This window comes from Ruegeria sp. HKCCD7303, from assembly GCF_013111185.1.
Lineage (GTDB): Bacteria > Pseudomonadota > Alphaproteobacteria > Rhodobacterales > Rhodobacteraceae > Ruegeria.
In genome coordinates, this window is sequence record NZ_WVRE01000002.1 from 567,791 (window position 1) to 623,393 (window position 55,603).

The 55,603-nt window shown below is 56.4% G+C and carries 58 protein-coding genes and 3 tRNA genes (2 of these 61 cut by a window edge); 29 read left to right on the top strand and 32 right to left on the bottom strand.

Features of this window, described 5'->3' with window-relative positions:
• Nucleotides 1-415 carry the end of a type I glyceraldehyde-3-phosphate dehydrogenase gene (gene gap, locus GS630_RS07415; RefSeq protein ID WP_171234188.1) on the top strand. 590 nt of this gene lie to the left of the window's left edge, so 415 of the gene's 1,005 nt are visible here — the last part of the coding sequence; the start codon falls outside the window, past its left edge; its stop codon occupies nt 413-415.
• On the opposite strand, the gene coaD is transcribed toward gap, so the two are convergent.
• The 3 genes from coaD to GS630_RS07430 all read right to left on the bottom strand — a co-directional run bounded on the left by coaD (nt 407) and on the right by GS630_RS07430 (nt 2,385).
• The gene (gene coaD / locus GS630_RS07420; RefSeq protein ID WP_171174264.1) at nt 407-898 is read right to left on the bottom strand and encodes a pantetheine-phosphate adenylyltransferase; all 492 of its coding nucleotides are present in this window, start codon (nt 896-898) and stop codon (nt 407-409) included. The two genes, gap and coaD, sit on opposite strands and share 9 nt — an antisense overlap.
• Before the next feature lie 85 nt (nt 899-983).
• Entirely contained in the window at nt 984-1,421 is a 438-nt protein-coding gene (locus GS630_RS07425; protein WP_171174266.1) for a CBS domain-containing protein, read from the bottom strand.
• Nucleotides 1,422-1,482: 61 nt separating this feature from the next.
• Entirely contained in the window at nt 1,483-2,385 is a 903-nt protein-coding gene (locus tag GS630_RS07430; RefSeq protein ID WP_171174268.1) for a LysR family transcriptional regulator, read from the bottom strand.
• 104 nt (nt 2,386-2,489) lie between these two features.
• On the opposite strand from GS630_RS07430, the gene GS630_RS07435 reads away from it, so the two are divergent.
• Nucleotides 2,490-3,989 (top strand): CoA-acylating methylmalonate-semialdehyde dehydrogenase, encoded by a 1,500-nt coding sequence (locus GS630_RS07435; RefSeq protein WP_171174270.1) that lies wholly within the window; start codon nt 2,490-2,492, stop codon nt 3,987-3,989.
• A 201-nt stretch (nt 3,990-4,190) separates the two neighbouring features.
• Nucleotides 4,191-4,775 (top strand): L,D-transpeptidase, encoded by a 585-nt coding sequence (locus GS630_RS07440; protein ID WP_171089788.1) that lies wholly within the window; start codon nt 4,191-4,193, stop codon nt 4,773-4,775.
• Between the two features lie 66 nt (nt 4,776-4,841).
• On the opposite strand, the gene GS630_RS07445 is transcribed toward GS630_RS07440, so the two are convergent.
• Together GS630_RS07445 and GS630_RS07450 are read right to left on the bottom strand one after the other, a co-directional pair.
• The gene (locus tag GS630_RS07445; RefSeq protein ID WP_050603486.1) at nt 4,842-5,318 is read right to left on the bottom strand and encodes a fasciclin domain-containing protein; all 477 of its coding nucleotides are present in this window, start codon (nt 5,316-5,318) and stop codon (nt 4,842-4,844) included.
• A gap of 71 nt (nt 5,319-5,389) precedes the next feature.
• Nucleotides 5,390-6,241 carry a class I SAM-dependent methyltransferase gene (locus GS630_RS07450; protein WP_171174272.1) on the bottom strand — a complete coding sequence of 284 codons (852 nt, stop codon included), beginning with the start codon at nt 6,239-6,241 and terminating at the stop codon, nt 5,390-5,392.
• A gap of 137 nt (nt 6,242-6,378) precedes the next feature.
• Between GS630_RS07450 and GS630_RS07455 the strand changes: the two genes are divergently transcribed.
• From GS630_RS07455 to GS630_RS07475, 5 genes are all read left to right on the top strand, one after another.
• The gene (locus tag GS630_RS07455) at nt 6,379-7,494 is read left to right on the top strand and encodes a carboxylate-amine ligase (RefSeq protein WP_171174274.1); all 1,116 of its coding nucleotides are present in this window, start codon (nt 6,379-6,381) and stop codon (nt 7,492-7,494) included.
• Between the two features lie 101 nt (nt 7,495-7,595).
• Nucleotides 7,596-8,738: an acyl-CoA dehydrogenase family protein gene (locus GS630_RS07460; RefSeq protein ID WP_171619108.1), complete on the top strand. Its 1,143-nt coding sequence runs from the start codon at nt 7,596-7,598 to the stop codon at nt 8,736-8,738.
• A 7-nt stretch (nt 8,739-8,745) separates the two neighbouring features.
• Nucleotides 8,746-9,786 carry an enoyl-CoA hydratase/isomerase family protein gene (locus GS630_RS07465; RefSeq protein WP_171711936.1) on the top strand — a complete coding sequence of 347 codons (1,041 nt, stop codon included), beginning with the start codon at nt 8,746-8,748 and terminating at the stop codon, nt 9,784-9,786.
• Nucleotides 9,787-9,789: 3 nt separating this feature from the next.
• Nucleotides 9,790-10,662, top strand: a complete 873-nt coding sequence (mmsB, locus tag GS630_RS07470; RefSeq protein WP_171619112.1) for a 3-hydroxyisobutyrate dehydrogenase — start codon at nt 9,790-9,792, stop codon at nt 10,660-10,662.
• Nucleotides 10,663-10,768: 106 nt separating this feature from the next.
• Nucleotides 10,769-11,092: a hypothetical protein gene (locus tag GS630_RS07475; protein WP_245223152.1), complete on the top strand. Its 324-nt coding sequence runs from the start codon at nt 10,769-10,771 to the stop codon at nt 11,090-11,092.
• Nucleotides 11,093-11,108: 16 nt separating this feature from the next.
• Here the strand turns inward: GS630_RS07475 and uvrA are convergent, their stop codons facing one another.
• The 3 genes from uvrA to GS630_RS07490 all read right to left on the bottom strand — a co-directional run bounded on the left by uvrA (nt 11,109) and on the right by GS630_RS07490 (nt 14,344).
• Nucleotides 11,109-13,967 carry an excinuclease ABC subunit UvrA gene (gene uvrA, locus GS630_RS07480; RefSeq protein WP_171711938.1) on the bottom strand — a complete coding sequence of 953 codons (2,859 nt, stop codon included), beginning with the start codon at nt 13,965-13,967 and terminating at the stop codon, nt 11,109-11,111.
• 178 nt (nt 13,968-14,145) lie between these two features.
• Nucleotides 14,146-14,222, bottom strand: a tRNA-Asp gene (locus tag GS630_RS07485).
• A 45-nt stretch (nt 14,223-14,267) separates the two neighbouring features.
• Nucleotides 14,268-14,344: transfer RNA gene (locus tag GS630_RS07490), tRNA-Asp, on the bottom strand.
• Nucleotides 14,345-14,524: 180 nt separating this feature from the next.
• Between GS630_RS07490 and GS630_RS07495 the strand changes: the two genes are divergently transcribed.
• Both GS630_RS07495 and GS630_RS07500 read left to right on the top strand, forming a co-directional pair.
• Nucleotides 14,525-14,599: transfer RNA gene (locus GS630_RS07495), tRNA-Val, on the top strand.
• Nucleotides 14,600-14,710: 111 nt separating this feature from the next.
• Complete coding sequence (locus GS630_RS07500; protein ID WP_171619116.1) at nt 14,711-16,297, top strand: APC family permease; 1,587 nt, start codon at nt 14,711-14,713, stop codon at nt 16,295-16,297.
• Between the two features lie 48 nt (nt 16,298-16,345).
• Here GS630_RS07500 and lon read toward each other — a convergent pair whose 3' ends face one another.
• From lon to GS630_RS07520, 4 genes are all read right to left on the bottom strand, one after another.
• On the bottom strand, nt 16,346-18,754 hold the full coding sequence (gene lon, locus GS630_RS07505; RefSeq protein WP_171174286.1) for an endopeptidase La: 2,409 nt from the start codon (nt 18,752-18,754) through the stop codon (nt 16,346-16,348).
• A gap of 223 nt (nt 18,755-18,977) precedes the next feature.
• On the bottom strand, nt 18,978-19,388 hold the full coding sequence (locus GS630_RS07510) for a DUF6636 domain-containing protein (RefSeq protein WP_253286245.1): 411 nt from the start codon (nt 19,386-19,388) through the stop codon (nt 18,978-18,980).
• A gap of 89 nt (nt 19,389-19,477) precedes the next feature.
• Entirely contained in the window at nt 19,478-20,608 is a 1,131-nt protein-coding gene (tgt, locus tag GS630_RS07515) for a tRNA guanosine(34) transglycosylase Tgt (RefSeq protein ID WP_171174293.1), read from the bottom strand.
• Nucleotides 20,609-20,671: 63 nt separating this feature from the next.
• On the bottom strand, nt 20,672-21,583 hold the full coding sequence (locus tag GS630_RS07520; protein ID WP_171174295.1) for a nucleoside hydrolase: 912 nt from the start codon (nt 21,581-21,583) through the stop codon (nt 20,672-20,674).
• Nucleotides 21,584-21,758: 175 nt separating this feature from the next.
• Between GS630_RS07520 and GS630_RS07525 the strand changes: the two genes are divergently transcribed.
• From GS630_RS07525 to GS630_RS07535, 3 genes are all read left to right on the top strand, one after another.
• Complete coding sequence (locus tag GS630_RS07525; RefSeq protein WP_171174297.1) at nt 21,759-22,649, top strand: SPFH domain-containing protein; 891 nt, start codon at nt 21,759-21,761, stop codon at nt 22,647-22,649.
• Nucleotides 22,649-22,927 (top strand): NfeD family protein, encoded by a 279-nt coding sequence (locus tag GS630_RS07530; RefSeq protein WP_171174300.1) that lies wholly within the window; start codon nt 22,649-22,651, stop codon nt 22,925-22,927. The genes GS630_RS07525 and GS630_RS07530 overlap by 1 nt, the downstream gene beginning before the upstream one ends.
• Nucleotides 22,928-23,021: 94 nt before the next feature.
• Nucleotides 23,022-23,384 carry an SUF system Fe-S cluster assembly protein gene (locus GS630_RS07535; RefSeq protein WP_171174302.1) on the top strand — a complete coding sequence of 121 codons (363 nt, stop codon included), beginning with the start codon at nt 23,022-23,024 and terminating at the stop codon, nt 23,382-23,384.
• Nucleotides 23,385-23,420: 36 nt separating this feature from the next.
• Here the strand turns inward: GS630_RS07535 and GS630_RS07540 are convergent, their stop codons facing one another.
• Nucleotides 23,421-23,762, bottom strand: a complete 342-nt coding sequence (locus GS630_RS07540; RefSeq protein ID WP_245223150.1) for a hypothetical protein — start codon at nt 23,760-23,762, stop codon at nt 23,421-23,423.
• A 215-nt stretch (nt 23,763-23,977) separates the two neighbouring features.
• Here GS630_RS07540 and GS630_RS07545 point away from each other — a divergent pair, with 215 nt between their 5' ends.
• The gene (locus GS630_RS07545) at nt 23,978-24,343 is read left to right on the top strand and encodes an iron-sulfur cluster assembly accessory protein (RefSeq protein WP_171176184.1); all 366 of its coding nucleotides are present in this window, start codon (nt 23,978-23,980) and stop codon (nt 24,341-24,343) included.
• Here the strand turns inward: GS630_RS07545 and GS630_RS07550 are convergent.
• The gene (locus tag GS630_RS07550) at nt 24,340-25,251 is read right to left on the bottom strand and encodes an isopenicillin N synthase family oxygenase (protein WP_171619118.1); all 912 of its coding nucleotides are present in this window, start codon (nt 25,249-25,251) and stop codon (nt 24,340-24,342) included. The genes GS630_RS07545 and GS630_RS07550 overlap by 4 nt on opposite strands.
• Nucleotides 25,252-25,376: 125 nt before the next feature.
• On the opposite strand from GS630_RS07550, the gene tpiA reads away from it, so the two are divergent.
• A complete protein-coding gene (gene tpiA / locus GS630_RS07555) occupies nt 25,377-26,126 on the top strand; it encodes a triose-phosphate isomerase (protein ID WP_171174306.1) in 750 nt (249 codons plus the stop codon).
• Nucleotides 26,127-26,135: 9 nt separating this feature from the next.
• Here tpiA and GS630_RS07560 read toward each other — a convergent pair whose 3' ends face one another.
• The 7 genes from GS630_RS07560 to GS630_RS07590 form a co-directional block, all read right to left on the bottom strand.
• Entirely contained in the window at nt 26,136-26,582 is a 447-nt protein-coding gene (locus GS630_RS07560) for a nucleoside deaminase (protein ID WP_171174308.1), read from the bottom strand.
• Nucleotides 26,583-26,647: 65 nt separating this feature from the next.
• Nucleotides 26,648-26,959, bottom strand: a complete 312-nt coding sequence (locus GS630_RS07565) for a multidrug efflux SMR transporter (protein ID WP_171174310.1) — start codon at nt 26,957-26,959, stop codon at nt 26,648-26,650.
• Between the two features lie 151 nt (nt 26,960-27,110).
• Nucleotides 27,111-28,487: a TRAP transporter large permease gene (locus GS630_RS07570; RefSeq protein WP_171619120.1), complete on the bottom strand. Its 1,377-nt coding sequence runs from the start codon at nt 28,485-28,487 to the stop codon at nt 27,111-27,113.
• Nucleotides 28,487-29,164 (bottom strand): TRAP transporter small permease, encoded by a 678-nt coding sequence (locus tag GS630_RS07575; RefSeq protein ID WP_171174314.1) that lies wholly within the window; start codon nt 29,162-29,164, stop codon nt 28,487-28,489. Before GS630_RS07575 ends, GS630_RS07570 begins: the two co-directional genes overlap by 1 nt.
• A 116-nt stretch (nt 29,165-29,280) precedes the next feature.
• A complete protein-coding gene (locus GS630_RS07580; protein WP_171174316.1) occupies nt 29,281-30,282 on the bottom strand; it encodes a DctP family TRAP transporter solute-binding subunit in 1,002 nt (333 codons plus the stop codon).
• A gap of 292 nt (nt 30,283-30,574) precedes the next feature.
• Nucleotides 30,575-31,804, bottom strand: coding sequence for a sigma-54 dependent transcriptional regulator (locus GS630_RS07585; protein WP_171619122.1), 1,230 nt, complete (start codon nt 31,802-31,804; stop codon nt 30,575-30,577).
• Complete coding sequence (locus tag GS630_RS07590) at nt 31,801-33,582, bottom strand: ATP-binding protein (RefSeq protein ID WP_253284421.1); 1,782 nt, start codon at nt 33,580-33,582, stop codon at nt 31,801-31,803. The genes GS630_RS07585 and GS630_RS07590 overlap by 4 nt, the downstream gene beginning before the upstream one ends.
• On the opposite strand from GS630_RS07590, the gene GS630_RS07595 reads away from it, so the two are divergent.
• Nucleotides 33,581-34,762 (top strand): cytochrome P450, encoded by a 1,182-nt coding sequence (locus tag GS630_RS07595; RefSeq protein WP_171619124.1) that lies wholly within the window; start codon nt 33,581-33,583, stop codon nt 34,760-34,762. The genes GS630_RS07590 and GS630_RS07595 overlap by 2 nt on opposite strands.
• A gap of 24 nt (nt 34,763-34,786) precedes the next feature.
• Here the strand turns inward: GS630_RS07595 and GS630_RS07600 are convergent, their stop codons facing one another.
• Nucleotides 34,787-35,269, bottom strand: a complete 483-nt coding sequence (locus tag GS630_RS07600) for an Lrp/AsnC family transcriptional regulator (protein WP_171174323.1) — start codon at nt 35,267-35,269, stop codon at nt 34,787-34,789.
• 57 nt (nt 35,270-35,326) lie between these two features.
• Here GS630_RS07600 and cobA point away from each other — a divergent pair, with 57 nt between their 5' ends.
• The 7 genes from cobA to infC all read left to right on the top strand — a co-directional run bounded on the left by cobA (nt 35,327) and on the right by infC (nt 41,037).
• Nucleotides 35,327-36,190, top strand: coding sequence for a uroporphyrinogen-III C-methyltransferase (gene cobA, locus GS630_RS07605; protein WP_253285851.1), 864 nt, complete (start codon nt 35,327-35,329; stop codon nt 36,188-36,190).
• Nucleotides 36,190-36,504 (top strand): DUF2849 domain-containing protein, encoded by a 315-nt coding sequence (locus GS630_RS07610; RefSeq protein WP_171174325.1) that lies wholly within the window; start codon nt 36,190-36,192, stop codon nt 36,502-36,504. Before cobA ends, GS630_RS07610 begins: the two co-directional genes overlap by 1 nt.
• 66 nt (nt 36,505-36,570) lie before the next feature.
• Complete coding sequence (locus GS630_RS07615; protein WP_171174326.1) at nt 36,571-38,235, top strand: nitrite/sulfite reductase; 1,665 nt, start codon at nt 36,571-36,573, stop codon at nt 38,233-38,235.
• Nucleotides 38,225-38,986, top strand: coding sequence for a phosphoadenylyl-sulfate reductase (locus GS630_RS07620; RefSeq protein WP_171237494.1), 762 nt, complete (start codon nt 38,225-38,227; stop codon nt 38,984-38,986). Before GS630_RS07615 ends, GS630_RS07620 begins: the two co-directional genes overlap by 11 nt.
• The gene (locus tag GS630_RS07625; protein WP_171619126.1) at nt 38,983-39,390 is read left to right on the top strand and encodes a DUF934 domain-containing protein; all 408 of its coding nucleotides are present in this window, start codon (nt 38,983-38,985) and stop codon (nt 39,388-39,390) included. Before GS630_RS07620 ends, GS630_RS07625 begins: the two co-directional genes overlap by 4 nt.
• A gap of 107 nt (nt 39,391-39,497) precedes the next feature.
• Nucleotides 39,498-40,331, top strand: coding sequence for a ferredoxin--NADP reductase (locus tag GS630_RS07630; RefSeq protein ID WP_171174332.1), 834 nt, complete (start codon nt 39,498-39,500; stop codon nt 40,329-40,331).
• A gap of 157 nt (nt 40,332-40,488) precedes the next feature.
• On the top strand, nt 40,489-41,037 hold the full coding sequence (infC, locus tag GS630_RS07635) for a translation initiation factor IF-3 (RefSeq protein WP_171176191.1): 549 nt from the start codon (nt 40,489-40,491) through the stop codon (nt 41,035-41,037).
• Nucleotides 41,038-41,105: 68 nt separating this feature from the next.
• Here infC and GS630_RS07640 read toward each other — a convergent pair whose 3' ends face one another.
• Both GS630_RS07640 and GS630_RS07645 read right to left on the bottom strand, forming a co-directional pair.
• On the bottom strand, nt 41,106-42,422 hold the full coding sequence (locus GS630_RS07640; RefSeq protein WP_171619128.1) for an aspartate aminotransferase family protein: 1,317 nt from the start codon (nt 42,420-42,422) through the stop codon (nt 41,106-41,108).
• The gene (locus GS630_RS07645) at nt 42,419-43,192 is read right to left on the bottom strand and encodes a 3-keto-5-aminohexanoate cleavage protein (RefSeq protein ID WP_171619130.1); all 774 of its coding nucleotides are present in this window, start codon (nt 43,190-43,192) and stop codon (nt 42,419-42,421) included. Before GS630_RS07645 ends, GS630_RS07640 begins: the two co-directional genes overlap by 4 nt.
• Nucleotides 43,193-43,295: 103 nt before the next feature.
• Between GS630_RS07645 and GS630_RS07650 the strand changes: the two genes are divergently transcribed.
• Nucleotides 43,296-44,180, top strand: coding sequence for a MurR/RpiR family transcriptional regulator (locus GS630_RS07650; protein ID WP_245223148.1), 885 nt, complete (start codon nt 43,296-43,298; stop codon nt 44,178-44,180).
• Between the two features lie 38 nt (nt 44,181-44,218).
• Here GS630_RS07650 and GS630_RS07655 read toward each other — a convergent pair whose 3' ends face one another.
• Entirely contained in the window at nt 44,219-45,220 is a 1,002-nt protein-coding gene (locus tag GS630_RS07655) for a molybdopterin-binding protein (RefSeq protein WP_171619132.1), read from the bottom strand.
• On the bottom strand, nt 45,217-46,185 hold the full coding sequence (locus GS630_RS07660; protein WP_171174343.1) for an XdhC family protein: 969 nt from the start codon (nt 46,183-46,185) through the stop codon (nt 45,217-45,219). Before GS630_RS07660 ends, GS630_RS07655 begins: the two co-directional genes overlap by 4 nt.
• Nucleotides 46,186-46,413: 228 nt before the next feature.
• Here GS630_RS07660 and GS630_RS07665 point away from each other — a divergent pair, with 228 nt between their 5' ends.
• Nucleotides 46,414-46,914: a hypothetical protein gene (locus GS630_RS07665; protein ID WP_171174345.1), complete on the top strand. Its 501-nt coding sequence runs from the start codon at nt 46,414-46,416 to the stop codon at nt 46,912-46,914.
• 4 nt (nt 46,915-46,918) lie between these two features.
• On the opposite strand, the gene GS630_RS07670 is transcribed toward GS630_RS07665, so the two are convergent.
• Both GS630_RS07670 and GS630_RS07675 read right to left on the bottom strand, forming a co-directional pair.
• Nucleotides 46,919-48,178 carry a VWA domain-containing protein gene (locus tag GS630_RS07670; RefSeq protein ID WP_171174347.1) on the bottom strand — a complete coding sequence of 420 codons (1,260 nt, stop codon included), beginning with the start codon at nt 48,176-48,178 and terminating at the stop codon, nt 46,919-46,921.
• Nucleotides 48,179-48,236: 58 nt separating this feature from the next.
• Nucleotides 48,237-49,145, bottom strand: a complete 909-nt coding sequence (locus tag GS630_RS07675; RefSeq protein WP_171174349.1) for a MoxR family ATPase — start codon at nt 49,143-49,145, stop codon at nt 48,237-48,239.
• 161 nt (nt 49,146-49,306) lie between these two features.
• Here GS630_RS07675 and pyrC point away from each other — a divergent pair, with 161 nt between their 5' ends.
• Nucleotides 49,307-50,344: a dihydroorotase gene (gene pyrC / locus GS630_RS07680; protein ID WP_171174351.1), complete on the top strand. Its 1,038-nt coding sequence runs from the start codon at nt 49,307-49,309 to the stop codon at nt 50,342-50,344.
• Here pyrC and GS630_RS07685 read toward each other — a convergent pair.
• Both GS630_RS07685 and GS630_RS07690 read right to left on the bottom strand, forming a co-directional pair.
• Nucleotides 50,341-51,633, bottom strand: coding sequence for an MmgE/PrpD family protein (locus GS630_RS07685; RefSeq protein ID WP_171619134.1), 1,293 nt, complete (start codon nt 51,631-51,633; stop codon nt 50,341-50,343). The genes pyrC and GS630_RS07685 overlap by 4 nt on opposite strands.
• A gap of 37 nt (nt 51,634-51,670) precedes the next feature.
• A complete protein-coding gene (locus tag GS630_RS07690; protein ID WP_171619473.1) occupies nt 51,671-52,117 on the bottom strand; it encodes a type II toxin-antitoxin system RatA family toxin in 447 nt (148 codons plus the stop codon).
• A gap of 72 nt (nt 52,118-52,189) precedes the next feature.
• On the opposite strand from GS630_RS07690, the gene hpt reads away from it, so the two are divergent.
• Nucleotides 52,190-52,729: a hypoxanthine phosphoribosyltransferase gene (gene hpt, locus GS630_RS07695; protein WP_171619136.1), complete on the top strand. Its 540-nt coding sequence runs from the start codon at nt 52,190-52,192 to the stop codon at nt 52,727-52,729.
• A gap of 123 nt (nt 52,730-52,852) precedes the next feature.
• On the top strand, nt 52,853-53,209 hold the full coding sequence (locus GS630_RS07700; protein WP_171174359.1) for a hypothetical protein: 357 nt from the start codon (nt 52,853-52,855) through the stop codon (nt 53,207-53,209).
• A gap of 6 nt (nt 53,210-53,215) precedes the next feature.
• Here the strand turns inward: GS630_RS07700 and GS630_RS07705 are convergent, their stop codons facing one another.
• Together GS630_RS07705 and lipA are read right to left on the bottom strand one after the other, a co-directional pair.
• Nucleotides 53,216-54,373, bottom strand: a complete 1,158-nt coding sequence (locus GS630_RS07705) for an amidohydrolase (RefSeq protein WP_171619138.1) — start codon at nt 54,371-54,373, stop codon at nt 53,216-53,218.
• Nucleotides 54,370-55,320 carry a lipoyl synthase gene (gene lipA / locus GS630_RS07710; protein WP_171174363.1) on the bottom strand — a complete coding sequence of 317 codons (951 nt, stop codon included), beginning with the start codon at nt 55,318-55,320 and terminating at the stop codon, nt 54,370-54,372. Before lipA ends, GS630_RS07705 begins: the two co-directional genes overlap by 4 nt.
• Nucleotides 55,321-55,581: 261 nt before the next feature.
• On the opposite strand from lipA, the gene GS630_RS07715 reads away from it, so the two are divergent.
• On the top strand, nt 55,582-55,603 hold the start of the coding sequence (locus GS630_RS07715; RefSeq protein WP_171619140.1) for a peroxiredoxin. Its footprint extends 527 nt past the window's final position; only the first 22 of its 549 coding nucleotides appear in the window; its start codon is at nt 55,582-55,584; the stop codon falls past the right edge of the window.

The following is a 55,603-nucleotide window of genomic DNA, read 5'->3' on the forward strand; positions in this document are numbered from 1 at the left end:
CCTGTCACGCGCCGCGGCGTTGTCGATGATCCCCACCACAACCGGCGCGGCTGCCGCCGTTGGCTTGGTGCTGCCGCAACTGCAAGGCAAACTGACGGGTCAGGCGATCCGCGTCCCTACCCCGAACGTTTCAGTCGTTGACTTGGTGGCTGAAGTATCCCGCCCAACCACCGAAGAAGAGGTAAATCAGCTGTTCATCGATGCCGCAGCAAAAATCCCCGGCGTATTGGCTGCTGAAAACCGGCCGCTGGTTTCCGTTGACTTCAATCACGACCCGCACAGCTCGACGGTGTCGCTGGCCGAAACCAAAGTCACCGATGGCACACTTGTTCGCGTACTGGCCTGGTATGACAATGAATGGGGCTTCTCGAACCGGATGCTGGACACGGCCGCAGCAATGGGCACCCTAGCCTAAGCGTTCTTTCAGCGCGGCGTTGACGCGGGGCGTGACGAACTTCGACACGTCCCCATTCAATCGGGCGATTTCCTTGACCAGTTTCGAGGCAATTGCCTGATGGCGCGCTTCTGCCATCAAAAAGACGGTCTCGATTGAATCGTCCAATGCACGGTTCATTCCAACCATCTGAAATTCGTACTCAAAGTCGGCAACAGCGCGCAAGCCACGCACAATGATCTGCGCCCCGACATCCCGCGCGCAATCGATCAGCAGGTTTTCAAACGGATGCGCGACAATCTCGGTCCCGGTCTGTTCAGAAAGCTGGGAACATTCGGCTTCAATCATGGCCACGCGCTCTTCTAACGAGAACAAAGGTCCTTTATCCCGGTTGATGGCAACACCAATGACCAGCTTGTCGACCAAAGCTGCCGCCCGACGAATGATATCGATGTGGCCCATTGTGATGGGATCAAAGGTTCCAGGATACAATCCAACCCGCATCACGCCCTCCTGCGCAACAAAATTTCTGCGCAAGCAAACACAACTTTGCTGCAGGTGCAAGTGATTGCTTTGGCAGCTCTGGCCGCTAGTGGCCCATTATCATGCTTTCCAAAGCGTCTTTTTCCATGGCCAATTCGGAAAGCTGGGCCTTCACCACATCGCCCAACGTTACGATGCCAACAAGTTTGCCATCTTCAACAACCGGCATATGGCGGAAACGCCCTTCCGTCATTTGTGACATGATGTCCTCAACTGTGGTCTGACGCGTCGCTGTCACAAGGTCCTGCGTCATGTAAGACTTTACTGGCTGGTTCAGACAGCCACTGCCGCTGGCCGCCAATTCTCGAACGATGTCACGTTCCGACAATATACCTGCAGCGGTTTCGCCACCATCGTCGGAAACCACGACTGTACCGATACGCTTCTCCGCAAGAATCTTCGAGGCCTCTGAGACAGTCGCTGTCGACGCCACGGTCACGACACCATCGGTCGCCTTAGACTTCAGGATGGCCTGTACTAGCATGAAGAATACCTCCGGAAATAATCACACTTATTCCAAAGCGTTGCGCGATTGTCGTGACCTGTCAAGCGTCGGCCACTGCTTCCAAACGAAGCACTTCCTCGCGAATGCCGCGCGTCAGAGCTTCGGCAAAGCGGTTCAACCGTTCGTTGCGTTGGTCACCTTCATGCCGCACAAGATAGAAACTGCGCGTCAAACTCACTTGATCCGTCAGGATTTTCCGCAGATCGGGATGGAAGGGTAGCGTGAAATCATGGGCCACGCAGACCCCGGTTCCCAGCGTGACCTGCCGCAATTGGACCGAGACCGAGTTCGATGCAAGCGCGACACGGTCAATACCAATGTCGTTCAGGTAATCCAGCTCGCGGTCGAAGATCATGTCGGGGATATAGCCGATCAACCTGTGCCCTTTCAGGTCTGTGACAGAGCGGATCGGACCATGTCGGTGCAGATAGTTTTCGGTCGCAACCATATGCAGTTTATAGTCACTGATCTTTTTCACACGCAGTTGGCCGGCTGTTGGCGCACTGACTGTCACAGCCATGTCCGCCTCGCGCCGGGACAAGTTGATTACCCGCGGAAGTGCAAGAATCTGAATGTCCAGATCAGGGTTCGCATCGCTGATTTTTGCGCAGACCTGCGGCAGCAGGTAATTGGCGCTGCCATCCGGTGCGCCGATCCTGATTTGTCCGCTGAGTGATTTGGTCGGTCCGGTGACAGCTCCGGCAGCGGCACGCATCGCCTCTTCGGCGTGTAGCCCGTGCTCTAAAAGACGTTGCCCAGCCGGTGTCAGAACATAGCCTTGCTGGGACTTGGTAAACAACGAAGAATCCAAAGTGGATTCGAGCCGCGCCACACGACGCCCGACAGTGGCAGGATCAATTTTCAGGATACGACCAGCAGAAGACAAGCTTTCTTCGCGTGCCACGGCCAGAAAAATCCGCATATCGTCCCAGTTTGGGGTCATCTCACACTCTTTTGCATTTTTGCAAAACTCCTTTGAGACATTGCCTCTGTTCGCGGGATTTCTGCAAGCCTATTCTGCGCGCAAATCTATCGGAGGAGCTATTGATGCAAGATCTGACCCATTTCCTGAACGGCGAAATGGTCGCCGGTACATCCGGTCGTTTCGACGACGTTTACAACCCGGCGACGGGCGAAGTTCAATACAAATGCCCAATGGCCAGCGCGGCAGAAACCACGGCAGCAATTGAAGCGGCAGCAGCGGCCCAGCCCGCATGGGGCGCAACCAACCCGCAGAAACGTGCGCGCGTCATGATGGCCATGGTTGGCTTGATGAACCGCGACATGGACAAGCTGGCCGAAGCGCTAAGCCGCGAGCATGGTAAAACCATCCCCGATGCCAAAGGCGACTTGCAGCGCGGTCTGGAAGTGATTGAATACTGCATCGGCGCGCCACAGATGCTTAAGGGCGAGTTCACCGACAGCGCAGGCCCCGGCATAGACATGTATTCGATGCGCCAGCCTTTGGGTGTCGTGGGTTCGATCATGCCCTTCAACTTCCCCGCCATGATGCCGCTTTGGCATGTTGGACCGGCGCTGGCTTGTGGGAACGCCGTGGTCCTGAAACCGTCCGAGCGTGACCCGTCGGTTCCGCTGATGCTGGCTGAACTCTTCATCGAAGCCGGTCTGCCCAAAGGTGTGTTCCAGGTCGTGAACGGTGACAAAGAAGCCGTTGATACGATCCTCGACAGCGAAATCATCCAGGGTGTCAGCTTTGTGGGTTCTACCCCGATTGCGCAATATATCTACAGCCGCGCAACCGCCAACGGCAAACGCGCCCAGTGTTTTGGCGGTGCCAAGAACCACATGATCGTCATGCCCGACGCTGACTTAGATCAGGCGGCTGACGCTCTGGTTGGTGCCGGATTTGGAGCGGCAGGCGAACGCTGCATGGCAATCTCGGTCGCGGTTCCCGTTGGTGAAGAAACTGCGGACAAGCTGATCGAAAAGCTGATCCCGCGTGTCGAAAAGCTGAAAGTCGGCCCTTACACGGCCGGTGATGATGTCGATATGGGTCCGGTCGTCACCGGGGCCGCAAAAGAACGCATCCTAGGTCTGATCAACTCGGGTGTTGAGCAAGGCGCCAAGCTGGTTGTCGACAACCGTGACTTCAGCCTGCAGGGCTATGAAGATGGCTTTTTTGTTGGCCCCCACCTCTTCGACCATGTCACCCCGGACATGGACATCTACAAACAGGAAATCTTTGGCCCGGTCCTGTCCACCGTACGCGCCGGTTCGTATGAAGAGGCGCTGAAGCTGGCGATGGACCATGAATATGGCAACGGAACCGCGATTTTCACCCGTGACGGTGACACCGCGCGTGATTTTGCCAGCCGGATCAATATCGGCATGGTTGGCATCAACGTGCCGATCCCGGTTCCGCTGGCCTATCACACCTTTGGTGGCTGGAAGAAATCGATGTTTGGTGACTTGAACCAGCACGGCCCTGACAGCTTCAAATTCTACACCCGAACCAAAACCGTGACCTCGCGCTGGCCGTCGGGCATCAAAGAAGGTGGCGAGTTCAACTTCAAAGCCATGGACTGATTGGAACGATCATTACGCTGACAAACCCGGCCTTATCTTGGGCCGGGTTTTGCATTTTTCCGCCGATAAGCAGGCTCACGTGCCAATCTCACGAGAAATTCAGCTTTGATACTCTGGAAAAACTCATCAAAGCAAAATATTTTGTCGGGAAGTGTGTACCGAGCAGTGAAATTATCGGAGGCAGTCTTGTCCCATTCCCGTATGACCCGTCGTTCCGCCCTGTTGGGCGCAGCATCATTGGTGGCAACCCCTGCCCTTGTTCGGGCACAAAGCACAGATGCTTTCCCAGAAACAGAAGACGCCATCAGCACGCAATTGCCAGTGCGCCGCAACGTGTCCTCGTTCTCGCAACAGAACTGGCAGGATCACTTTGATGAGCTTGGTGTTGGCTGCCTGCTGGCCGATATCACAAGCCGCGCCGTGCATTATTGGAGCCCGGACGGAACGTATAAGCTTTACCCAAGTTCGGTTCCGATGAGTGAGGAACTCACCAAACGCGGTTACACAAAAGTCGTACGCAAAACCGAATTCCCAAGCTGGACGCCGACTGCTTCCATGCGCGAGCGGGATCCGTCATTGCCGGTTCGGATGGAAGGTGGCGACCCCGGAAACCCATTGGGCACCCGCGCCATGTATCTGGGCTGGCCAGCCTACCTTGTTCACGGAACCCATGACACGCGCAAAATTGGCCGTCAGAGCTCGTCCGGCTGTATCGGACTCTACAATCAACACGTGGAAGAATTGTATCCGCTTGTTCAGATTGGGACTCAGGTGCGTCTGGTCTGATTTGCTGATCGTAAAACGCAAAAGCCCCGGACAATCGCCGGGGCTTTGGTATCTTCTGGGTGCAGATTATTCCGGCAGGATCACTGCATCGACCACATGAATGACGCCATTGCTGGCTTCGATGTCAGCCTGTACCACTTTGGCATCGTTTACTTTTACGCCATTTTTCGCATTTACGCTCAAGCGTTCGCCCTGAACGGTCAAAACCTTGGCGCGTTTGCCAGCGATGTCACCAGACATGACTTTGGCCGGAACCACATGATAAGTCAGGATCGACACAAGCTGATCCTTGTTCTCGGGCAGCAGAAGTGACTCAACGGTGCCTTCGGGCAGAGCAGCAAATGCTTCATCCGTCGGGGCAAAGACGGTGAACGGGCCATCGCCTTTCAGGGTATCTACCAGACCCGCAGCCTGAACGGCAGCGACCAGGGTGTTAAACGAACCTGCAGCAACGGCAGTGTCGACGATGTCTGCGGCTTGCGCCTTCAGCGGCATGGCAAATGCAAGTGCGGCGGCTGCGCCCATGAATGTGCGACGGAACATAGCTGTCTTCTCCTCTCCAGCGTGTTATGGAAAGGGTTACGGACCTTTTGCCGCACTGGATCACTCTGAGATCAATTTTCTTTGCGCTGAACCCAAATGCTCTGCGCGCGCCCTTCTGTCAGAAAAGGCAACGCAGCGACCGCATCAGGGCGGTCTTGTTGCAGGTAATAACCCGGCCAAAGCATTGAATACGAACCAGATTGTAACAATGCGTGCAGCATGTACTGCTCGCCCCAGCCCGGACAATCATAGAAGAAACGCTTGGGATATTCGTAGGGCAGAAAAACATCGTGTACATGAATGACCACACCGGGTTTCAGCGCTGGAATGATGCGGCAGAACAGATGGGCGACGTCATTGCTCATCCGCACAACGTGGCTTGAATCGATGAACAGAACATCTCCGGCTTCAAGCTCGGCAAAAAGCGATGGGTCAACTTCTTCAAGACGTTTTTGTTCGAAGTGGTCCACGACATGGGCAATGTCGGCACGAGGGTATGGGTCAATGGCAGTGATCGTGGTGTCCAACCCGCCGTCAATAATCGCTTGCCGGGTCACGCGGGTTGAGTTCCCGCACCCCACCTCGATCACGCGTTTGGGCTGAAAGCGGCGGATCATCAGATACAGGGCATCCGCATCCGGGCTGTCGTAATAACCGTTACCCGTGCGATAGCCGGTCTGAGTACGCGCAGGGTCTTTTAACGCCTGTAAATCCGCCTTGTGACGGTTATATTCCGCCACCAATTGCGAGATGTCGAACCCTTCCATGCCTGGTGACAAGGCATAGGCCGGACGCGTCAACCCCCCGGCGGCCTCAAACGATTCAAGCCTCGCACGTTCATCTTGATCCGTGACTGTATCAACCAGTTTCACTCCCAACTCATCCAAGGCTGCGTTGATCTTTGGGAATTTTCTGGGTTTCACGGCGTTGGCTCCACGTTCTGTGCTGATCCGTTCCTTACAATTGCCGCCCGTACCAGTGCAAGGACAAGCCGGGCAAACCCTTGGCAAAAGGCAAATTTCCGTATTCACTGAAACTTACGACAGCCAAAGGGGGCTCCATGCAGCAAGAATTCACACTGGGCATTGAAGAAGAGTATCTTCTGGTGGATCGCGACAGCCTGCAATTGTCAGAGGCCCCCGGAGCGCTGATGGAGGCCTGCCAGAATGATTTCGAAGGTCAGGTCAGCCCCGAGTTCCTGCAATGTCAGATTGAAGTCGGCACGCGCCCGCACACAACCATAGCCTCGGCGCGGGAAGACCTCAAACGCCTGCGATCCTGCGTGTCGAAACGAGCTGCCGAATACAATCTGTCCCCGATCGCTGTATCCTGTCATCCCTTCGCCAATTGGAAAGATCAACATCACACCCGCAAGGAACGATATGACGCCTTGCAACACGCGTTAGGTGGCGTAGCACGTCGGATGCTGATCTGCGGGATGCATGTACACGTGGGGGTCGAAGACCCCGCCCTGCGCGCCGATCTGATGCCGCAGCTGTCTTACTTTTTGCCCCATCTTTTGGCCTTGTCCACATCCTCACCCTTTTGGAACGGCGAAGATACCGGCCTATCCTCATATCGCTTGACCGTGTTCGACAACCTTCCCCGAACCGGCCTGCCCCCAGTTTTTGGCAGTTGGGCTGAGTATGAACGCACCACAGGTATACTCGTCGAACTGGGCGTGATCGAGGACACGACCAAGATATGGTGGGACCTGCGCCCGTCGCATCGTTTCCCTACGCTTGAAACCCGGATCATGGACGTGCAACCCCGGCTGGAGCACACGTTGTCCCTGGCGGCACTCGTCCAGGCACTGACCCGAATGTTGTGTCGACTGAAAGACCGCAACCTGCGTTGGCGGCAATATGATCGCTTCCTGATCGGAGAAAACCGTTGGCGTGCGCAGCGTTATGGCGTGGGCGAAGGATTGATTGACTTCGGCGACCGCTCGGTCAAGCCGATGTCCGAACTGATCGGCGACCTTATGGGGTTGTTGGCGGAAGACACCGAAGCGCTTGGAACGATGACCGAACTTGCGCGGTTACGGCAGATCGCCGAAAACGGCACTTCGGCCACCCGTCAACGCCGTGTCCACGCCGAGGCCGTCGCGCGCGGGGACGATCCCGGGCAAGCAGTCGTGCGCCATCTGATCGAGGAATTCCACGCGGATCTCTAGACTGCTCCAGCGTTTTGCGCCCCATTGTTGAACCTGCAAAATTTCTGTAAGAATTCGGAAATAAACAACCGTTCAATTCATTGCCGACGGGAGGGAACGCCATGGATTTCGCACTCAGCGAGGAACAGACAGCCATTTTCGACATGGCATATTCGTTTGGGCAGGAAAATATCGCACCCTTTGCGCGGCAGTGGGAATCCGATGGCACCATTCCAAAAACCTTGTGGCCACAGATCGGCGAGCTTGGCTTTGGGGCTTTGTATGTATCCGAGGACAGCGGCGGTTCGAACCTGACCCGCCTGGATGCCACCTTGGTATTCGAGGCGTTGTCGATGGCCTGCCCTTCGGTCGCGGCATTCCTGTCAATCCACAACATGTGCGCCAAGATGTTGGACAATTTTGCGGATGAAGACCTCAAGGCACGCATCATGCCCGATGTTCTCAGCCTCAACACGGTGCTGAGCTATTGCCTCACCGAACCCGGTTCCGGCTCGGACGCAGCGTCCTTGAAGACACGCGCCGTACGCACGAACGAAGGCTATACGTTGAACGGCACCAAGGCATTCATCTCGGGCGGTGGGTACTCCGATGCCTATGTATGCATGGTGCGCACCGGTCAGGATGGCCCCAAGGGCATCTCAACCGTTTATGTCGAGGACGGAACTCCGGGTCTTAGCTTTGGAGCACTGGAAGAGAAAATGGGCTGGAAAAGTCAGCCCACCGCGCAGGTGCAGTTCGATGATTGCAAAATCCCGGCAGGCAATCTTGTCGGCAGCGAAGGCGACGGTTTCAAATATGCCATGATGGGCCTCGACGGCGGGCGACTGAACATCGCGGCCTGTTCCCTTGGTGCCGCGCAGACCGGTTTGGATATGACGTTGCAATACATGTCCGAACGCAAGGCGTTTGGCCAATCCATCGACCAGTTCCAGGCCCTTCAGTTCCGCCTGGCAGATATGGAGATTGAACTACAAGCCGCACGGACCTTTCTGCGTCAAGCCGCTTGGAAACTAGATAACGGCGCGCCCGACGCCACTAAGTTCTGCGCCATGGCCAAAAAATTCGTGACCGAAACCGGATCGAAGGTGGTGGATCAGTGCCTGCAGCTGCATGGTGGTTATGGCTATCTTGCCGACTACGGCATTGAAAAGCTTGTGCGCGATCTTCGGGTGCATCAGATATTGGAAGGCACAAATGAGATTATGCGTGTGATCGTATCGCGTCAGATGCTTGCCAACCGCTGAGGGCCCCATGTCAGACATTGAAATCCGCATCACAGGCCGTGCCGGACGCATCACCTTGACCCGCCAACATGCTTTGAACGCAATGAGCTACGAGATGTGCATGGCCATCGACGCGGCGATGCGCAACTGGCGCGAAGACGATGCCGTTGACCTGATCATTCTGGACGCCGAAGGTGAAAAAGCCTTTTGCGCAGGCGGAGACATCGCCGAGCTCTACGAAACCGGGACCAAGGGCGACTATGCCTATGGGCAGACATTCTGGCGTGACGAGTACCGTCTGAATGCGATGATCTTCGAATATCCCAAGCCGGTCATCAGCTTTCTTCAGGGCTTTACCATGGGCGGCGGTGTCGGCATCGGGTGCCATGGCAGCCATCGCGTTGTCGGGGAAAGCTCCAAAATCGCGATGCCAGAATGCTCGATTGGTTTGGTACCGGATGTCGGCGGTTCGCTCATGCTGGCCCTCGCCCCCGGTCGGTTGGGCGAGTTTTTGGGAACGACTGGGTTCCGAATGGGCCCTGCGGATGCAATTCTGGCAGGGTTCGCGGACCATTACATCCCTCAATCGCACTGGTCCGATCTGATTGAGATGCTTGAAGCCTCTGGCGACGCAGAACTGATTTCACAACATGCCGAAACACCACCCGCCGGAGAACTGGCCGAGTTGCAGGCCGACATTGATCAGCATTTCTCGGGCGAAACACTAGGCGACATCGTGACAAGCCTGCGCAACAGCGACCACGAGTTTTCACAGAAAACCCTAGCGACTCTGGGAAAAAGCGCCCCCCTTTCCACGGCCTGTACGGTTGAAATGCTGCACCGTCTGCGCAGCCTCACTTTGTCCATACGGCGCGCCCTGGAGTTGGAATACCGTTTCACCCACCGGTCGATGGAACACGGTGACTTTCTGGAAGGTATCCGCGCGCAAATCATCGATAAAGACCGCAGCCCGAACTGGCAGTTTGCCGATATGAACGTCCCTTTGACGGCCGTTTCGAAAATACTGCAACCGCTGGGCGCGGATACCCTGACATTTGAGGAGGACTAAAAGATGCAGATCGGTTTCATTGGGCTGGGAAATATGGGCGCGCCTATGGCGGCCAACCTGGCAAAAGCCGGGCATCAGGTTCTGGGGTTTGATACGGCTGGCGTCACCGTGGAAGGTGTCACCCACGTCGAAACGGCGTCTGACGCGGTCGCGGGTGCTGATGCGGTCATCACCATGCTGCCAAACGGCGCTATTCTAAGGGCCGTTGCGGATCAGGTCATTCCCGCCATGTCGAAAGAGGCTGTGTTAATCGACTGCTCGACGGTTGACGTGGACAGCGCGCGTGCGGTTGCGGATCAGGCTATGGGAGCCGGACTTTTGTCCGTGGATGCGCCGGTTTCCGGCGGTATCGGCGGTGCAGCGGCAGGTACGTTAACGTTCATGGCCGGCGGATCGGAAGCCGCATTCGCCAAAGCTGCACCGCTGTTCGAGATCATGGGACAAAAAGCGGTTCACTGTGGCGAAGCCGGGGCCGGACAAGCCGCCAAGATCTGCAACAATATGATCCTTGGCGTCACCATGATTGCCACCTGCGAGGCTTTTGCACTGGCAGACAAACTGGGATTGGACCGGCAAAAGATGTTCGATGTCGTCAGTACATCGTCAGGCTATAGCTGGACGATGAATGCCTATTGCCCTGCCCCCGGCGTTGGCCCGCAAAGCCCTGCTGACAATGACTACACGCCCGGATTCGCCGCCGAGCTCATGCTAAAGGACCTGCGTCTCAGCCAGCAAGCAGCAGACAGCGCTGATGCGGATACACCGATGGGTCAGGTCGCGACTTCGCTATATGAACAATTTGTTGAAAATGAAGACGGATTGGGCCGCGACTTCAGCGCGATGCTGCCACGCTTTGAAAAACGAGGGCGCGAATAGGCAATTCGGCGGCCTCTTGCCCAGCCATTTGACAGACAATCGGCAAGGGGCCATCTATCCAGTCATGTTCCGAGGCGTCTTCAGCCTGTTCGCAAGGGAAAGTGACATGACAAGATACCTGGTGACTACAGCGATGCTTGTGGCGATGACGCTTGTACCTGTTACAGCCGTGGCAAAAAACAAAAACGGGCATTGCCCACCGGGTTTAGCCAAGAAGTCCATTCCTTGCGTGCCTCCCGGGCAAGCAAAAAAGATCTATCGGAACGGCGATTTCATCCGCAACGACTATCGATGGGTAGACAATCCGTACCGTTATGGGCTGAACCGAAACTATTCCTACATTCGCGCGGGTGACTACGTGTACCGGGTCGACCCAGACACACGCAAAGTCTTGAACCTGATCGGTGCGGTTGCCGATATTCTGAACTGATCTGAAGGCGCTAAGCCTATTCAGCAGCAACGCGCGCGTTGTCTAACATCGATTTCAGATAGCGACCGGTATGACTGCGCTCGACTGTGGCGACATCTTCGGGTGTGCCCGTAGCCACTATCTCACCTCCGCCATCGCCGCCTTCGGGACCAATGTCGATGATGTGATCTGCAGTTTTCACCACGTCCAGATTGTGCTCGATCACAACAACCGTGTTCCCCTGATCGACCAACTCATGCAGCACTTCCAATAGCTTGCGTACGTCTTCAAAATGCAAACCCGTGGTCGGTTCATCTAGGATATAGAGCGTTCGCCCGGTTGACCGTTTCGACAATTCCTTGGACAGCTTCACGCGTTGCGCCTCGCCACCGGATAGCGTGGTGGCCTGCTGACCGACCTTGATATAGCCCAGCCCAACGCGGGCCAAAGCGTCCATCTTATCGCGGATCGACGGCACAGCCTTGAAGAACTCCTGCGCGTCTTCCACCGTCAAATCAAGCACATCAGCGATGGACTTGCCCTTGAACTTGATCTCAAGGGTCTCGCGGTTGTAGCGCGCGCCTTTGCACGTCTCGCAGGTAACGTAGACATCAGGCAGAAAGTGCATTTCGATCTTGATGACACCGTCACCCTGACAGGCTTCGCACCGGCCTCCCTTAACGTTGAAACTGAAACGACCAGGTTTGTACCCACGCGCTTTCGCCTCGGGCAAACCCGCAAACCAGTCTCTGATCGGCGTGAAGGCCCCGGTGTAAGTGGCTGGATTCGAACGCGGAGTTCGCCCGATCGGGCGTTGGTCGATATCGATAACCTTGTCCAGGTGCTCAAGCCCCTTGATCGTCTCACACGGCGCTGGAGTCTGTCGCGCACCATTTAGGCGCATCGATGCGGTTTTGAACAACGTCTCAATCGTCAGCGTGGACTTGCCGCCGCCAGACACCCCTGTCACACAGACAAATTTGCCCAAGGGAAATTCAGCCGTGACGTTCTTGAGGTTGTTACCAGTGGCTTTCACCACAGTCACTTTCTGCTTCTTGCCCGCGCGCCGTTCAGCCGGAACCGCGATTTCCCGGGTCCCGGCCAAATATTGCCCGGTGATAGAGGCAGCATCACCCGTAATGTCCGCCGGCGTACCGTGACTGACGACCTGCCCCCCGTGCACACCCGCTCCGGGGCCAATGTCGAACACATAATCGGCCTCTCGGATGGCCTCCTCGTCATGTTCTACAACAATTACCGTGTTGCCCTGATCCCGCAGGTTCTTGAGCGTTCCCAGCAACCGGTCATTGTCACGCTGATGCAAGCCGATAGAAGGCTCGTCCAACACGTAAAGAACTCCTGTCAGACCCGAGCCAATTTGGCTAGCCAAACGAATACGCTGGCTTTCCCCGCCCGACAGTGTCCCACTTGAACGCGAAAGCGTAAGGTATTCCAAACCAACATTATTCAGAAACCCAAGTCGTTCGCGAATCTCCTTCAAAATGGCGCGCGCGATTTCATTCTTCTGGGCGCTCAGATGGTTCGGCGCGTCCTCAATCCAGGCCAGAGCTTCCCGGATCGACATCTGCACCACTTGCCCGACATGCAGGCCCGCGATCTTGACCGCCAGCGCCTCGGGCCGCAGGCGATACCCCTCACATGTGCCGCATGGACGGTTGTTCTGGTACCGTTCAAATTCCTCGCGAATCCAAGCGCTGTCAGTTTCACGATAGCGGCGCTCCATATTCGGGATCACGCCTTCGAAACTGCGCGTCACCTGATAAACGCGTCCGCCTTCGTCATAGCGGAACTGGATCTCTTCATCGCCAGAGCCGCGCAGGAACACCTGCTGCACCTTCTGGGGCAGGTCTTTCCATGGTGTGTTCTTGTCGAACTCGTAATGCCGTGCAATGGCTTCGATGGTCTGAAGGAAATACGGAGACTTACCCTTGCGCCACGGCGCCAAGGCCCCGTCATAGAGTTTCAGCGACTGATCGGGCACCACAAGCCGCTCGTCAAAGAACAACTCGACCCCCAAGCCATCACAATCGGGGCAAGCCCCAAATGGCGCGTTGAAGGAAAACAGGCGCGGTTCGATCTCGGGGATGGTAAACCCGCTGACCGGGCAGGCAAAGTTCTCGCTAAAGGTGATCCGCTCTGGGTCACCCTCACGCGGGGCAGTTTCCAGAATCGCAATACCGTCAGCCAGATCCAAGGCTGTGCGCAGGCTGTCGGCCAAGCGGGTCTCCATACCCTCTCGGACAACCAGTCGATCCACCACGACATCGATGTCGTGGCGGAATTTCTTGTCCAGCGTCGGCGGTTCATCCAGTTCGTAGAACTCACCATCGACCTTGACGCGCTGAAAGCCTTGCTTGCGCAACTCCAGGAATTCTTTTTTGTACTCACCCTTGCGATCTCGCACGATGGGGGCCAGCAGGTAACCTCGCGTGCCCTCCTCCATCGTCATGATCCGGTCGACCATGTCTTGTACCTGCTGCGCCTCGATCGGCTGTCCGGTCGCCGGGCTATAGGGGGTTCCAGCGCGTGCGAACAGCAGGCGCATATAGTCATAGATTTCCGTAACCGTCCCAACAGTTGAACGCGGGTTCTTGGACGTTGTCTTCTGTTCAATGGAGATTGCCGGACTCAGACCGCTGATATGATCGACATCGGGCTTTTCCATCATGTCGAGGAACTGCCGCGCATAGGCAGACAGGCTTTCAACATAGCGACGCTGCCCTTCGGCATAGATGGTATCAAAAGCCAGCGAGGACTTGCCCGAACCAGACAAGCCGGTGATCACCACCAGCTGATCCCGAGGGATATCAACATCGATGCCTTTGAGGTTATGCTCGCGCGCGCCGCGCACCTCGATATTCTTCAGCTCAGCCATTTCCGGCCCCCAAGAAACAAGTGGTTTAGAGATAGGCGAGCTTGCCTGAGTCTCCAACAGAAAAGTTAGAACATTTAGTGAACATACGAGTTTTAGCCGAGCAAATCAAACCGCAGCTGCTTAATCGGGATCTTCGCTGCGAAGCTTTTAAGCCGATCGGTTGAGAGTAAGAGGAAAATGGCGCGGTTGACGGGGCTCGAACCCGCGACCCCCGGCGTGACAGGCCGGTACTCTAACCAACTGAGCTACAACCGCGCATCTATTTTCGTGGCCCTTGTCCTGGGCCAAGGTAAGCAGCGATGGCGCGGTTGACGGGGCTCGAACCCGCGACCCCCGGCGTGACAGGCCGGTACTCTAACCAACTGAGCTACAACCGCCCGCTGCACGTTCATTGCTGAACGTTGGGGTGTATTATGGCTACGCTCGGGCAGCGTCAAGCGGCGTTTTGAAGTTTTTTGTCAGAATCCAGATTTTTGTTTACCCGCAGATTTTCGCGCGCAGACCCACGTCAAATTCGCTTGCAGCCGAACCACAGGACAGATAACAACGCGTCCCATGGGTGATTAGCTCAGTGGTAGAGCGCTTCGTTCACATCGAAGATGTCAGGAGTTCAAATCTCTTATCACCCACCATTCCTTTTCGCAGATTACGCTTGAAATTGAGGGGCTTGCCAGCGCGCGACCTCGGCGACTATCGTGCTTCATCGGCCGAACCGTGTGCCGATTGCAAAGTCAGGGGTCGTTATGGCAGAGCTAAAGCGAGACATCGGCCTGATCGGACTAACCTTTATTTCGGTTGGAGGAATCATCGGTTCGGGCTGGTTGTTCGGCCCCCTTCTGGCGGTTCAGCATGCCGGACCTGCGGCTATCCTCTCGTGGGTGATCGGCGCGGCTGCGATGTTCATTTTGGCAATCACTTTCGCAGAAATCTCAGCCATGCTGCCTATTCCGGGTGGGATTGCCAGGGTTCCGCAGTTTTCACACGGCAATATCGTTTCAATGGCCATGGGATGGACGGCTTGGATTGGCTACAACACCACTGCCCCCATCGAAGTGGAGGCGATGCTGAAATACCTCGCGCCATACGCGCCCTGGCTGCATGCCGCCGATACAGGCGACCTGACAGGCGCGGGTATATTTGCGGCCCTTGTATTCATGCTGCTTTTCGTTGCCGTCAACGCGCTTGGGGTCAAGTTTTTCACACATGTGAATGCCGCTTTGACGTGGGCCAAGATCGCTATTCCGGTCGTTCTGTCTGTTCTACTAATTTCCAACCGTTTCAACGCTGACAATTTTACACATCCGGATGGGTTTGCACCTTATGGCTTGCAGGGAATCATGGCTGCAGTTTCGACCGGCGGTGTCATTTTCTCGTTCATAGGATTTCGTCATGTGGTCGATATGGCGGGAGAAGTGCGAAATCCGAAATTTGCAATCCCCACCTCCCTCGTCCTGTCGATCATCATGTGCGCCGCAATCTATCTTGGCCTCCAAGTGGCTTTTATCGGCGCGCTGGATCCATCTTTGCTGGCTAATGGCTGGTCGCAACTGAGCTTTGGGGGCGAAGGCCCATTGGACGCTGTAATCATGTCGGTCGGGTTGGTCTGGTTCATCAGCTTGCTGAATGTCGGATCAGTCGTTGGCCCCTTTGGCAACGGATTGGTCGCAACCGGGTCGAATGCCCGTATTGCCCTTGCCCTGTCCCAAAACGGTTTTCTACCAAAACGTTTGCAAAACTTGTCTTCGTTTGGGGTTCCGGTATGGGCTTTGGCGTTGAATTTTCTGATCGGGACTCTGTTCCTTTTGACCGTTCCCTTTACTACCGTCATCGCCCTGAACGGTGCCGCTATTGTTTTGTCATTCGCAGTTGGCCCAATCGCCGTCGTTTGCCTACGGGATCTGCTGCCAGACCAACCCCGTTCAATCCGCATCCCAGCGGTGCGTCTGGTCGCGTTGACTGCCTTCGCCATTGCAACCCTGATTGTCTATTGGAGCGGTTGGGACACTGTCTGGCGCCTTGGGATCGCGCTTATCGTTGGAAAAATTCTGCTGCTTATCCGGTTCCGAGGGCGCCTTGATGAAATGGACCTGACCGAAGCCGTTTGGTTGATGCCTTATTTTGCCGGACTCGGGTTAATCTCATTTCTGGGTCAATTCGGCACCGGGTCTTTGAAGCAGATCCCGTTTGGGTGGGATATTCTGCTTTGTGTCGTGTTTTCCGCGATCATCTTCGCCCTCGCGATACGTTCAGCGCTGTCTGACGAGAAATTCATGAAATACATAGCGGAAGAAGAGATACTTGATCCAAAGCTGCCCGTTGTCGGGCTGTAAAAAAGGCAGAGCGTTGCTCTGCCTTTTTCCGTTTTCTATTTATGCAATTTAATGCGCTGTGGCTGAAGCATCCGCAGATTTGGCCGAAGCGGCGGCCGCAGCGGCTGCTTCCTCTGCCGCTTCGTCCCACTCGATCGACTCAGGCTTACGCACCAGCGCCTGCTTCAGAACTTCCGAGACGTGCTTTACAGGGATGATCTCCAACCCTTCCTTCACATTGTCAGGGATGTCCGCCAGATCCTTTTCATTCTCTTCCGGGATCAGAACGGTCTTGATGCCACCACGAAGAGCCGCCAGCAGTTTTTCTTTCAGCCCGCCAATCGGCATTGCATTACCGCGCAGCGAAACTTCGCCGGTCATGGCAATATCCTTGCGCACCGGAATGCCGGTCAGCACAGACACGATCGATGTCACCATCGCCAGGCCAGCGCTAGGGCCGTCTTTGGGCGTCGCCCCATCCGGCACATGAACGTGAATGTCCAATGTGTCGAACTTTGGCGGTTTCACCCCGATCTGAGGTGAAATCGACCGCACATATGACGAAGCCGCATCGATGGATTCCTTCATCACATCGCCCAGCTTACCTGTGGTCTTCATCCGCCCCTTACCAGGCAGTTTCAGCGCCTCGATATGCAGCAGATCGCCACCCACGGACGTCCAAGCCAGGCCGGTCACGACACCGATCTGATCGTCCTGCTCAGCCAGACCATAACGGAACTTTGGCACACCCAGGAAATCATCCAGATTGTCTGGTGTTACGGTGACCGACTCCGCCTCTTTCTTGATGATCTTGGTCAACGACTTCCGCGCCACCTTGGCGATTTCACGTTCAAGGTTACGAACACCCGCTTCGCGGGTATAAGTGCGAATGATCTTCTGCAGCGCCTCATCGGTCAGCTCAAATTCCTTGGCCTTCAGACCATGGTTCTTGACCTGCTTTTCGATCAGGTGCTGTTTCGCGATCTCGCTCTTTTCCTCTTCGGTGTAACCGGCCAGCGGAATGATCTCCATCCGGTCCAGCAGAGGCCCTGGCATATTGTAACTGTTTGAAGTCGTCAGGAACATCACGTTGGACAGGTCATATTCGACCTCCAAATAGTGGTCCATGAAAGTGTTGTTCTGTTCCGGATCCAGCACCTCAAGCATTGCCGAGGCCGGATCACCACGGAAATCCTGACCCATCTTGTCGATTTCATCCAACAAGATCAGCGGGTTCGTGGTTTTCGCTTTTTTCAGCGCCTGGATGATCTTACCCGGCATCGAACCGATATAGGTCCGACGGTGGCCCCTGATCTCGGATTCGTCGCGCACACCGCCCAACGAGATGCGAATGAACTCGCGCCCCGTGGCTTTTGCAACCGATTTACCCAAGCTGGTCTTACCCACGCCCGGAGGGCCAACAAGGCACAAGATCGGGCCCTTCAGCTTTTTCGAACGCTGCTGAACTGCTAGATACTCGACGATGCGCTCCTTGACCTTCTCAAGCCCATAGTGATCGGCATCCAGAATGTCCTGCGCGCGCCCAAGATCCTTTTTGACGCGGGATTTGGTGCCCCACGGCAAAGACAGAATCCAATCCAGATAGTTGCGCACAACGGTCGCCTCGGCCGACATGGGCGACATGTTCTTGAGCTTTTTCAGCTCTCCTTCGGCCTTTTCACGCGCTTCTTTGGATAGTTTGGTCTCGGCGATTTTCTCTTCCAGCTCAGCGACTTCGTTCGATCCGTCTTCGCCATCGCCAAGTTCCTTCTGAATGGCTTTCATCTGCTCATTCAGATAATATTCGCGCTGTGTCTTCTCCATCTGGGATTTGACGCGGGTCTTGATCTTTTTCTCGACCTGCAGAACCGACATTTCGCCCTGCATCAGACCATAGACTTTCTCAAGCCGTTCGCTGACGCTGAGGGTCTCCAGCAGCTCTTGCTTTTGTTCGACCTCGATGCCCAAGTGGCCCGACACAAGGTCGGCCAGCTTTGCAGGCTCGGTGGTTTCCCCCACTGCCGCCAGCGCTTCTTCGGGGATGTTCTTGCGCACTTTGGCGTAGCGTTCAAACTCATCCGCAACGGTACGCAACAGGGCTTCGGTTGTCGTAACGTCGCCGGGGATTTCGGTCAGATATTCTGCCCGAGCCTCGAAAAACTCTTCGTTTTCAAGAAACTCAGTGATCTGCACACGCGCCTGCCCTTCGACCAGAACCTTCACGGTGCCGTCGGGCAGCTTCAGCAGTTGCAGCACATTGGCCAAAACGCCTGCGCGATAAATCCCTTCTTCATCGGGATCATCAACGCCGGGGTCGATCTGGCTGGACAACAGAATTTGCTTGTCATCCTGCATCACCTCTTCCAAAGCGCGGACCGATTTATCGCGGCCCACAAAGAGCGGCACAATCATATGCGGGAACACCACAATGTCGCGCAGCGGCAGGACGGGGTATGAGGAATTCAGAGGCTCTTGCATGCTCTATCCTTATCGTTGGCAAGACGGCACGTGTCCCTCATCGAGGCAACATTTGGCCATCTCCTGTCTTGGACGATAAAGGTGGGGCCTCATCGCCCTTTTTCAACCTTACCGCCGTGTATCGTGTTTCAGCATGAACCGAGGTTTTCGGGACTGCAAGACGTCCAAGGAACATATCCACCGAAATTAGCACGACAAGCATAGGCGACGTTCACTTCAAAGGTCAGAACACCCGCTGTACTGCGCGAGACAGGAAAAACCCGTGACCGTCTTGGTTGCGACATTCCAGACCTTTTGTCGAAGAACTGCAGGTGAATCCTCCGAACTGACCAGTGACCCCATATTCCGCACGGTCATATCCGTCTTTGTTACGATTCAGCGGCTGGCACAACATCTCTACCTGGCCAGTGTCGAACATCAGAAAATCATGCCCCCAGTCGGATTGACAATTCGCGGGGCGTGGCATCGCAGGTGGGCCGGATTTTTCTATGATCGTACATTGTATATCCGAGGACGAAGCACTTTCCCCGACCGAGCACTGAATGTTTTCGGACGGAGTTTCGAAGGTCCAGACATCTGAAATGGCAGGTGTCGCGCAGAAAATTGCTGCGCCGAGAATAAGGCGAAACATCATAAACTCTCCGGGTCACAGACTAAAATGGCATTGCTTGAAGTGGCACTAGACTACCGGAAAGCCACGCAATTGTCACCCGAAGGGGAAGGTTACAAGGGTTCGATATCACCTTGCGCACGCTGCGCATGAAACTCGGCCTGCCAGGCGACAAACGTGCCCGCAGCAATCGCATCTCGCATCCCCTGCATGATCTCTTGGAAGTAATGCAGGTTGTGCCAGGTCAGCAACATGCCCGAGATCATCTCATTGGCGCGGAAAACATGGTGCAGGTACGCGCGCGAATAGTTGGAACAAGCGGGACATGTGCAGTTTTCATCCAGCGGACGCGGGTCATCCGCATGGCGGGCATTCTTGATATTGACCACACCGCGACGTGTGAACACTTGCCCCGTGCGGCCCGAACGCGACGGCAACACACAGTCCATCATGTCGATCCCACGCGCGACGGCGCCGACGATATCGTCTGGCTTACCAACACCCATCAGGTAACGCGGTTTGTCTTCAGGCAGAAAATCGGGGGCGTAATCGAGGCAGCCAAACATGGCCTCCTGCCCCTCACCCACAGCCAGGCCGCCCACCGCGTAGCCTTCGAAACCAATAGATTTCAACGCTTCTGCGCTTTCTTCGCGCAGGTCCTGTTCCAAACCGCCCTGCATAATGCCGAACAGGGCGTGACCCGGACGATCCCCAAACGCGTCACGCGACCGTTCTGCCCATCGCATCGACAACCGCATGGACTCGGCGATGCGATCCCGGTCGGCAGGCAGCGCGGGGCATTCGTCAAAGCACATCACAATGTCCGAGCCCAGCAAGCGCTGAATCTCCATTGACCGCTCGGGCGTCAGTTCGTGTTTTGATCCGTCGATATGAGATTTGAAGGTCACGCCCTTTTCGGTCAGCTTGCGCAGCCCTGCCAAAGACATGACCTGAAACCCGCCCGAGTCGGTCAGAATGGGGCGGTCCCAGTTCATGAACTTGTGCAACCCGCCCAAACGATCAATCCGTTCCGCTGTTGGACGCAGCATCAGGTGATAGGTGTTGCCCAGCAGAATATCCGCCCCGGTGGCGCGCACACTTTCGGGCATCATCGCTTTGACCGTCGCGGCTGTGCCCACAGGCATGAAGGCTGGCGTCCGCACCTCTCCTCGCGGCGTGCTGATCACACCCGTGCGTGCCTTGCCGTCTGTTGCCTTAAGCTCAAATGAGAATTTCTGCGTCATGTCATCGCCTCGGATCGCCGAACCGGGCAGGCTTTGCCCGATCCGTTCCGTCTTTGCAACCCGTCAGGGCAACGAGACCACGCGGTCCGTGAACAGACGTACAACCCCTGCCCCGTCCACATCGCGGCACACCCGGATCGCGGGTCGTTCAGGATCTGGTTGTGTCGCCCCCATTTGATCGCCTTCGGTGACAACCCGCAGCCCGGTTTCAACCATATCGAACAGGGCTTGATGGGAACACGCAATCACGGCTGTTGAATCGTGCAGGCCGCAGCCTTCCAGCCCCCCGATCTCTTTGTAAAACTTCAGATAGAACCGAGAGATGTCGCGCAGAAACGCCCCCATATCGGGTGACTTTTGTGCCAATGCTTCGAAGTCCGCCGTTTCGTAAAGCGTCTTCAAGGTCACGTCCAATCCGACCAGAACAGTGTTGGCCGGGACGGAAAAGACCTCTTCAGCGGCAAGAGCGTCGTGATAGATATTGGCTTCTGCGTATTGGGTAATGTTACCAGGGCAGTAGACCGCGCCTCCCATGATCACCAATTCGCGCAGATTGCCTGCAAATTCCGGGTCCAGACGCATTGCCTTTGCAATGTTAGTCAAGGGACCCACGGCGCAGAGCACAAGTTCGCCCTTATGGGCTCGGGCCATTTCAACCAGAAACTCGGCTGCTGGCAACGCGTGGTTCTGTCCAATCTCCGGGATTTCGGTCAGATCACCAAAACCTTCGGGGCCATGAACATGCTCCGACGGTGCGTGCGTGTCCGCCCCCAGCGGCACCGCAGCCCCTTCGGCCACAGGCAAGTCCAACCCAAGCTTGTGAAGCAAAAACCGCGCGTTGCGACTGGATTGGTGCACATACGTGTTGCCAAAAACCGTTGTCAGACCGATCAGGTCAATTTCTGGCGCGGCGGCAGCATACGCGATGGCCATTGCATCGTCGACGCCGGGATCTGTGTCGATAATCAGTTTCATCCCCGCCCGATACCGCAAACGCCGTGGGATGCAAACCGGTCACAGCCACAATATTCCGGGCCGCGCCCACGCGTTCAGGCATTTGCATAACGCTCCAACCCACTCATACCAGAGTTGAAATCGGGCGACTCAATCCCCAAATGTATACCATAGTACACAATAATAAGAGGACAGAATGACCGAAGATCAGATTATCGGATTGCTTTCGTCAAACATCATTTACCTGCTGGCAGCTGTGCTGGTGGTTGTCGTTATTCTCAAAGGCATCAAGATTGTACCGCAGTCCGAAAAATACGTGGTTGAGCGGTTTGGCCGACTGCATTCGGTGCTTGGCCCCGGAATCAATTTCATCGTTCCTTTTCTGGATGTTGCACGCCACAAAATCTCGATCTTGGAACGCCAACTGCCGAATGCGACGCAGGACGCAATTACCAAGGACAACGTGCTGGTGCAGATCGACACCTCGGTCTTCTATCGCATTCTTGAACCGGAAAAGACGGTTTACCGCATCCGCGACGTAGACGGCGCGATTGCGACCACTGTCGCCGGGATCGTGCGCGCCGAAATCGGCAAGATGGATCTGGACGAGGTTCAGTCGAACCGCGCGCAATTGATCACGCGCATCCAGGAAAGCGTTGAAACCGCAGTCGATGACTGGGGCATCGAAGTGACTCGCGCCGAGATTCTCGATGTTAATCTGGATCAAGCGACCCGCGATGCCATGCTGCAACAGCTGAACGCGGAACGTGCCCGCCGCGCGCAAGTGACCGAGGCCGAGGGTCAGAAACGCGCCGTTGAACTGCACGCTGATGCTGAACTTTATGCCGCTGAACAAACCGCCAAAGCCCGCCGCATTCAGGCTGAAGCTGAAGCCTATGCTACGGGCGTCGTGGCCAAGGCCATTCAGGACAACGGTATCGAGGCCGCCCAGTATCAGGTTGCTTTGAAGCAGGTTGAAGCCCTAAATGCGCTGGGCAACGGGTCTGGCAAACAGACCATTGTTGTGCCAGCGAACGCCCTTGAAGCCTTTGGCGATGCGTTCAAAATGCTCAAAGGAGGAAAGTGATGGCAGACCCCTTCTGGCTGACATGGTGGATTTGGCTGGCGGCCGCACTGGCGCTCGGTATCCTCGAGATTGTTCTGCCGGGATTCATCTTTCTTGGTTTCGCAATTGGCGCAGCAATCACGGGTCTTCTCTTGATCATTCCGGGTCTGACAATGTCGCCTCACGTCCTTGCGTTGATCTTTGCGGTGCTGTCGCTTGTCGCGTGGCTTGTCTTGCGCAAGCTCTTTGCGCTGCCGCATGGTCAAGTCAAAACCTTCAAACATGATATCAATGATTGAATCGCGGTGGCGCTTGTCTGAGCGCCACGCCCCCACTGGACGCTGATACGGCTATTCCCTATATAATCACTCAGGCAACTGACCCGAGGCAAAGATGACTCACCCGAGCGAACAGTTTGAAGGCACACCGCTGATTGCGCCGTCAACAATTGAACACCCGTTGTACGACGCCGTGGTTGAGGCGTGCCGCACGGTCTATGATCCTGAAATCCCGGTCAACATCTATGACCTCGGCTTGATCTACACGATTGATATTACTGCGGATAACGCAGTTAAGGTGATCATGACCCTGACTGCGCCCGGATGCCCAGTGGCCGGTGATATGCCCGGATGGATCGTGGAAGCGATTGAACCCGTAGCCGGCGTCAAAGAAGTTGACGTTGAACTGACCTGGGAGCCGCCCTGGGGTATGGAGATGATGTCGGACGAAGCTCGTCTGGAACTGGGCTTTATGTAAACTAAATACCCGCGACTAACATGTCTGCGAACACAGTTACTCCAGATCGCAGGTTGCTTTGATCTCTGCGGCACGGGCATCCAGTTCATTGATGTAATCACCAGACAACATTTGCAGGTGTTTGTGTTCGGTTCCTGTAACCAGACCCAGCAGAGCACCGGCGGGCGTGATCGAAGCGATGCTTTCAAGCTGCTTGGTCTCGGCATGTTCCTTTTCGGCCTGAATAGCGCGCAGATCACCTGCCGCTGTCGCACAGTTTACCGGGTGCCTCTCGGCATCTGTGATAGCCAACGCACCGGTTGCAGTTAAACTGGTAAGCAGAAAAGTAAGAGTAGATCCTTGAAAAACCAGCTTAACAAAACGGATCAAGTCATTCATATTTATGATCTTTCTGCTGCAATATGAATTCCGGAACACGGGACGTTGCACCCATTCCAGCAAAGCTAAACCCGCTTTCCTGTTTAATGCAAGGTTTCAAGGAGGAAGCCAATACCAAGTTGGTTTAGCCAAAAGGCACTCTTTAACACTCGTGACCTTGAGCCCGAGGCGTTTGAGCCCTAAATTGGGAATGACGCGTGACAACGGAGATTTACATGTTCGGCATCCCCGGCAAACAGGCTGTGACCATGACGCCCAAAGCCGCAGAGCAGATTACACGCCTGATGAATTCGGGCGGGCATGCTGGTTTGCGCATTGGCGTCAAGAAAGGCGGCTGTGCAGGCATGGAATACACCATGGAATATGTAGACCAGGCAGATCCGCATGATGAGGTGGTCGAGCAAGACGGAGCGCGCGTGATGATCGCACCGATGGCGCAGATGTTCCTTTTTGGAACCGAGATCGACTACGAAGTGTCCCTGTTGGAAGCAGGCTTCAAGTTCAAGAACCCGAACGTTGTTGATTCCTGCGGCTGCGGTGAATCAATAAAGTTCGACGCAAACCTCGCGTCGCAGTCCTAACTGGTTTGCAGGTGAACATAGGTTTCGTTGAACCGTTTGGTCAGATGATCACCGGCCGAGATCACTTGGCCTGACCCAGGTGGCGCGACATTGGTGTCAAAAGACGGGTTGAAGAACATTGGGACCGAGATTCGCTCGTGCGATCCGCCAACAACCCTGTGTTCGGTCGCCTTCACCTGCCCTGCTGTCCAAAATTCCAGCATCTCACCAAAGTTGATGATAAACACGCCCGGTTCGGCCTGAACCTTTTCCCATGCCCCATCAGGCATCCGCACTTCCAGCCCGGCAGCGCCGTCTGTGGCCAGCAAAGTCAGGCAGCCATAGTCTGTATGCGCGCCAATACCAAAATCCTGCTCTCCGGCCCAGGCGGGCCGTTTTGGATAGTAGTTGCCGCGCAGCAGAGCCATTGGCGTATCAAATGCCTGATCGAAACTGTCCGCTTCCCGTCCCAGCGTCACTGCAATCGCACGCAGCACACGCATCGCTACACCACAGGCATCGACGTAATAGGCCTGTACAATTTCACGGAAAGCAACGGGTTGCTCGGGCCATTGATTTGGGGCGTACACGCTTAGGTTCTTTGCACGGTAGGGGTTGTCCAGCGGCAGTTCGTATCCGCAATCGAACACTTCCTTGAAGTCTGGGTTAACTGTTGGGTCGACCTGTTCGGACTGTGACGCACCCCAACCTCGGTTGGATCCCGTTGCAGCCATGTCCACCAAACGCTTCTGGTGTTCCGGTAAACGGAAGAAACACTGGTAGGCAGCGATTACGTCGTTGATGCGGTCAGCCGTCAGGCCCGTGTTGCAAACGGTCAAAAACCCGACCTGACCAACGGCTTGGCGCAGGCGGGAAAGCTCATAAGCGTCTCGGGCGTCCAGCTTTTTCAAGTCGAGGTTGTCGATCATGGCGCTCTCCCAGAATTTGCGACATTCCTGCCAATCACCCGTGGAGCTTGTAACCGGAATTGTATGGCGAGGACAACGATGTTATCCGGTGATTTAAACAACCGAATACGCAGGGAGAAACCGATATGCGGCGCAAGCTGGCGGCTGGAAATTGGAAGATGAACGGAACCGGCTCGGCGCTGAGCGAGCTTGCATCGCTGTCGCAAAGCTATTCTGAAGCCTCGGTCGATATTCTGATCTGCCCCCCTGCGACATTGCTTCACCGCGCCGCTGATGCAGTGGCAGAATCGGCGGTTACGGTTGGTGGACAGGACTGTCACTCAGGCCATTCTGGCGCTCATACCGGCGACATCAGCGCGGATATGTTGCTGGATGCCGGTGCGACTTCGGTCATTCTGGGCCATTCCGAACGGCGCGTGGATCACGGAGAGCATGACGAGGATGTACGCGCCAAAGCCCGCGCCGCAATGGATGCGGGCCTGAAGGCAGTCATCTGCGTCGGCGAAAGTCTGGAACAGCGTGAGGCGGCCAACACGCTCGACATTATCGGCGGGCAGATGTCCGGCTCGATCCCGGATCAGTCCACCGGCGAAAACCTGATCGTCGCATACGAGCCGATCTGGGCGATCGGCACTGGAAAGGTCCCCACTCTGGAAGAGATCGGCGAGGTTCACGACTTCATGCGCGCCCGGCTGGAACGTCGTTTTGGCGAAGGCGTGGGCCGGTCAGTACGACTTCTTTACGGCGGGTCCGTCAAACCCAGCAATGCGGCCGACATCTTTGCTGTCTCGAATGTGGATGGCGCTTTGGTCGGTGGGGCCAGTCTGAAGGCTGCGGATTTCTCGGGCATTATTCAGGCGCTGGAAAGCATCTGACCTCGGTCGTTATTCGGCAATATCCTCGGCCCAAAGCTCTGGTTTTTCTTCGATAAATCGTTGCATCAGCGCGATGCAGTCGGGGTCGTCGGCTATCACCACTTCGACCCCGCGCTCGCGCAGGAAGTCTTCGTTGCCTCCAAAGTTCTTCGTGTCACCGATCACGACGCGCGGGATTCCGAATTGAACGATGGTGCCCGAACACATCATGCAGGGCGACAGCGACGTATACAGCACCGTGTCGCGATAGGTTTTCTGCCGTCCGGCCTTGCGCAAGGCGTCCATCTCGCCATGGGCAATCGGATCACCGCCCTGAACTCTTTGATTGCGTCCGCGCGCCACAACCTCGCCCCCACGGGCCAGGACCGAGCCGATGGGACAGCCGCCCTCATCATACCCGGCTTTCGCCTCGTCAAAGGCGATGCGCAGCAGGCGGCTGTCGGTCTCGGTCAACATGGGGAAAATCCTTGGTTGGGGCGTGTACCGGCAGCCTGCCCAATGACGCCCCGACCGTCAACGGATCAGGCCAGCTTCATGGTGACAATTCCGGCAATGATCAGCAGCGCTGCCAGAACCCGAAGCGGCGTCACCGCCTCGCCCAGCAAGGTAACCCCCACCACAAAAGCCCCCACCGCGCCGATACCAACCCAGATCGTATAGGCGGTGCTCAGCGGCAGTTCACGCATCGCCAGCGCCAACAAACCGAAAGACCCGATCATGGACACTCCCATGATCGCGGTCGGCAAAAGCCGCGTGAACCCGGCGGATTGCTTCATTGCACCCGCCCAGACAACTTCAAGAATTCCAGCAATAAGCAGCATGATCCATGCCATGAGATGACCTCTTGTCAAAGCGGGTCGTCCCGCATGATCTACCCGTGTTGGGGAGGTCGTCCTCTGCCTTTCAAATAAGCGCCCGTGCGGCGGTTTCAAGGCATGAAAAGGCCGGGCAGTCGCAACCGCCCGGCGATACGGGTCAGGCCCGCTAGTTGGTGATGATTTCCGGTCCCATGAAGGTGTTGGGCAGGAAGGTCGATATCCACGGTATGTACGTCACCATGATCAGGAAGACGAACAGGACTGCCAGGAAAGGAAGCGCCGCCTTCACAACACCCATCATCGGCATCCCGGCCACGCCAGAAGTCACGAACAGGTTCAGCCCGACCGGAGGCGTGATCATCCCGATCTCCATGTTCACCACCATGATGATGCCCAGATGGATCGGGTCGATGCCCAGTTCGATGGCAATCGGGAACACCAACGGGGCCACGATGACCAGCAGACCCGAGGGTTCCATGAACTGACCGCCGATCAGCAGGATCACGTTCACCACGATCAGGAAAGTGACCGGCCCCAGACCCGCCGACAGCATGGCACTTGCAATATGCTGGGGCACTTGCTCATCTGTCAGCACGTGCTTCAGGATCAGCGCGTTGGCAATGACGAACAGCAGCGTGACCGTCAGCTTACCCGCCTCAAACAGCGTGTGCTTCGTGTCCGGGTGGAAGAACGCCGTCACCAGCGCATATGGCTTCTTCAGCAATGACAGGTTGGATTGACATTCTTCTGTGCTGAGCGGCCCCATGTCTTTGTAGACAAAGCTGGCGATAAAGAACGCGTAGACAGCGGCAACAGCAGCGGCTTCTGTCGGGGTAAATATACCCCCGTAGATGCCGCCAAGAATGATGACGATCAGGAACAGGCCCCAACCGGCTTCGCGGGCCGAGGTAAAGACCTCTCCCCACCCATTCCAATCGCCTTTGGGCAGGTTCTTGACCTTGGCCATAACGTAAATTGTGATCATCAGCATAAGACCGGCCATCAGGCCCGGAATGACACCCGCCAGGAACATCCGCCCGACCGACACCTCAACGGCTGCCGCGTACACAACCATCACGATCGAGGGTGGGATCAGGATGCCAAGTGTCCCCGCGTTACAGATCACACCAGCCGCAAATTCCTTGGAATAGCCCACCTGCCGCATCCCGGCGATGACGATCGAACCGATGGCCACAACGGTTGCCGGGGACGACCCCGAAAGTGCGGCAAACAGCATACAGGCAAACACGCCCGCAATTGCCAAACCGCCGGGCAAATGCCCCACACAGGCAATCGAGAATCGGATGATCCGCCGCGCCACGCCGCCGGTTGTCATGAAAGACGAGGCCAGAATGAAGAACGGGATCGCCAGAAGGGTAAAGTGACCCTCGAACGCCTCGAACAAAGTACCTGCGACCGAGGCCAACGAGCTGTCTGAATAGATCAGCAGGAACAAGGTCGAGCTAAGGCCAAGCGCAACCGCAATCGGAACACCAATCAGCAGCAGTCCGATGACCATCGAGAATAAAAGTACAACGTCCATCAGTCATGCATCCCTTGCTGAGCGCGGACTTCTTCGATCTCGTCCTCGACTTCGTGGCTGGCGACAAGGCGGTCGGTTTCGCCCCGCCAAATTTGAACAGCGACCTGCGCGAACCGGATCACGAGCAACAGCATCGAAACCGGCAGAACCAGATACGGTACGACCTTGGGTAGTTTTTCGTAGTACTCGCCGTAGTTGATCAGGTCCTCAAGGAACCGCAAAGGAGCGACCATCGGGATGTCGTCAACCTCATAAAAGCTCTGACTGCGGGCGTCGAAATTGAAACCCGTAGGGAACCAGCGCCCAGATGTGGGCGGCAGATCGGCAAAGACGGCCCAATAGTCATAGGCGCCTTTCAGCAGAAGCAGCGAAAAAACCAGACAGCAGCCCACCGCAATCAGAGCTAAAATACGGCGCGGCGCTGGGGCCAGCATGTTCAGGATGGCGTCTACACCCAGATGCGCATGTTTTTTCACTGCATAAGACGCACCCAGAAGCACCAGCCAGCCGAAGGTGAAAACCGTCAGTTCCAGAGCCCATAGGATATTTGAGTTGAAAACAAACCGTGCAATCACGTTGGCAAATGTTACGACCGTCATAAGGCCCAACAGCAACGCAATCAGGGTTTCTTCGATATGGTCGACCAGCCCGCCTTGGCCGGAATTCGCACCAGACATCTTTCTGTCCCCGCATTTTTTGATGATGAGAGAGTGTATGAGGGCGGGCTATGTCAGCCCGCCCGGCCAGCGCGTCGATTACTCCCCAGTCCCCTGACGCGCGGCCTCGATCCGGTTTAGAAACCGGCGTTGATGGCCTGTGCGGCGTCGATCTTGTCCTGACCCACATCACCGGCGAATTTGTCCCAAACCGGCTTCATCGCATCGACCCAGGCCTGACGCTGTTCGGGGTTAAGCTCACGAATGATGCCCCCCGCGTCCGTGATCGAGGCTTTGGCCGCTTCGTTCACGGCAAAGGCTTCTTTGTTCCGAGTCTCGGTGACTTCGCCCAGAATGGTCAGGAATTGATCACGCACTTCGGGGTCCAGGCTGTCCAACCAGTCAACCGAGGTCACGACCAGATAGTCGATGATACCGTGGTTGGTCTCAGTGATGCCGTCCTGAACCTCAAAGAACTTCTTGCCATAGATGTTCGACCAGGTGTTTTCCTGCCCGTCCACAACGCCCTGCTGCAGCGCGCCGTAAACTTCCGAGAACGCCATTTTCTGCGGGCTGCCACCGATCGCTTCCATCTGCGCAACCAACACGTCCGAGGACTGCACGCGGAACTTCAGGCCGTTTGCGTCTGACGGATCTTCCAGCGGCTTGTTCGCAGACATCTGCTTCATGCCGTTGTGCCAGAATGCCAGACCCTGCAGGCCGCGGCGCTGCATGCTGTCCTTCATCGCCTGACCATCAGCCGAGGCCTGGAACGCATCCACCGCGTCAATGTTCTTGAACATGAATGGCAGGTCGAACAGGCGGAACTGCTTGGTGAATTTCTCGAACTTGGACAAGGACGGCGCAGCCAGTTGAACGTCGCCTTGCAGCATCGCCTCAAGCACCTTGTCGTCGTTATACAGGGTCGAGTTGGGATAGACCTCCATACACATCACGCCGTTCATCTCGTCGTTGACGCGCTGTTCCAGCAGCGAGGCCGCGATACCTTTGGGGTGTTTATCGGTGTTCGTCACATGCGCGAACTTCACAACAATCTCACCGTCGTCACAGGCCGCCATGCCCGCAGTTGCGGTGACCGTCAGCGCCAGAGCCGTTGCAGCTGTTGTCAAAATCTTCATCTGTTTTCCTCCCAGACTTCCAAGAAACAAGCGATCAGCGCCGGGTTGGCGCCGTATGGCGTGCAGTGAAGCGACTCGGCCGCAACCAAACAACTTTTCCCTCTGAACGCGCGGCTGAGCATTAAAATCAATCGTTTACAAAGCCTTACATGGCATCAAACACACAAAGCAGAATCACCTATTCTTCTGTGTGCGAAAATCCGCACAGCCAAAAATGCTGCTTGTGCGGATTTCCGCACAATTTTCGAATCATTCATGCGAATCACTACCCAGCGTACATTCGCTGGTCGGATTACCTGCGGTAATCCTCGGGACGAATTTGGTAACGCGCCAGCTTGTCATAAAAGGTCTTTCGCGGAAGCTTCAGCGCCTTTGCCGCATCTGACGCCTTTCCATTATGACGCCCTAACGCCGCGATCAGCAGCGATCGTTCAACGCGCGCCATTTGTTCACTGAGGCCCAGATCTGTGGCCTGTGCGACCTCTTCCGGCATCCCCAGAACAAAGCGCATGGCGGCTGACATAAGGGACCGCGCATTCCCAGGCCAATCGCTGGCCATCAACGCCGCCAGATGTTCCGATGAGATTTCAGGAACCGGAATTCCGGCCTGTTCAGCTGCCTGAGCCACATAGTGACGAAATATTACGGGAATATCGTCAGGCCGCTCTGCCAGCGACGGAATACGCACACGCATCACGTCCAGTCTGTAGAAAAGATCGGCATTGAAACGGCCGTCGGCGCTTAAGACAGACAGATCAGCGGTGGTGCCAGCAATGATCCGACCACCCGGCCCTTGTTCGATCAGTTCAAGCGCTGCAAATTGCGTGGCCTGCGGCATGGCCGAAACCTCATCAAGAAACAACGACCCACCCGCTGCATCCTCACAACTGCGGGCCAGATCTTCGGGGCTGAGCGTCGAGGCCGGTCTTTTCACAAATGGCCCCTGCCCGACTGAGGACATCAGGTGCACAACCTCAGCCACTTTTGAGATGCCACTGCCCGGAGGGCCAGTCACCAGAACTTCGGCCTGTGTGGGCGCAACGGCGCGAACCCTTTCTCGCAACGCCTCTGCCTGGGGCGACAGGCCAAACAGCAATCGTGCAGCCGGGTCTCCACGTTCCAGTTCGGATCTCATTGCTCTCTGCTCGATAACCTCGGCTCGGGCTGCGAACGCACGCTCCAGCACAACCAGCAGATCGGACGCGGCACAGGGTTTTTCCAGAAAGTCGAACGCGCCCTTACCCATTGCATCAACGGCCATGGGAATATCCCCTTCGCCGGTCAGAAGAATGACGGGAAGATCGGGATCGACCTCTTTTGCGTAGGTCAACAGATGAAACCCATCCCGACCCGGCATACGGATGTCCGAGATGATGACACCGGGAAAGTCCGCTCGGATATGGTCCTTGGCCGCGACAAATGAGCCTGCCGTTGTTGGTTGAACATCCGCCAGCTCAAGCGTTTGTGCCAAAGCCTCGCGTACGGCCGCATCATCGTCGACCAAAAGAACTCTTCGGGTCATGCTGCCTCGTCTTCCCGATAGTATTCCAGTTCCACAGTAAACATCGCGCCAGTGGGCGCATTGGTCCCGCGAATGTTTCCACCGAAACTCTGAACCAGACCGTAAGAAATCGAAAGCCCCAGCCCCATTCCTTCGGACGAACCTACGGCCTTGGTGGTGTAAAACGGTTCAAACAGCTTTTCCGTGTTCTCGATGCCTGGGCCAATGTCACGCACAGTGACAGAAAGCCTCTCGCCATTATTGATCACTATTTGAATAAGGCGTTCATCCTGCTGGCTCATCGCATCTGCGGCGTTGTTGATCAGGTTCACAAAGACCTGCACAAGCCTTACCTCGCCACCCCAAGCGTAAACAGGCGCGTTTGGCGGTTGCCAATCCATGGCGACGTTTTCCGTGTTCAGCCGGGCTTCGGTCAGTTCAACGGCTGTGTTCAGAACCTGCACCAGATCAACCCGCCCCATAGGTTCGCTTTCATTGCGAGCAAAGGCGCGCAGGTTCTTGATAATCCGCGCCATGCGCGCAGCCATTTCAGAAATACGGCCCAAGTTCTCGGCCGCTTTTTCAGGTTTTCCGCGTTCCAGGAAAGCTGTGCCATTGTCCGCAAACTGCCGGATCGCCATCAGGGGCTGGTTCAGTTCGTGGCTGATCCCTGCTGACATCTGACCAAGCGCGCTGAGCTTTCCGGCCTGAACCAAATCCGCCTGTGCGCGACGTAGGGCCGCTTCGGCTTCCTGTCGTTCCGCGACTTCTTTTTGCAAGCTGTCGTTTGCAACCGTCAGGTCGAGGGTCCGTTTGGCCACTCGGCTTTCCAGAACCGCATTGGCTTCGGCCAGCGTCCGCCGCCGTTCCATCGCAAGAAAAAGCATTGCACCAAATGCCAAACAGATCGCTGCGACTGCTGCTGCCTGAAGCCGCGCAAGTTGCAGGGCTGGGGCTACGTCCACCAATACTTCGGCAGTCATATCGAGTACCGGCAATTCGAGGGTAAGGTGCAAAGCATCGCGCGGCAGATAGCGCCCCCAGTTCAATTGCCACAGCTCGTGCCCACCAACGCGCGTTGATGCAAAATCAACGGTCGCGCCATTCGGCGGAGTAAGCCCCGCCTCTCCTTCCTCGCGAGACCAGAACAGCAGGTCCGACCTGTTCGAAATGAACACAACGCCTTCTGCATCAACAAAGAAAACCGCCTCGGTACTGCCACGCCATGTCTGTTCCACATCCTGAACATCGGCAACAACCATCAGTACACCTTTGATCTGACCAAATGGGCCAAAAGCAGGCGCAGCGTAGGAGTAGATCCGATCATCTCCAACTGGCGTAACCTCATGCGCGCTGCCCAAGGCCCCCTGCATCGCCCGACGGAAAGCGGGGTGTTCGGCCATGTTAAGCTGAGACACCGGTTGCGCTGAAACCAAGACCTGCCCTTTTCGGTCCAGGTACATCATGTTGACTGCTGCTGTTTTGTCAGCAATGTCCAGCAGCATTGCCTCAGCTTGTCGTATGTCGGCTGGTTGATCCAATTCATGCAGAATCGGATGGGTCGCCATCAGCACTGCAAGTTCTTGATACACTTGCATTTGCGTGCTCAGCCGGTCAGCCGCCAGTTCAAGATCGGCCTCGGCCTTTTCACTCAGCTGAGACAAAGCTTGACGGTAGCCATAGGACCAGACGAATCCGGACAGTACCCCAACGGCAAGCAGAAAACCGGCGATGACCCAAACTCTGTGCATATACAGGGTCTTGCATTCAACGCGCCGCGTGGCAAGTGTGCGTCGCATGAAGTCTCTCTCACAATCCCCGACGGACCCGGATTTCGTCCAGAACCCCTATCCGTTTTATGACACAGCCCGACAAGCCGGAGATCTGTTCTATTGGACTGATTACGGCATGGTTGCCGCTGTATCCTGCCGATCCGTCCGCACCTTGCTGAAAGATCGTCGGTTCGGACGCGAAGTTCCACCCGAATGTGCTACGCAAGGCCCCGCCCATCTGGCCCCGTGGTTGTCAGTCGAAGCTCATTCGCTGCTTGAAGCCGAGCCGCCGAGACACACCCGCCTGAGAGCGCTGGTCATGCGGGCCTTTACCTCGCGGGCGATTTCGGCATTGCAGCCTTCGATTGAAACCCTTTGTCACGATCTGATCCGGGACTTCCCACAAGAGCCGTTTGACCTTTTGCATGCCTATTGCACTCAGGTCCCCGTGATTACGATCTGTCGTCTGCTGGGAGTACCCGAAGAAATGGCACCGGACTTGCTGCGCTGGTCGCACGACATGGTGGCAATGTACCAAGCCAATCGAACGCGGGACACCGAAGACAAGGCTACACAATCGGCGCAGGAATTCACCACGTTTCTGGAAGACTATATCGACCAGAGGCGGCGTGACCCGCGTGACGATCTGATTACACGATTGATCGTTGCAGAAGAAGAAGGCGAGAAACTGTCACGCGAGGAGTTGGTCGCGACCTGTATTCTGCTGTTGAATGCCGGTCATGAAGCGACGGTGCACTCCTTGGGGAATGGGGTCAAAACCTTACTGGAAACGCAAACAGACCCAAGCGTCTTACGACCAGACAAGATTGACTCAACCATCGAAGAAATCCTGCGTTATGACCCGCCCTTGCACATGTTTACGCGCTATGCCTACGAGGATGTCGAGACCTTTGGACATAGCTTCAAGCGCGGCGATCAGGTTGCTTTGTTGCTGGGGGCCGCGAACCGCGACCCCGTTGTCTGGCAAGAACCGAACGCTTTCCGCGCCACGCGGTCCATCGATGTGAACACCAGCTTTGGTGGCGGGATCCACTTCTGCGTTGGTGCGCCTTTGGCGCGGTTGGAAATACGCATCGCTCTGCCAATTCTGTTCGAAAGCTGCCCGAACTTGCGGTTGGCCGCACCTCCGGCCTATTCGGAAAGTTACCATTTTCATGGCTTGCAACAGGTTCTGGTGCAAATCTGAGGCCGCTTTAACGCCTTTGCCTTTTTATGCCTTTTCAACCAACGCGTTCAACGGCAGCATTGTTGTGGATTTTATTTCCTCCATCGACAAAAGCGCCGTCACGTTGTGGACCCGCACTTCAGAGATAAGCGATTGATAGAACACGTCATAGGCACGTGCATTCTTGACCCTGACCTTGAGGATGTAGTCGATGTCGCCAGCCAGCCTGTGTGCCTCTTGCACTTCGGGGTGATCGCGCAACGCTTTCAGGAACTTGCGTTGCCACTCGGCTTCATGTTCTGAGGTTCGTATCAAAACAAAGAATGTCGCCTCGAACCCAAGCGCTTCGGCATCCAGCAAAACCGTTTGCTGCCCAATGATACCTGCCCCTTTCAGCTTACGGATTCGATTCCAGACCGGGGTCTTGGAACTGCCCACACGGGCCGCAATTTCGTCCAGTGACTGACCCGCATCACGCTGCAGCTCGGCCAGAATTTTCCGATCCGTTTCGTCTATTCGAACCGACATTCCAGTATTCCTTCCAATTCGAGGTTTTCGTTCCATTTTTCAAAGTATGTGGAACTAATGTTCTTATTTCGACGCCCATATGGCGCTTTGACGGGAATATTTCCTATATTGCTGATCAAGTCAAACTACACCCGAGACGATCCAATGCAGGACATGCTCACAATCAGATCCAAAGGACATGTCGACTTTGTCGGCGCTGGCCCCGGCGATCCCGATCTGCTGACGCTCAAGGCGCTCACCGCGTTTGAGCAGGCTGATATCGTTTTGCATGACCGCCTGATCAGCGCACCTGTTCTGGACATGGCAGGCCAGCACGCCGAGCTGGTTGATGTTGGCAAGGCCGGTTTTGGTCCGTCCTGGAAGCAAAGCGATATCGACGCGCTTTTGGTGGACTGTGCCCAAAAGGGTAACCGCGTGGTGCGCCTGAAATCAGGGGACCCCACTGTGTTTGGTCGGCTGGATGAAGAAATCGAAGCGGTTCAGTCTGCGGGTATTTCCTGGCAGATCATTCCCGGAATTACCGCTGCGTCTGCGGCTGTAGCAAGCATCGGGCAAAGCCTGACACGCCGGGGCCGCAACTCTTCGGTACGGTTTCTGACCGGGCACGACATGAAAGGCTTTGCTGATCACGACTGGGCCGCTCTGGCGCGCTCAGGGTCGGTTGCTGCAATTTACATGGGCAAGAAGTCGGCCCGGTTCATTCAAGGCCGCCTGATCATGCACGGTGCAGATCGCGCTACACCCGTCACCCTGATCGAGAACGCCTCGCGCCCTGACCAACGCATTCTGGCCACCACTTTGGACCAGTTGCCCACCGATCTGGCCGCCGCCGAAATGAACGGCCCGGCCCTGACTTTCTATGGCCTCGCCCCGCGAGAAGCGGCGCAGGCTGTGACCGAATTCAATAAGGAGCTTGCCTGATGGCCCGCGCTTTTACCCCCAAAGTCGTCACCGCAAATGATTTGCTGGAAGGCGACGTGATTTATCAAACCGAAGATGACCGCTGGTCGCGTGATCTGTCTGATGCCGAACTGATCACTGACGAAGCGCATGCACAGGTGCGTCTGCTGGACGCCGCCCGGCAGGCCAGCAAGATTGTGGGTGCATATCTGGCTGACGCTGTTGCAGGCGAAAACGGCCCTGAGCCCACACATTTTCGGGAAGATTTCCGCCGGACTGGTCCGTCCAACTATGCCCACGGCAAACAGGAAACTTCCCCGCAGCCCCGGGCCTGAACTTAGGCCCTCTCTCTCCCCTTCTATGGCCCCAAGGTTCGGGGTTGCAACCAAGGACAGCTAGACATGTATCGCTACTCCGAGTTTGACCACGAGTTTCTGGCAGAGCGCAACGCGCAATTCCGTGCGCAGGTCGAGCGCCGCATTGACGGTTCGCTGACCGAAGACGAATTCAAACCCCTGCGCCTGATGAACGGCCTGTATCTGCAACTGCACGCCTATATGCTGCGCGTCGCCATCCCCTATGGCACCCTGTCCAGCGCGCAGATGCGCCAACTGGCGCTGTTGGCCGAAAAGTGGGACAAGGGCTATGGCCACTTCACCACCCGTCAGAACATCCAGTACAACTGGCCCAAGCTGAACGACGTGCCGGATATGCTGGACGCGCTGGCCGAAGTTGGCATGCACGCCATTCAAACCTCGGGAAACACCATCCGCAATGTGACCGCCGACCATTTTGCTGGCGCAGCCGCGGATGAAGTTGCGGACCCGCGCCCTTATGCAGAACTTCTGCGCCAGTGGTCGACCGACCACCCGGAATTCCAGTTCATGCCGCGCAAGTTCAAGATTGCCATTACCGGTTCGGAAAATGACCGTGCCGTCATCAAGGCACATGATATCGGCCTGCAACTGGTCGAGCGTGGCGGTGTTCTGGGGGCCCGTGTGATTGTTGGTGGCGGTCTGGGCCGTACGCCAATGATCGGCAAAGAACTGTCCGATTTTGTCGCTTTTGACGATCTGCTGGCCTATTTGGAATCCGTTGTGTCCGTCTGGAACCAGATCGGCCGCCGTGACAACAAATATAAGGCACGCATCAAGATCACCGTGCACGAGCACGGCATCGACGCCATCCGCGCCAAGGTCAACGAGCGTTTCCTGCAGGTCCGCCCGCAGTTCAAGGGTGCTGACATGAACCTTCTCGAAGAGATCAAGGATCACTTTGCGGCACCTGCCTTCCGCGAAGGTTCGGTTGCGTCTTTTGAAAGCGCCTACGCCAACGATCCGGTTTTCCGCTCGTGGGTCGACACCAACATCGCGCCGCACAAAAACGCAGACCACGCGATTGTCACGATCTCGATCAAAAAGCACGGCGCGACGCCGGGCGATGCAACGGCCGAGCAGATGCGCATAATGGCCGATCTGGCCGAAGAGTTCGCGTATGACGAGCTGCGTATCAGCCATGAGCAGAACGTGATCCTGCCGCATGTTCACAAATCGGATCTGCCTGCGATCCACGCGAAGCTGAAGGAATACGAACTGGCCACCGCCAATATCGGCCTGATCAGCGACATAATCGCCTGCCCCGGCATGGATTACTGCGCGCTGGCCACGGCACGATCGATCCCGGTTGCGCAGGAAATCGCGACCCGGTTTGACGAGCTGAAGCTGGAGCATGATATCGGTCACCTGAAGATCAAGATCTCGGGCTGCATCAACGCATGTGGTCACCACCACGTGGGGCATATCGGCATTCTGGGGCTGGATCGCGCGGGCGTTGAAAACTACCAGATCACTCTGGGCGGCGACGGCACCGAGACAGCGGCCGTGGGCGACCGCACGGGTCCGGGCTTTGCCTATAGTGAAATCGTGCCCGCCGTAGAGCGCATCGTCGACACCTATCTGAACCAGCGGGAGAGCGCCGAAGAAACTTTCCTGGAGACCTATCGCCGAGTTGGCATGGCTCCGTTTAAGGCAGCCCTCTACCCCGAGGCTCGGGCGAATGCCGCTTGATCTGATCCAGACGGAACTGGGCAAAGACCGCAGCGAACTGACCGAAAAGGTCGGAGCCCTGAACGCCCGGTTCCGCCACCATTCTGCGCATGATGTCATGCATGGTGCCATCGAGGAAATCGACGATCTTGCTCTTGTCTCAAGCTTCGGTGCGGAATCGGTGGTCTTGCTGCATATGGCAGCGGTGGTCGACAAGGCGACCCCGGTGCTGTTCGTGGACACTCAGTTGCTGTTCACTGAAACGCTGGAATACCAACATGAGGTCAGCGAGCGTTTGGGCCTGAAGAACGTCAAGATCATTCGTGCGGATGAAGAAGACGTTCAACGAGACGACCCTTACAGTGCTCTGCGCCTACGCGATACAGATGCCTGCTGCAACCTGCGCAAAACCTTCCCACTGCAAAAAGCCCTGTCGGGCTATTGTGGCTGGATCACGGGACGCAAGCGGTTTCAGTCGGGCACACGCGCCGCGCTCGAGTTTTTTGAAGTCGAAGACGGCACGGGCCGGATCAAAGTCAACCCGCTTGCCCATTGGGCACCCGAAGACGTGCGCACCTATATGGACGAAAACAATCTGCCCCGGCACCCGCTGGTGGCCAAAGGATACCCTTCGATCGGATGTGCGCCCTGCACCTCGCCGGTCAAAGAGGGCGAAGACCCACGCGCCGGACGTTGGCGCGATCAGAACAAGGAAGAATGTGGCATCCATTTTGTCGATGGCAAAATGATCCGCATCGGAGAGAAAACATGAACGTAATCGTAACGGATGAGGGCTTTTCGCCTGATGACTGGACCGACGGCTTTGTCACCCTGGATGATGCCGCCAATGACGTAGTGGCCCTTGATGTGGCCTCGGACACCGACCCGGATGAGCTGATTGACCGTTTGGGCAGCGCCAAGATGGTGCGTGTGGACTTCCCCTCCTCTGCGGATGGGCGCGGCTTTACAATTGCACGCGTTCTACGCCTGAAAGGGTATACAGGCCGCCTGCGCGCCAAAGGCCATGTTCTGGCAGACCAATACGCCATGGCCCGTCGCAGCGGGTTCGACGAGGTTGAAATAGATCATACGCTTGCGGACCGACAGCCCGAAGATCAATGGCTGGCCCGCGCCAATTGGCAAGATAATAACTATCAGGCCCGCCTGCGCGGATAAGACTGCACGCACAAGCTTGTGATACAAGGGGGGCAATCTGTCCCCTTTTCCTGACTTGGATCAAAGATTAAACGGAGATGTCGGTTTAGCTGGCCGGCAGTGAAATGATGACAGAGATGAAATCCGTGAGTGAAGCAACCGCCGTTAAGGCCCCCGTACTGCCAGATGCCCAGACTGTCACCGAGGTGAAGCACTGGACTGACAGCCTGTTCTCTTTCAAGGTGTCGCGCCCTGCCTCGCTGCGATTCCGCTCGGGTGAATTCGTGATGATCGGCCTGCTGGGCGACAACGGAAAACCTTTGCTGCGCGCCTATTCGATTGCGTCGCCGTCCTGGGATGAAGAGTTGGAGTTCTATTCCATCAAGGTACAGAACGGCCCGCTGACTTCGAAGCTGCAACATATCAAACCCGGCGATCAGATCATTTTACGCCCCAAGCCGGTTGGCACACTGGTGCATGACGCCCTGCTGCCTGGCAAACGCCTGTGGTTCTTTGCCACCGGCACCGGTTTCGCGCCATTTGCCTCGCTACTGCGTGAACCGCAGACCTATGAGGATTATAACGAGGTTATAATCACCCACACCTGCCGCGAAGTCGCGGAACTGGAATATGGCCGCCAACTGATCGAAAACATCCGTCAGGATGAATTGCTGTCCGAGCTGATGGGCGAAGGGTTCGCTGACAAAATCCGCTATTACCCAACCACCACGCGGGAAGACAGCCCCAAGATGGGCCGTATCACCACCCTGCTGCAGGACGGCACCGTGTTTGCCGATTTGGGCATCGAAGGCGGCATCAAGCCTGAAACCGACCGCGCAATGGTTTGCGGTTCCTTGGCTTTCAACCTGGACATCAAGGAAATCCTTGAAGGGTTTGGTCTGCGCGAAGGCGCAAATTCCGAGCCAAAGGAATTCGTGATCGAGAAAGCCTTTGTCGGATAATACCAATTTGCGTTCGAAGCTTTGGTGCTTCGAACGCGAAAAACACCCGATAAAACAAGTTTTTTCACTGCAACCTGTATTTATGCCGCTTGAAGTGCGGCGCAGCCCGGTTTAAATTCCGGGCTCGAAATTCTGCAATCATCAAAGGAATGAACCCATAGCTCGCAGACCTCACAACGCGCCGCCTCAACGTGACACCGGCCCGCGCGTCAATGACAGAATCCGTGCCCCCGAAATTCGGCTAATTGGTGCCGAAGGTGAAAACGTCGGGGTGGTTCATCCCGCCAAAGCCATGCAACTTGCTGCAGATGCCGGTCTTGACCTTGTCGAGATTTCGCCCAACGCGAACCCACCGGTCTGTAAGATCATGGACTTCGGCAAATACAAATACGAACAACAAAAGCGCGAAAGCGAAGCCCGTAAAAAGCAAAAAGTCATCGAGGTGAAAGAGGTCAAGTTCCGGCCCAACACCGACACCCATGACTATGACGTAAAGATGCGGAACGTGTTCAAGTTCCTTGAAAACGGCGACAAGGTCAAAGTGACCCTGCGTTTCCGTGGCCGCGAAATGGCGCACCAGAACTTGGGACGCGAATTGCTGGAGCGTGTTGCTGAGGACGTCAAAGACCTTGGCAAGATTGAAAACATGCCAAAGATGGAAGGCCGTCAGATGATCATGATGATCGGCCCACTTCCTCAGAAATAGGCCAAACACCGGCTGAAAGATCTAAGGCTCTCGCAAGTACCGCGAGAGCCTTTTCGTTTCTACCGCCGTTAGATAACTGCGCTCAACGCCCGTTCCAATTTGCTGACAAGTTCGTCAATCTGCGCGTCTCCGATGATAAAAGGTGGTGCCAGAAGAATGTGATCTCCGTTACGTCCATCCCGTGTCCCCGCCATCGGATAACAGATCAAGCCTTCAGCCATTGCAGCCTTCTTCACCTTTCCGGCAATGCCCAAAGACGGATCGAACGGAGCTTTGGTGCCCCGATCGGACACCAGCTCGATCCCGCGGAAAAGGCCACGCCCACGCAGATCGCCGACATTCGGGTGCTGTCCAAACGCAGCCTCAAGGGCTGAATGCACTTTGTCTCCCATGACCCCGGCTCGGGCTGGCAAATCCCGTTCCGTCAGTTCACGGACCACCGCGAGTGCAGCAGCCGTAGCAACCGGGTGACCGATATAGGTGTGCCCGTGTTGAAAAAAACCTGACCCATCCCGAATTGCATCATATATCGCCCCGGTGCACAGCATAGCTCCGATCGGTTGATACCCGGCCCCCAAACCTTTGGCGATGCACAGAATATCCGGCGCAACATCGTCATGATCGCAGGCAAACAGATGGCCTGTGCGCCCCATACCGCACATAACCTCATCCAGGATCAACAGCACCCCGTATTGGTTGCAGATTTCCCGGATACGTTTGAAATACCCCTCAACAGCCGGAACCGCGCCCAGGGTTGCACCGACCACGGGTTCTGCCATGAAAGCCATAACTGTGTCCGGACCCAGGCGTAGTATTTCAGCCTCAAGCTCGTTGGCAACGCGCTGACCATAGTCAAAGCTACCCTCACTTTCAGGTTTTTCGGCGTATTCATAACAAGCCGAAATATGCGTCATCTCAATCAGCATCGGTGCGAACTGAGCACGCCTCCAGGCGTTGCCCCCGGCAGACAAAGCGCCCAGCGTGTTGCCGTGGTAGCTTTGTTTTCGCGCGATGACATGCCGACGCTCGGGCTGACCGGTCTCGAGAAAGTACTGACGCGCCAGTTTGATTGCCGCCTCGGTTGCCTCAGACCCGCCCGATACAAAATAGACCCGGTCCAAATCGCCCGGCGCGTGCTGGATCAACAGATCCGCCAGCGCCTCAGCCGGTTCAGAGGTCATGAAACCGCTGTGGGCAAAGGCGATCTGTTCCACCTGATCCTGCACGGCGCGGATCACTGCGGGGTTGGAATGCCCCAGGCAAGACACGGCCGCGTCACCGCAGTCCAGGTACCGCTTGCCTTGGGCGTCGATCAGATAGCAGCCTTCCCCACCTGCTGCGATGGGTAGGTCCGATTTGGTGTGGCGTGGGAATACGTGACTCATGTTCTGGCCTTTCCAAGCAGTTCAACCAAAGCCGCGACCGAAGCGGCATTGTCCGCCCACGGCGTGCCATCCGGCCCCGTCAGGCTGTTTTCAAATCCAACGCGCACATCACCCCCGCGCCGCGCTGCTTCGGCCAGACAGGCGTGTTCTTGTGCGCCAAACGCGCAGACCATCCAATAGTTTTGACATTTCGGGAAGGCATCCAGATCTGCCGGTACAGATTGCTGACCTTCGCTATAGCGTCCCAGAACAAACAGCCGGTCCGTCTGATCCTTACGAACAATGTCATCCTGCTGCCACTGGTCCAACAGCCGCGCGTCTTCTGCATCGTAAAGTATATGCTGAACCCGCGTTCCCTGATCAGCACAGAGCGCATAGACATGCGGTGCAAGGTTGAGGTCGCGCGCAATCTCTCGTACCGAAATCGAGGCCCAGTCTGGACGCACCTGTTCCAAGCAGGCCAGCTGCGCGGGAACGTCAAATACTCCGGCCGCTTCGGTTGTTATTTGAACATCCAACCCCGGCGCGATGCGGCGCAACTCGGCGATCGTTTCCAGATACGATCCAGCATCCAGCGAATGCTGACCATTCGCGTCCCGCACATGAACATGAATGCCCTGCGCCCCTGCAAGGTGGCAGGCCCACGCGGTTTCGACGATCTGATCTATCGTGACCGGAAGGGCAGGATGATCTGCTTTAGTGCGCCGCGCGCCATTGGGCGCGACTAGAATATAGTGGGTTTTGCTGTCGTCGGCAGGGATGGGATTCATCTGTTCTTTCCTCTTACAAGGTTGCAGCTAGCCCCCACTCAATACGTTTTCAATTTACGCTATAGAAAACATATGTTTTATTTTAACCATGACCCCTACCCTGATGGCACTCACGGATCAGTTGAGGCGCGAGATTGATCAGATGCCTGCGCAAATGCAGGTCGCGGCGAAGTATGTTGTCGATCATCCTGGCGACTTTGGACTGAACCCTATCCGTAAAACAGCGGACAGAATCGGCATCAGTTCAAACGTGTTGGTACGGCTTGCGCAGCGCATGGGCTTTGACAGCTTCGACGCATTTCGCCAACCATTTCGCCGCGCTCTGACAACTGACAGTGAAGACCGGCTGGGGCAAGGCTGGTTGGAGGCTCCGTCGGGGCAAGACCCGTTTCATCTGGCGCAGGTCAAATTCGCTCAGAACGAGATGAATGTGGTTTCGCGATCCTTGCGCCTGATGGATCCGCATCTGACACAACAAGCCATTGGGCACATGGTTTCCGCGCGGCGCTGTTACGTGACGGCGACACGGTCCAGCCACGCCCTGGCCTACTACTTTCACTACGCAGGCCGCATGGCCCATCCCGGATTGCAGCTGGTGCCCCGTCACATGGGCTCAGCCATTGACGATTTGGTCGAAGCCACGGCTGAAGATTGTCTGTTTGCCATCACCGTCCATCCCTATTCCGCCGATACGATACAATCGATGCGCTTTGCCCGCGACCGGTCCATGCGTATCGTGTTGCTGTCGGATAGCGAGGTGATCGCGCCCGGGGTCGAACCGGATGTAATCCTGTCTGTCAGCACCCGAACTTTGCACCCATTTTCAAGCTTTTCCGGCGCGATGGCCGTGTTGGAATGTTTGCTCGGGCATTTGTTCGAGGCCGGTTGCAAGGACGCCCGGGCACGCGTGGAACAGTACCAAAAAGCACGGGAAGACACGGGGGCTTATTGGCGGCCCGGTGTTTTGCCAAAGCTCAGGAAGCTCTGACAACCTTGCTGAGATGCGGCCAGCGCACGTCAATACGTCTAGGTTTTGCGTTTGGCACGCGGCTGCGGTCTGGTCGGAATTTCCTTTAAAAGCCCGCCAACCCCCATCGCTGCTATGTGAGCACCCGTAGTCTCAATTCCACACGCGATCCGAGACAGAACCCAATCGGCACCGTTTAAGGCTGGAGAACGCGCACAGCCTGGTAATCCAATGACCGGGCGATCCCGCAAGGCGCCCAAAAACAGCAAGTTTCCCGGATCCACCGGCATTCCAAAGCGATCCACCTGCCCGCCAGCCAGACGCACAGCCGACGGCGCCACATCTTCCGGGTCCGACGTCGCAGACCCTGTCAGGATCATCAAAACATCGCCATCGCTTTGCGAAACCGCTTTGGCCAGAGCATCGACCCTGTGCGGAACGATCTGCACATCACTCAGCTCCATATCCAGCAACTCGACCCGGCCCCGAATAGCGGCAATCCCTTTCTCATTCGGTGGCCCGCCCGGAATGTCCGTCACGATCAGTCCGGCTGTTTGGTGAACCGGACGCGCCAAACGGATTGCGCCCTGTGCCAAAGCGGCGGCGCGTTGGACATCCTCTACGGGCACAGCGTAAGAGATAACCTTGATGGTCGCCACCATACCTCCTGGTCCCATTTGCTGATGCTGGGGTACCGTGGCCACTGTGATCATCGGATTGACTTGGTTGAACCGTTCGAGCGCGGCGACATCCAGAACGGCCACCCCCGGTCCATCGGCCAAAAGGTTGACCCGCCCGGTAAACGCCTCGGTCACGCGCAGGTTGGCTGCGGCAGCATCAGGCGCAAGGGCCGCCGCCAAAGCCCGTGCGGCCTCGTCCTCATGGCAGTCACCGGGATCAAGCCGTGCGACAATGACTTCGCTTAGCCCAGCTTGCGTCAACTGCACGATATCTTCGGGCTGCAATGCCAATCCTTTGCGCAGCTTACGCTCGCCTGCCGTCACCGAATGCGCCAAAATGGCCCCTTCGGCCTGCGCTACGGGAACCGGGCCAAACCTCATGCTTTGCCCCGCAAGACCGCTGTCATCTGAGCCAGAATAGCAACGGCGATTTCTGCAGGTCCCGCAGCACCAATATCCAATCCGATCGGGCCGTGAATTCTGGAAATCTGTTCCTCAGTGAACCCTGCGGCTTTCATGCGATCCACCCGTTTGGCATGGGTGCGCGTCGAGCCCAGAGCGCCGATATAAAATACTCCTGCATCAAGTGCCGCTTGCAGCGCCGGGTCGTCCAGCTTGGGATCATGGGTCAGCAAGACAATGGCGGTGCGTGCGTCCAGCCCCAGCTTGGCCACCGCTTCGTCCGGCCAATCAGTCAAGATTGTCTCCCCTGGAAAGCGCGAGCTGGATGCAAAGGCATCGCGCGGATCGATGATGGCCGGATCATAGCCCGCAATGCGCGCCATCGGTACAAGTGCCTGTGCGATATGGACGGCACCCACAACGAGCAGCCGCAAAGGCGGGTTGTGAACGGCCACAAAGGTTTCGCCGTCCTCTTCAAACCCGGACCGGTCCATGCGCAACCGATCAGCGTAGGCGTTGCGACGTAAGGCCCTGTGTCCAGTATTTGTGTTCACCTCATACGCCACGGGCGCGCGCGCAGCACGGGCTGCGACCAATTCTGCCAGCATGGGCTCGGGCAGGACCTTGCCAATGGGTTCGACCAGAACACGGATCGTTCCGCCGCAGGCCAGCCCCACAGCAAAGGCGTCCTCATCGCTGACGCCAAATTCCAAAAGCCGGGCTTCGCCCTCGTCCAAGGCTTCAAGCGCTTCAACGATCACCGCACCTTCTACACAACCGCCGGAAACCGAGCCTTCAATCCGCCCGTCTCCACCGATCACCAGTTGCGATCCCACACGCCGTGGCGCGCTGCCCCAGGTTTCGACAACTGTAGCCAAGGCCGCGCCACGCCCGCTGCGGTGCCAGTCCAGAGCCGTTTCCGGGCTGTTGTCGAATCGCTCCATCAGACCCTCCAGATGTCGTCCGACTCCAACATAGGCAGGATTGGCGCGATGAAAAGCGCCGCCGTCTTGCCAAATGGTCTATACCGGTTGTTTCCCGAACCCGGATAAACCTCGGCCTCATTCAATAAATCATAGGATTGATTGTTTGGAGGCCGCGTTTTAGCCTGCCCACGCAACTGGTATTTTGCCAGACCGTGTATCCAAAATTTATATATCGGAGACAAGCAGTTGAAACGTTTTTTAACACTGGGCGCAGCGGTTGGTCTTTTGACCGCGACCGCAGCATGGGCTGATACGTTCGAACGCTATGGTGAAGTCGAAGGCTGGAAGGTCTTTATCGACAATGAAAAGAAATCCTGCCTGATCGAGGCTGTGGACGATGCGGAAAACGTCGTTCAGATGGGTCTGACCGAAGACCGCGGCGTTGGCTATGTCGGTGTGTTCACCAAAGCCGACACCGATATCAAACGGGGCGAAACGCAAGAAGTCGCTATCCTGATTGGCGACAATATCTATCTGGGTGAAGCCACCGGAATGAAGGGTAATATCACCAAGGGCTATTCGGGCGGTTACGTTCTGTCTGACAACCCCCAATTCGCTGATGATCTGGCCAAGAAAAAAGTCATGATCGTGTTCCCCGAAACCGCGTATGCGTTCACGGTCGACTTGACTGGCACATACAAAGCCATGGAAATGGCGCGCAAGTGCAACGCAGAACAGCTGTCGTAAGTGCCTAACCGGAAAGCGCGGCCATCAGCCGGGCTTTCTGACCCTGGTCGTCGAGTTCTGAGATCACGTCGGCCAGGTCTTCGAGCGAGGCGATCGAATGTCCTGCCCGGAAACTGTCCACGTGTGGCAGCATTGCCGCAACGCCCTGTGCTTTCGGGGCGAACCCATCCCAACGTAACAACGGATTGAGCCAGATCAAGCGTCTTGCGGACAGATGCAAGCGTTCAATCTCTTTCTGCAAAATCTCCGGGTCGCCCCGTTCCAAACCGTCCGTGATCAGCAGAACCACCGCCCCTTGCCCCATGACACGACGGGACCAGTCGCGGTTGAATTGGTGCAAACAGTCGCCGATGCGTGTGCCTCCTTCCCAATCCTGCGCCTCGGACCCAGCGGCGGCAAGCGCTGCGTCCACATCTCTTTGATGAAGATGGCGCGTTATATTGGTCAGACGGGTGCCAAATGTGAAGGCGTGAACCTTGGCCCACCCCGCCCCCTTGGCGTTGGACACCGTGTGTAGGAAATGAAGGATGATCCGGCTGTATTGGCTCATGGATCCAGAAATATCACAAAGCGCGACAAGGTTAGGCCAGCGCGGCTTGGGCTGAAGCCTGGCTATAGTGCGCAGCTCGCCGCCTTGTCGCATTGCCGCGCGCAACGTTCGGGCACGGTCGATACGGTGGCCAAGATGGCTGGCCTGCCCACGGCGCGACTCGATGGGTTTAACCGGCAGGGTCATCCGTGCCAAAACGCGTTTGGCTTGCGCGATTTCGGCCGTGCTCATCTGCTCAAAATCGAGATTGCGCAAACGTTCTTCGGATGATGCTGTCTGAGTAGCGTCAATCTCGATTTCGGTTTCGCCCTCATCTTGTATGACGGGTTCCGGCAGATCCTGTTCGACGCCATCCAGCAACGCCTCGGCTGCGCGTTTTTCACCGGCATCGGCCTTGCGCTCTTCCTGAACGCCGCGAATGGCGGGCAGCATCATGGCCATCATGTGTTCCATGTATCGCGGATCGCGCCAGTACATTCGAAAGATTTGCGCAAACACCGTGCGGTGTTCCGGGCGGTTCACGAAACAGGCGTGCAGCGTCCAGTAAAAGTCCCGTTTCTCGGTAAACCCTGCCGCCTGCACAGCGTTGATAGCATCAATCACGCGCCCCGGACCGATTGGCAAACCCGCCTTTCTGAGAGCACGGGCGAAGTGCGTGATATTCTGGGCCAGCTTCGGGTTGTCCGGTATTTCCAGCGGGAGTTGTTCTGCCATCAGCACCCATGGGGGCTCTGCCCCCATACCCCCGGAGTATTTGGGAAAAGGTGAAGCATCAGGCCGGTTCGAGGGTGGCCTTAGCCTCGTCCAGAATGCGCTTCGCCTCGGACCCCTGTAGTTTCTGGATGTCGTCCTGGTATTTCAGGATTGCTCCCAGCGTGTCGCCGATCACCTCAGGGCTCAGGTTCATCACATCCAGCGCCAACAGGCATTTGGCCCAGTCGATTGTCTCGGCCACGCCGGGCTTCTTGAACAAATCTTCGGTGCGCAAACGCTGAACAAAGGCCACAACTTCCCGGCTGAGGGCATCCGCGGCTTCGGGTGCGCGGGCGTGCAGGATTTCGATCTCGCGCTCGAAATCGGGATAGTCGACCCAATGATAAAGGCAGCGGCGTTTGAGGGCGTCATGCACCTCGCGCGTGCGGTTTGACGTGACTATCACAACGGGCGGCTCTGGTGCTTTAACGGTGCCCAACTCTGGGATCGTGACCTGAAAATCACTGAGAGCCTCTAACAGGAAGGCTTCGAAAGGTTCATCGGTCCTGTCCAGCTCGTCAATCAGCAGGACCGGCGCGCCATGTTCGTCTGGCCGCATGGCTTGTAACAACGGGCGTTCGATCAGGTATTCGTCTGAGAACAGTTCGGACTGCAATGCACCCCGATCCGCCCCGCCCGACGCCTCAGCCGTGCGGATCGCAACCATCTGCGCGGGAAAGTTCCATTCATAGACGGCAGAAGAGGCGTCCAGACCTTCGTAGCATTGCAAGCGGATCAGGCGACGGTTCAAACCCGAGGCCAAGGCTTTGGCGATTTCGGTTTTCCCAACGCCCGCTTCACCTTCCAGAAACAAAGGTCGGCCCAGTTTCAGCGACAGGAAAACAACCGTCGCAAGGGCGCGTCCGCATACATAGCCCTGGGCTCCCAACATCTGCTGCACGGCGTCAATTGAATTTGGTTGCGTCATGGAACCCTCTCTCCTTAGCGTTCAAACAGTTCACGCACAGACCTGTGCGTCAAGACCTCACGCCAAGACACAGCTACGACGTTCGGGTTGGTTGACAAGTTTTTTTGCCAATGAGCGCGGTCGCGGTTGGTCTTTTTCAACAGCTATGCTAGCGGAAAGCCATGACCGATACCCTCACGATCCGCCGCCCCGACGACTGGCATTTGCACTTGCGCGATGGCGCCATGCTGCAGGCCGTTCTGCCCGAAACCGCGCGCCATTTTGGCCGTGCGATCATCATGCCCAATCTGGTGCCCCCGGTTGTCACCGGCGCGCACGCCGCGGCTTATCGCGACCGCATCATGGCCGCGCTGCCCGACGGAATGTCGTTTGAGCCGTTGATGACCCTCTATCTGACCGAGGATACGGACCCGGACGATCTGGCTGCTGCTCATGCAAGCGGATTGGTCAAAGCGGTCAAGCTGTACCCTGCCGGGGCCACAACCAATTCGCATTCGGGTGTGCGGAACTTCGACAATGTCCGCCCCGTGCTTGAGCGTATGGCTGAGATTGGCTTGCCGCTCTGCGTGCATGGTGAAGTGACGGATTCTGAGATCGACATCTTCGACCGAGAGGCTGTGTTCATCGATCGCGTTCTGGACCCAATCCGAAAGGCGACTCCGGGCCTTCGCGTGGTGATGGAGCATATCACGACCCGCGACGGCGTTCAGTATGTTAAAGCCAATGAGGCAGACCTGGGCGCGACAATCACGGCGCATCACCTGATCATCAATCGAAACCATATTCTCGTCGGTGGAATCAAACCGCATTACTATTGCCTGCCCGTCGCCAAACGCGAAGAGCACCGCCAAGAGTTGCTGAAAGCCGCGACTTCGGGCGATCCGCGTTATTTCCTTGGCACCGACAGCGCGCCGCATACGGATGACAACAAGGAAATGGCATGTGGTTGCGCGGGTTGCTTCACGGCAACCAACACCATGTCACTGGTGGCTGAGATGTTCGACCGCGAAGGTGCATTGGACAAACTGGAAGGCTTTGTTTCGCTGAATGGACCCGCGTTCTATCGACTGCCCGTGAACGAAGGCACCATTACGCTGACCAAGGGCGAACCAGTCGAATACCCCGACAAGATCGACACCGGAGACGGGCCCGTTACCGTTTTTGACCCCGGCTTTCCATTGCACTGGCGCGTGGTTTAACCTGTCAGTCTGGCGGCCAGATCGCGGGCTCGACCTCCGGTGCGCAGCATCGACCAGATCGCGTCCGCCTTATCCGCTCCGATCAGTTTGGCCGCTTTGGCGCGCACGCGATCCTCGCGGTCAGACAACGACATTGGGGTCAGCAGATCATGGGTTGCTTCACGGCGGATACCATCGCGGCGCAACAAAGCCAGATTGGCTTGCGTTTCTGACAAGCTTTCATCCGCTTCAACCGTGATGCGGTCACGCAATGACTTAATCCGCGGGTCGGCGCAAACCTTGTCCGTATAGCTGCCCGGTAAAGCCGTATCATACCCCAGTGCCTGCATCGCGATGACTGTACGGTATGAAAACTTGGCACCTAACCCGGTTTCAGGTGTCAGCTGATTGCACACACTCATCCAGCGCGGATGGGTTTTGATCTTGATCTCGGCCACTTCAGGCTCGGCGATGTCCAGTTCACGCGCCGCTTCCAGCGCGGCGTGCAAGCCATGACAACAGGCATGGAATTTGTGACTTACGCTTTCGAACAACCATTCATCACCCAAACCATCCAGCGCGCTTAAATCCGACGCGCCCTGATGGGTTGCGCCGAATCCAAACGGGCCTTCCAGTGCATCAGCATTGGCCTCAAACCCGTGATGCACCAACAAGGCAGTTTCTGTCCCGGCAGACGCCGCAAGACCTGCGTTATAAGGCTTTCCCATCGTCCCGAACTGAGCCTTCAGCCCGGCCGCCCGGGTCGCCGTCAGCCCCAGAACGGATCGCATCTGATTTATATCGAAGCCCAACAATCGCCCTGCGGCGACGGCGGCCCCAAATGCACCGGACGTGGCTGTCTGATGAAATCCGACCTGATAGTGGCCCCGACCCAACCACAGGCCAACACGAATTGAGGTTTCCATCCCAATCAAAGCGGCTTCGAGCAAATCGACCAGTATACGATCATCCCACTCGGCCACAGCAAGCGCTGCCGGCAAGATGGCCACAGACGGATGCCCGATATGAGCAAAATGCGTGTCGTCATAATCCAGCGCATGAGACACGGTGCCATTCACAAGCGCTGCGCCGCGCATTGGCGCTGCGTCGCCGCCAAAAAGATGGGCCTGTGCCTTGCCACCCTCGTCCAAAACCATCTTGCGAATGATGGATGAGACAGGTTCGTTCGCACCCGCTCGTCCTACGGCCACCCAATCCAGAACAGACAGTGATGTGACAATCCGCGCCTGCGAAGTCGTTGAAATCGGGCCAGCCGCAAAAGCGGCCAATGATGCTGTGAAATCCTTCATGAGCGCAGTCTAGCGTGCGCCCTTGCCGCGTAAAGACCTAGCCGTAGAGTTCCTGGGCCCGCGCCTCGAACGCGCGCACGATCCGTTGCATGGCTTCGTTGAACACAACGCCAATGATCCCCTGCAGAATCGCATTCTTGAACTCGAAATCCACATGGAACGAGACGTTGCAGCCCCCATCCGGTGCGTCCTCGAACTGCCAGTCGGACTTCATGTATTTGAAGGGGCCATCCAGATATTCGGTATCGATTTTCTTCTGGTCTGCAAACAGTGTCACCCTGCTCCCAAATCGTTCGCGGAACACTTTGAACGAGATCACCAGGTCGGCCTCCATTACTTCGGCCTCGCCCACAGCATATGTCTTGCGGATACGAGCTGCAGCGCACCACGGCAGAAACCGCGGATACTTGGCCACGTTAGCCACCAGATCATACATCTGCTGGGCGGTATATGGCAGGTGACGAGTTTCTGAATGGATAGGCATGGCGTCCGGTATTTGCAGGTGACAATGGCGCGTCATGTCGTATGTTGCGCGCCAAAGATCAAGGGGGCTGCGATGACTGACCGCGCATATGTGATAGATGAGATGATCTCGGCCAAGGCCATCGCTGCCAGAATTGAAGAACTCTGTCGCGAGATCACAGCAGAATTCGGCAACACCGACAAGCTGGTTGTCGTGGGCTTGTTGCGCGGCAGTTTTGTCTTCATCGCCGATCTAGTACGTGAATTGGATTTGCCGATTGAGGTAGATTTCCTTGAGGCATCCTCGTACGGAGACGCTATGGAAAGCAGCCGAGAAGTTCGAATTCTCAAAGATTTGCGCGGCGCTATTGAAGGACGCGATGTGTTGGTTGTGGAGGATATTGTTGACACCGGTCACACGCTGAATCACGTCATAAAACTGCTTCAAAGCCGCAAGCCTGCGCGCTTGAAGTCAATCGCCCTGCTCGACAAGCCCAGTCGTCGTGAAGTGGATTTCCGGTCAGACTGGATCGGATTCGAGATTCCAGACGAATTTGTAGTCGGTTACGGCATCGACTACGCGCAGCGGAACAGAAACCTGCCCTTTATCGGCAAGGTACGGTTTACGGGTTAATAGGTTGTCCATCACTCACCGCTTGCTGGGCGGATTCCGAACAAGCCATTCCATTATCAGAATATAAATAGACATAAGCTCGTCTTTTCCTCTAGTGTTCCTTAAAACAATGGAGGTCTGTTGATGAAGCGTATTGTCGCGACAGTTGGTGTTGTTATGGCGATCGTGGCCCTAGCCAGTGCAGGGGCTGCAAAGGACAACAAAGGCAAAGGGCAAGGGGCCAACAAAAACAAGGTGGAAAAAGCCATCAAGTCAAACGGCAAGGCGGTGCCACCCGGCCAAATCAAAAGATATACGCGCGGCCAAAAGTTGCCGGATGACTTGCGATTTGACTACATTGACGATCTCGACAATTGGAAGCTCAAGCCACTGGGCCCGGGTCAAAGATATATTCGGGTGGACGACGAGATTTTGTCGATATCAGATGACACGAAGACAGTCATAGAAGCGATTGGAATCGTTGGTGATCTCGCCAACTGAGTGAATTCAAACTGACGATCGCCTTCCAAGAATAGCGTAAATGGCGTTAAGGAAGATCCCAACACCTGCGGGTATCAACGCATCTGGAAAATCATAGTCCGGATTGTGCAGTTGTGGGTGATCCCGACCCGATCCCAACCAGAACATCGCGGCTTTTGCGCTTTTGCCGAATTGGCCAAAATCTTCTGAAAATCGCTGTGGCTGCTCCACGAGCGTGCAGGCAATGCCCTGATCAACACAGGCTTGCTTCAGGATTGAGACCGTTTCTGGGTGATTGACGCAGGCTTCGAACACCTCGTCATAGGTAATCTCGATCGACAAACCTTCGGCCTGCGCGGTCTCACGGACCATCGCTTCGGCGTCAGTCATCAGTCGCGTCATCCGCCGGTCTGAGACTGTTCGTAATGTCACCCATAGATCAGCGCGCCCAGGCGCAACACCCACTGTGCGCTCACCCAAGTTGGCATGCGTGACCGTGGTCAGGGCATAGTCATCATCCAGGTCGCCGCCTGCCCCTAACCCCGCCAATGCAGGCAGCAGTTTGGCCAGGGCACCGGCAGGCGACACCCCATCCTGAGGCGCGGCCGCGTGCGAGGTTTTGCCTGTCAATACAATCTGCATTCCGCGCGAGGCACAATTTGCGGGGCCAGTGCAAAGCTCAACGGTGCCAAGCTCCAATCCCGGCAGGTTATGAAGGGACAGTATGATATCAGGCGAAATCTCTCCAAACTGGGGATCTGCGCGGAACGCAATGGCCCCATGGCCGGTCTCTTCCGCAGGTTGGAAAATCAAAACAACGCGGCCAGATGTCGGGCGTTGGGATTTCAAAGCATCGGCCACGCCCAGCACAATCGTCATATGGCCGTCATGTCCACAAAGATGCCCTTTGCCTTTTGTTTTTGAAGCATAAGGCAGGTCAGACATTTCCTGAATCGGCAACCCGTCCAATTCACATCGGATACCCACGGTGGGCCCCGGACGACCGCTTTCAAACACACCGGCCACGCCGTGGCCCCCGATTCCGGCTAACACATGATCAGCTTTGGCGTTGCGCAACAGATCGGCGATCCGGGCAGCAGTTTCACCCTCCTGCCCCGAAAGTTCCGGGTTCTGATGCAACTCACGACGCAAGCCAGTGAGCCGTGCAAAAAGTTCCGGGCTCACGCTTGCTGCAACTTCTCTTGCCGTGCGGCACGCAGACGGGCGAAATCGTCACCTGCGTGGTACGATGACCGGGTCAACGGTGTAGCCGACACCATCAGAAAGCCCTTGCCATACGCCGCTTTTTCGTAAGAAGCGAATTCTTCCGGCGTGACGAAACGATCCACGCCATGATGTTTCGGGGTCGGTTGCAGATACTGACCGATGGTCAAAAAGTCGATATCCGCCGCGCGCATGTCGTCCATAACCTGACGAACCTGCTGTTCGTCTTCGCCCAAGCCGACCATGATACCAGATTTGGTGAAGATCGACGGATCCAGTTCTTTCACGCGCTGCAACAAACGCAATGAATGGAAATACCGAGCGCCCGGACGCACCTCGGGATAAAGGCCCGGTACGGTTTCCAGGTTGTGATTGAACACGTCCGGTTTTGCCTGAACCACAATCTCAAGCACCTCGGGCTCACATTTCAGGAAGTCCGGCGTCAGAATCTCGATCGTGGTTTTGGGAGAACGGTGGCGCACAGCGCGAATAGTCTGAGCAAAATGTTCAGCCCCGCCATCGTTCAGGTCGTCGCGGTCCACCGAAGTAATGACAACGTGGTTCAGCCCCAGTTTTTCCACCGCATGCGCCACGCGACCGGGTTCAAAAGCATCGAGTTCGTCAGGACGACCGGTCGCGATATTGCAGAAGGTACAGCCCCGAGTACAAATCTCGCCCATGATCATCATGGTAGCGTGACCCTGGCTCCAGCACTCGCCAACATTGGGGCATCCCGCTTCTTCACATACCGTCACCAGATTGTTGTCACGCATGATCTTTCGCGTGTCTGCATAGCCCTTGCCACCCGGCGCCTTGACCCTGATCCAGTTTGGCTTTTTGGGTTGTGTGTTATCCGGACGATGCGCTTTTTCCGGATGGCGTTGTTCTGGGATCTTGAGATCTCGCACGGGCAGATGTCCTGACTTTGGGTCAACTTTTGTTACGTATAACATAAACCTGTTACCAGCGTTACACCAGCGACGCATAGCCGCTATGCACCGTATCCAAGCAACCGCAGCAAAACCAACCTCACTAATGGTTTTTATACGATATTTCAAAAACTAACACGCATCCAAAGAATTCGCGACTGCAGCATTTCCCCGATTGAATGCGATTTAGAACTGTTTTAACTCACGAAAAAATCACAAGTGAATCACAGGAGCTTGAACATGAAATCTGGCGCAAAACTGC

What these genes read in the sequence shown, in the direction of transcription:
- coaD (WP_171174264.1), bottom strand. Translation starts at nt 898, where the DNA reads ATGCGGGTTGGATTGTATCCTGGAACCTTTGATCCCATCACAATGGGC.
- GS630_RS07425 (WP_171174266.1), bottom strand. Translation starts at nt 1,421, where the DNA reads ATGCTAGTACAGGCCATCCTGAAGTCTAAGGCGACCGATGGTGTCGTG.
- GS630_RS07430 (WP_171174268.1), bottom strand. Translation starts at nt 2,385, where the DNA reads ATGACCCCAAACTGGGACGATATGCGGATTTTTCTGGCCGTGGCACGC.
- GS630_RS07435 (WP_171174270.1), top strand. Translation starts at nt 2,490, where the DNA reads ATGCAAGATCTGACCCATTTCCTGAACGGCGAAATGGTCGCCGGTACA.
- GS630_RS07440 (WP_171089788.1), top strand. Translation starts at nt 4,191, where the DNA reads ATGACCCGTCGTTCCGCCCTGTTGGGCGCAGCATCATTGGTGGCAACC.
- GS630_RS07445 (WP_050603486.1), bottom strand. Translation starts at nt 5,318, where the DNA reads ATGTTCCGTCGCACATTCATGGGCGCAGCCGCCGCACTTGCATTTGCC.
- GS630_RS07455 (WP_171174274.1), top strand. Translation starts at nt 6,379, where the DNA reads ATGCAGCAAGAATTCACACTGGGCATTGAAGAAGAGTATCTTCTGGTG.
- GS630_RS07460 (WP_171619108.1), top strand. Translation starts at nt 7,596, where the DNA reads ATGGATTTCGCACTCAGCGAGGAACAGACAGCCATTTTCGACATGGCA.
- GS630_RS07465 (WP_171711936.1), top strand. Translation starts at nt 8,746, where the DNA reads ATGTCAGACATTGAAATCCGCATCACAGGCCGTGCCGGACGCATCACC.
- mmsB (WP_171619112.1), top strand. Translation starts at nt 9,790, where the DNA reads ATGCAGATCGGTTTCATTGGGCTGGGAAATATGGGCGCGCCTATGGCG.
- GS630_RS07475 (WP_245223152.1), top strand. Translation starts at nt 10,769, where the DNA reads ATGACAAGATACCTGGTGACTACAGCGATGCTTGTGGCGATGACGCTT.
- uvrA (WP_171711938.1), bottom strand. Translation starts at nt 13,967, where the DNA reads ATGGCTGAGCTGAAGAATATCGAGGTGCGCGGCGCGCGCGAGCATAAC.
- GS630_RS07500 (WP_171619116.1), top strand. Translation starts at nt 14,711, where the DNA reads ATGGCAGAGCTAAAGCGAGACATCGGCCTGATCGGACTAACCTTTATT.
- lon (WP_171174286.1), bottom strand. Translation starts at nt 18,754, where the DNA reads ATGCAAGAGCCTCTGAATTCCTCATACCCCGTCCTGCCGCTGCGCGAC.
- GS630_RS07510 (WP_253286245.1), bottom strand. Translation starts at nt 19,388, where the DNA reads ATGATGTTTCGCCTTATTCTCGGCGCAGCAATTTTCTGCGCGACACCT.
- tgt (WP_171174293.1), bottom strand. Translation starts at nt 20,608, where the DNA reads ATGACGCAGAAATTCTCATTTGAGCTTAAGGCAACAGACGGCAAGGCA.
- GS630_RS07520 (WP_171174295.1), bottom strand. Translation starts at nt 21,583, where the DNA reads ATGAAACTGATTATCGACACAGATCCCGGCGTCGACGATGCAATGGCC.
- GS630_RS07525 (WP_171174297.1), top strand. Translation starts at nt 21,759, where the DNA reads ATGACCGAAGATCAGATTATCGGATTGCTTTCGTCAAACATCATTTAC.
- GS630_RS07530 (WP_171174300.1), top strand. Translation starts at nt 22,649, where the DNA reads ATGGCAGACCCCTTCTGGCTGACATGGTGGATTTGGCTGGCGGCCGCA.
- GS630_RS07535 (WP_171174302.1), top strand. Translation starts at nt 23,022, where the DNA reads ATGACTCACCCGAGCGAACAGTTTGAAGGCACACCGCTGATTGCGCCG.
- GS630_RS07540 (WP_245223150.1), bottom strand. Translation starts at nt 23,762, where the DNA reads ATGAATGACTTGATCCGTTTTGTTAAGCTGGTTTTTCAAGGATCTACT.
- GS630_RS07545 (WP_171176184.1), top strand. Translation starts at nt 23,978, where the DNA reads ATGTTCGGCATCCCCGGCAAACAGGCTGTGACCATGACGCCCAAAGCC.
- GS630_RS07550 (WP_171619118.1), bottom strand. Translation starts at nt 25,251, where the DNA reads ATGATCGACAACCTCGACTTGAAAAAGCTGGACGCCCGAGACGCTTAT.
- tpiA (WP_171174306.1), top strand. Translation starts at nt 25,377, where the DNA reads ATGCGGCGCAAGCTGGCGGCTGGAAATTGGAAGATGAACGGAACCGGC.
- GS630_RS07560 (WP_171174308.1), bottom strand. Translation starts at nt 26,582, where the DNA reads ATGTTGACCGAGACCGACAGCCGCCTGCTGCGCATCGCCTTTGACGAG.
- GS630_RS07565 (WP_171174310.1), bottom strand. Translation starts at nt 26,959, where the DNA reads ATGGCATGGATCATGCTGCTTATTGCTGGAATTCTTGAAGTTGTCTGG.
- GS630_RS07570 (WP_171619120.1), bottom strand. Translation starts at nt 28,487, where the DNA reads ATGGACGTTGTACTTTTATTCTCGATGGTCATCGGACTGCTGCTGATT.
- GS630_RS07575 (WP_171174314.1), bottom strand. Translation starts at nt 29,164, where the DNA reads ATGTCTGGTGCGAATTCCGGCCAAGGCGGGCTGGTCGACCATATCGAA.
- GS630_RS07580 (WP_171174316.1), bottom strand. Translation starts at nt 30,282, where the DNA reads ATGAAGATTTTGACAACAGCTGCAACGGCTCTGGCGCTGACGGTCACC.
- GS630_RS07585 (WP_171619122.1), bottom strand. Translation starts at nt 31,804, where the DNA reads ATGACCCGAAGAGTTCTTTTGGTCGACGATGATGCGGCCGTACGCGAG.
- GS630_RS07595 (WP_171619124.1), top strand. Translation starts at nt 33,581, where the DNA reads ATGAAGTCTCTCTCACAATCCCCGACGGACCCGGATTTCGTCCAGAAC.
- GS630_RS07590 (WP_253284421.1), bottom strand. Translation starts at nt 33,582, where the DNA reads ATGCGACGCACACTTGCCACGCGGCGCGTTGAATGCAAGACCCTGTAT.
- GS630_RS07600 (WP_171174323.1), bottom strand. Translation starts at nt 35,269, where the DNA reads ATGTCGGTTCGAATAGACGAAACGGATCGGAAAATTCTGGCCGAGCTG.
- cobA (WP_253285851.1), top strand. Translation starts at nt 35,327, where the DNA reads ATGTTCTTATTTCGACGCCCATATGGCGCTTTGACGGGAATATTTCCT.
- GS630_RS07610 (WP_171174325.1), top strand. Translation starts at nt 36,190, where the DNA reads ATGGCCCGCGCTTTTACCCCCAAAGTCGTCACCGCAAATGATTTGCTG.
- GS630_RS07615 (WP_171174326.1), top strand. Translation starts at nt 36,571, where the DNA reads ATGTATCGCTACTCCGAGTTTGACCACGAGTTTCTGGCAGAGCGCAAC.
- GS630_RS07620 (WP_171237494.1), top strand. Translation starts at nt 38,225, where the DNA reads ATGCCGCTTGATCTGATCCAGACGGAACTGGGCAAAGACCGCAGCGAA.
- GS630_RS07625 (WP_171619126.1), top strand. Translation starts at nt 38,983, where the DNA reads ATGAACGTAATCGTAACGGATGAGGGCTTTTCGCCTGATGACTGGACC.
- GS630_RS07630 (WP_171174332.1), top strand. Translation starts at nt 39,498, where the DNA reads ATGACAGAGATGAAATCCGTGAGTGAAGCAACCGCCGTTAAGGCCCCC.
- GS630_RS07640 (WP_171619128.1), bottom strand. Translation starts at nt 42,422, where the DNA reads ATGAGTCACGTATTCCCACGCCACACCAAATCGGACCTACCCATCGCA.
- GS630_RS07645 (WP_171619130.1), bottom strand. Translation starts at nt 43,192, where the DNA reads ATGAATCCCATCCCTGCCGACGACAGCAAAACCCACTATATTCTAGTC.
- GS630_RS07650 (WP_245223148.1), top strand. Translation starts at nt 43,296, where the DNA reads ATGGCACTCACGGATCAGTTGAGGCGCGAGATTGATCAGATGCCTGCG.
- GS630_RS07655 (WP_171619132.1), bottom strand. Translation starts at nt 45,220, where the DNA reads ATGAGGTTTGGCCCGGTTCCCGTAGCGCAGGCCGAAGGGGCCATTTTG.
- GS630_RS07660 (WP_171174343.1), bottom strand. Translation starts at nt 46,185, where the DNA reads ATGGAGCGATTCGACAACAGCCCGGAAACGGCTCTGGACTGGCACCGC.
- GS630_RS07670 (WP_171174347.1), bottom strand. Translation starts at nt 48,178, where the DNA reads ATGGCAGAACAACTCCCGCTGGAAATACCGGACAACCCGAAGCTGGCC.
- GS630_RS07675 (WP_171174349.1), bottom strand. Translation starts at nt 49,145, where the DNA reads ATGACGCAACCAAATTCAATTGACGCCGTGCAGCAGATGTTGGGAGCC.
- pyrC (WP_171174351.1), top strand. Translation starts at nt 49,307, where the DNA reads ATGACCGATACCCTCACGATCCGCCGCCCCGACGACTGGCATTTGCAC.
- GS630_RS07685 (WP_171619134.1), bottom strand. Translation starts at nt 51,633, where the DNA reads ATGAAGGATTTCACAGCATCATTGGCCGCTTTTGCGGCTGGCCCGATT.
- GS630_RS07690 (WP_171619473.1), bottom strand. Translation starts at nt 52,117, where the DNA reads ATGCCTATCCATTCAGAAACTCGTCACCTGCCATATACCGCCCAGCAG.
- hpt (WP_171619136.1), top strand. Translation starts at nt 52,190, where the DNA reads ATGACTGACCGCGCATATGTGATAGATGAGATGATCTCGGCCAAGGCC.
- GS630_RS07700 (WP_171174359.1), top strand. Translation starts at nt 52,853, where the DNA reads ATGAAGCGTATTGTCGCGACAGTTGGTGTTGTTATGGCGATCGTGGCC.